Genomic DNA, 55,269 nt, shown 5'->3' with positions numbered 1-55,269 from the left:
TGTACTTGTTGACCACGAGCCGCCCGTTCACGATTGCCTTGTCGTTCTGATCGCGCACGTACGGCGGCGTCGGCACAACGTAGCTCGGATAGTCGAAGCCCGCGATGAAGTCGCTGGTCGGGATGTTCGGATACTGCGCCGAGAACATGCCCCACTTCGACATCGCCGCGTTGAGAAGGAACTCGTCGTGATTCGCACCAATCGCCACATAGGCATCCGGCCACATTGCTGCCGTTGACCAGTTGCCCCACTGCCCATTGATCGGACCCGGCTGCGTGAGCGAGCGCTGGGCGTCGAAGTACGGGCGCGTGCGGTCAGAGGTGTCCATGCTGAACTCGTTGCACAGAATGTTCAGGCTCGTCGTGTGGCCCACCGTACCGTCCAGCGCGAAGCTGAAGCTCAGGAGCTTCTGCTCGAAGGACGAGACACCAGCCACGATACCGAGCGCGTCGCTGAACTGCCAGCGGCTCCACGAGTCGAACTCGCGGGACTGCGTGCCGGGTGCGTCGATGTAGCTGTAGACATAGAAGCCGTTGTCGTAGCCGTCCGTCCGCACCAGCAGCGTCGCCGGGGCGTTCGTCGTCGCCATCTCGATAGGGCGTCCCTTGATGTAGCGCGAGAGCTGCTTGCTGACTTGGAACGTCTCAGGCACATCCTGAAACAGACCGAGCTGGAACTGGCTGATGAGCCCGCTGTACGGCGTGTCGCCGCTCGTGGCTACCTGCGTCCCGTAGAAGATCAGGTTCCCGTGCGTCACAGGCTGGCACAGCGTCGTGTCGCGCTCTGCTGCCACCGGGGCGATGTTGATGCTCTGCGGAGTCGCCGCCGAGGTGCCGGGGATGGTGTACTGGTTGCGCACGCCGAACAGGAACAGGTTCTTGTTGTACGTCACGCACTTCGAGATCACGTCATCCGCCGCGCCGAGCGCGTACGCTTGGATCGGGTCGTCGTCGTTCACCGACAGCATCGTCTTGCGGAAGAAGTTGAAGTAGTCACCCGTGCGGCTCATGAACACCGTGCCGTCCGCGACGATTACGAGGCGATCCTGAAACATCGTCATCAGGCTGATCTTCTTGCCGAAGAAGTACGGCACCGCGCCGGTCTGATTCTTGTCACCGCAGACCGAGCCTGCGAACGTCGGGCAGGCGAAGCCGTACGCCGCGTTCAGCACCGTCGGGCTGGAGGCGAGGCATAGCGTGTCGCCCGCGTTGTTGATGCCAGCCACGGCGAACACCTGACCCGGCTGGATGATCTGCGCCGGACCCTCAACCCACTTGCCCGTGCTCCAGTAAGCGTTCGGGTCGTCAGTCTTGAAGACCATGTAGTACGGATCAACTTGGTTGTTCGCCTTGATCTGCACCACCTTCCCGTTGCCGTGGATTGAGCTGAGCTTTCCTGCGTCATCGAGCGAGTTATGCACCGCCCTGAACGTGGTGCCATCGCCGCCGTCATCACACGTGACCGAGGACACGTGATCCATGAAGATCGTGCCGCCCTTGGTGCCGAGGTTGTTATAGCCCTGTGCCTGTAGCTGGCTCGCGAGCTGCGCCGCAATGTTCTGCGGCTGGATACTCGCCTGTGCATCACCGATCCACTTGTTCACCGCCGAGTTATACGCGTTCACCCGGTCGTTGATCTGCTTCTGGTAGTTCGGATTGTCCTGCGATTGGATGTCCGAGGTGTCCAGCAGATTCGGGTAGCTCGAAGCCATCGTCGTGTACGAGGCGGTGAACTGCGCGCCGTCATCCGAGCGCTTGATCGTCAGCGTGTACGTGCGGCTGTACGCGCCGCTGCGCACCCACGCCACGCCCCAATTGCTCGTCGCGGCGTAGCGGTCGTTGATGCTGTAGCCGGGACCGAGGGTATTCGCCGCGAGCGCTAGGTAGTCACCGACTGCCGTGACTGCCGAGAATCCGCCGCTCGTCCACGGCGCGAGTGCGCCTGCGTCGGCCAGCGCCACGTCGAGAAAGCGCCCATCGGTCTTGCAGTAGCAGAAGACGGCAGGCATCCACGTGGCGTCGCCAATAGTCGGGCCGCTGCGGTAGATCAGCGCGTACTCCTTGCCCTTCTGGAAGAACGAATACGTGCGGTAGGCGCGCATCGTCGCCTTGAGAGCGTCGCTCATGGCGCCCCAGCCTACAGCGCTGACCACGCCCTTTGAATCCTTGAGGACCGAACCGGGGCGACGAGCGCAGCCGACCACAGGGTCCGAGATCATGTTCACTTGTTCCCACATCTGACCGGGATGCCGGTCTTGCGGGACTTGCTCGCTCACGCCCCGAGTGACGGAGGCGTACGAGCCCACTACCTTAGCCATAAGCTCTCCTTACCAGTTACGGTGTCCGATACGCATACCTCGCGACATGGGTCGCATCAGCCGCAGCTTCTCCTGCATGGACGTGGACTCGAACAGGTTCACCCGCGACTGGCGGATGTGTTCGGCCTTGAGCAGCCTGTGCGCGAGCGTGTAAGCGCCGCCGATCTTGCTGTACTTGTTGTCGTCGCCGTCGAAGCTCGCTTGGAAGTCGAGCTGTGCGCGCTCCGAGATGGCGTGCTGCGCCAGCGTCGGGATGTCCTCGAACGGAATCTCGCGGATGATGACGGCCTTGATCGGCCCGCCGCCGAACAGCGGGCGCATGTCGTAGGTGGACGTGCGCTGGTCGTACAGGCGCGTACCACGGTTGATGACAGCCGGTGCTTGCGTCTCGACCGAGAGCGCGTCGGCGGGCGCGTACGCGTAGCCGTTGCCGGGGTCGATTGCGATGGTCTGGCCGTCCGTGTTGAACCACCAGCCCTCGCCTTGGACGAGCGTGCTGGAGTTGCGCAGCGCGGTGAGCGCCGCCTGAACGTAAGGGTGATCTTGGTCAACAGCGACCAATGGACTCTCGCCCATAGTCGCGAGACACGCATTCACCACGTCTAACTGTGTGAGTCGCATTGGTTGCTCCTAACGAAAAAACCCCGACTCCTTGTGAGAGCCGGGGCTGGGGATTACGCGGACGCCTTCTTGAGGAGGCCAGCGAATGCCGGGTTGTTCGGCGTGACACCGAACGAGAGGTGAGCGTCGATGAACCACATCTTCGTGATCGGGTCGTAGAACACGTCCGGCGTCAGCGGGATCGTCTCGCCTGCGAGCAGAGCACGCGGGCTGAAGACGGCTGCGACCGTGTTCGTGAAGTCACCGTCGTACGCATTGGCGTTGCCAGCGTTCGAGAGAAAGTGGCCCGTAACGTTCGTGTTCGGGAGGTTGTTGCTGAAGTAGATCGGCACGCCAGCAGCCGAGATCGCCTTCGTCTTGATGGTCGTACCATCCGACGTGAGCAGCTCACGGTCGATGAGGCGGTTGTTCTTGAGCAGCGTGTAGAAGTACTTCGGGCGCGTCACGATGACGAGGCCATCGTCATGCGGGTCCACGTCCTTGTCGGCCATCTGCGCGAACAGGTCGAGCAGCTTGTTCTCCAGCTTCACCGGATCGCTGTCGTCGCCCACGGCGTCGAACGATGCCGAGCTGCCGGGTTGCCAGCCAGCCGGATATTGCGCCATGTCGGTGATCTGCGCGGCCTTGACGGCTTGGATGAAGAACGACTGGTCGAAGAACTTCGCGATCTCGATGCCGTGTTCCATGCCGATTGCGGCACGGGCGTCGTACGAGCTTTGGAAGTCGTCGAGCAGCGGCACGACTGCGCGGGCGTTCACCAGCGTGTCGATGGTCAGCTTCACCTTCTGAGTGCCGTTCACGGTCGCATCCGGTGCCGTACCCGGCGTCACCTTCGACAGCGTGCTCTTACCGACTTGGTAGTTCGAGACGGTCGAGGTGCCCTTGACGGTGCGGACAGGCACGAAGTTGCGGACGATGGAGCGACGAGCGATGGTGTGTTCCACGACACCGCCGTACTCCTCGATGACCATTGCCAGCGGGTTCGTGGCGACAGGCGACTGACCGACTTGCGTGTTGTTGCCGGTCTGGAGTTGCGCCATCGGGCGCGAAACGTTCACTACGGAGATACCCATTAAGACTCCTTAATTTGTTGGTTGCTTGTGTGGCTTCGAAGCGACACGGTTCTGTGTCTGTCAGAGGGTCATGAAATCAACCCGCAGAAATGACAAAAGCCCGCTCAGCGTTAGCTGGCGGGCCTTTGCGGGGAGTTGAGGCGGCTTAGCCTCGGTAGGCGGCTCGGCGCTGCTGGAGCGCCGCGTACTCGCGGGAGCCTTCGATCTGTCGGCCCGTGGCGCGGAGCTTCGCCACCTCGGCTGCGTACTGCGCCGGGGAGAGCGGGCCTGCGCCCTGCGCGCCGCTGCGGGCGGACGCCGAGTTCGGGTTGACAACGTTGCGCTGCGGCTCGATGGTCACGCCGCTCGCGCCCCGGTAGGACTGCACGAGGTACGCGGCCATTGCCTCGGCCACGATGCCGCCCTGCGCCAGCGCCGCGTTGATCGGCTCCTTCTCGTGCGGGTCGGCGTTCTGCGAGGCCCACGCCAGCGTGTCGTTCCACGTCTGCTCGTCACCAGCGGCGTGCAGGCAGAGCTGCTTGATGTCCTCCGTGCGCTGCTTCTCCGTCTCGGCGTGCTTGGCGTACGCGCTCTTGCCGAGGGCGAGGTGCTGCTCCCAGCCGACGATGCCCTTCGATGCCAGCTCGGCGCTGAGCAAGTCGAAGTTGCCCGCCAGCGCTGCCTGCACTGCCGGATGCGAGTGGCTGTAGCCAGCCTTGCCGATGAAGTCCAGCGCCATGTCGAGCGCCGCGTCGCCGGTCTTCTCGTACGAGACGACACCCTTCGCCGGGTCAACCCAGCCGCCGCCCTCGTTGACGAGCTGCGTGCCAGCCTCGCGCTTGGCCTTTTCCTCGTGCGTCTCCTGCGTCGAGCCCACGTTGAGGCTCATGGAGAACTCAGCACTGCCGCCTGCGTCCGCCGCCGCGCCGACAGCGCCGCCACCGGCTGCGCCAGTCGTGCCGTCCGTTGCTTCGTCCATGAGAAAGAAGTGCTTACCGAATCGAATCATCTTTATCCTTGAGGTTGGTTAGGTTGACCGCTCATCACGGCTTGTGCGACAGGGCGGGACACTTGCTGTGCCAGCGCTGCCTGCTGTTCGTTCTGCATGTCTGCCTGCTGCTGCTCCTCGGTCTTGACGTAGGCGTTGTAATCGACGCCACGGCCCATGAAGATCGCCTTAGCGATGGCTGTGAGGTTCAGCGTGGCGAGTGCCTGCGGAGGCATACCCGAGACGGCTGCGAGGTCTTGCAGCGCCAGCTTGAGGTTGTCGAGGTCGCCGTTGCGGCTCAGGGCGTCGAGGCCCGTGATGACCATTGGCACGATGTCCTTGCCGCCGAGCTGCACACCGGCCAGCTTCGTCAGCCAGAACGCCATCGGCTTCTGGAAGTCCACGGCGAGGCGCGAGTAGACGCCACCGAGGCTCGTCTCCAGCTCGTTCGCCTGCATCCGAATCTCCTCGGCGGTCACGCGCTCGGCGTCACGCACGATGGAGCTGGAGAGCAGGAAGCCCTTGCCGATACGGTTCACGTACTTGGTAGCCACCGTGTCGATGTACTGCATGGACTGCCCCGTGCCCGTGTTCAGCGGGATCACGTCGTCCTTCGTGCCGGGTAGCGCCGCGCCGTTCGCGCTGTCTTCGATGTCCTCGGGGCGGGTATTGCCTGCCGGGTTCACCAGCCAGCGGAACTCAGACGCGAGGATCGCGCCCTTGACTTCGGCTTCGGAGACCATCGACAGCGCGGCGAGGTCGCCAGCCATCTGCTCGACGAGGCCCGTGCCGTAGTCGTTGTCGTCGTGCAGCTCCCACGTCAGCGGGATGTACGGCAGCGTCTCGTCCGTGTACTTGCCTCCGAACTTGTCAGCGGGTAGCTCCACGTCATCCACGTGATGCGTGACGAGGTAGTTCGCCTTACCGTCCCAGCGCACCCACGTGTAGTACTTCACCTCGGGGCACGTCTGCGGGTCGTTCGGGTCAGCGTTCGCGTACTTGCTGCTCGCCGTCTTGGCGATGTCCTGCACGTCCTGCTCCAGCTCGTCGAAGCGCACCGTCTCGTGGATGATGATTTGCAGCACCTTGCCGCTCATGCTCCGCTTCACAGCGAAGCGCTTCAGCGACAGCACGCGCATCGGTACGTCGTTCTTCTTGCCCAGCATCAGCAGGCAGTTGCCCGTGATGATGAGGTGCTTCATCGCCTCGTAGAGCTTAGGACGCACGCCCATCGCGTCGAGGGTCTTGATGCAGTTCCGTTCAGCCTCGGCAAGCATCTCCTGCAAGTCCGCGTCCGAGATGCCGAGCTTCTGCTTCAGCGAGGCCATGAACTGCGGCGACACCTGATAGCGAAAGAACGGGCGGGACGGAGCGAACAGGGCAAGCATCAGCTTGTTCGCGAGGTTGTTGACGCCTTGCGCGCCTACGGATTGGAAGTCGGTCTGGAGTTCTTCCAGCTCCTCGTTGTAGCCCTGCGGCGTGATGATCGTCGGCAGCGTGAACGCCGAGTACTTCTCACATCGCGTCAGCAAGGGGCGTCGGATTCCCGCGAGGGCTTCCCACGCCTGCTCTGCCGTTTGATTCATTAGGTGAGCGAGATGCCCGAGCCACCAGCCGAGGGAGCAGCCGAGCCGCCGCCTTGGTAGTACTTACGCCGGATCGCGTTCGGGTCGGTGCTGTCCTCCGAGTTCTGCGTGGTGTCCACCGTCACGGTGTTGTCCTTGGCAGTCTGCGCCGCGCTGGTCGAAGCGGCTGCGGCCTGCTGCGCGGCGAGCTGCTGCTGGTTGATCGCCTGCATCTGCGACTGTGCTGCTGCCTGCGCCGAGGCTTGCGCCTGCGCGGCCTGCTGAGCGGCTGCTGCGTCCGCCGCTTCCTTCTGCTGCTGAGCGGCTGCTGCCGTGGCTGCTGCCTGCTGGTCAGCCGCCTGCTTGATCGCGTCGGCCTGCGCCTGCACGCCCGTTGCGTCTGCCGTGTCGTGACCGAATACGTTACTGATAGCGCCGACGACGCTCTTTACAACCTTACCCATGTCTTGCTCCTTTCGTTGAGATTGAGATACGCGTCACAGCGCCAGATAGAGGGAGTGGTCCGTGGTCTGGAAGCCGAAGCGTTCGTACACACGTGCAAGCCTGCGGTCGTTCGTGCTCAGCGCGGTGCCGCTGGCGATGCCAGCCGCGCCGGTAATGCGCCCTAGATTCACCATCTCGCGGATGACCGAGCGCAGATTCCATGCGTTCGGGTCCACCTTCAGGAGCATCTGCTCGTGCAGCACCTTCACGCTGCGTGTCCACCACGGGTAGTCGAGCACCATGCACAGGAGGTATCCGTTCAGCAGGATCGACTCGAATGCCTTCGTCTCGCAGATGACGTGGTAGACGTGATCGGGGTCAACCGTGCCGTACCACGCCTTCGCATCCGGGGATTGCATCCCGGCGTATTGGCGGTCCAGCGCGGCCCGGATCGTCGCCTTGTCGGCAGCGGTCCAGTCAGTGCTCCACTTAGCGGCCAACGGTGTAGCCTTCGCGGAGCTTCTGGAGGACAGCCTGCACGCCCAAGGCGTACCCGGCCATCAGCTCCGTGGTTGTTGAGTTCACGAGCGGCTTCGGGAGCTGTTCCTCCAGCCGCTTCAGCACTTCCGCGTCGAGGCGGTAAATCACCTTTTCCAAATCAGGCTCCTGTTGTGCGTCTGTCAGAGGATCATGAAATTGATCTTCGGGCTGGTTTCCGAATTCATGTCCCTCTGACAGACATAAATCATGCGAAGAAGAATTGGCTTTTGAGAACGTCAGCCAAGTTGAGATCACCACGGCTCGGCAAAGCCGGAAGGTCTTCGAACTGATCGCGGAAAGTCGCGAGCGGATCATTGTCTTCATACATCCTCACGAAAGTACGGCGAATGGCCTCATACAGCTTTTGGGTATCGGCTGCGTGAGTGCCATAATCGTCGTGGATCATTGCCAGCGAATTGATGCCAAGCCCTTTGCACTCCTGAACAGTCAGGGTCAAATGAGAAGCGTCAAGGCTGTGTACGAAATTAGGCGCGATGCCATTCTTGTGCTTGCTTGCGCTCGGCGTATCCGTCATCCCGCCGAACACCTTGATGATCGTGTGGCCCAACAGCTTCGTGTTGACGCGCACAATGTCGATCTCGTTGTACGACTGCTCGACCACGAAACCTGAAGGAGTCGTCCATCCGATCTGTTGCCCGCCGCGCTTGATGAGAAGCCCAGCAGCACGCTGAAGCCACGACATAGCAGCAGCAGCCGCAATGACTACCTCACCAATGGCATCCCACACGAGATGGGACAGGAACTCAGCAGCATAGCGATACTCAGTCGTCTCGAACTCAGTAGCCTTCCCATGCTTGAGATAGTCCTCGACGATGAACTCAGCGCACGAGAATCGAGTAGAGCCGTAGGGCAGCGTCATGACAGAGCGCTTCACGATGCTGCGGTTCATGCCGTGGGCCAGCCACTTATCCCTGAGAACAGAATCGCTCTCGCGTCGGAACTCCAAATTTGGGTCGGACAGTTTGGCGGCTACGACATCAGCTACGCGCTGGTAGATGTCGTTAGGTCGGTCGCTGGTAGTGAGATTAACTGCCCGTCCTCCAACAGAATCTCGCAGCATTGCCGAGAAGTGCTGAAGGCCATTGCAACTACCGTCGAGCCCAACTGCGATTCGACTTTCGAAATCAGCAGGGCTTGATCTCCATGCGGCGTACTCGAAGCACCACGCAAGAAATTGGAGAGGTGAGTCAGCTTCTTGCCAGCCACGGTGGCTGACAGGATCGTTGGCGAACTGGATGATGAATTGCTCATTCTTATGTACCCATGCAATGCGGTCTTCGAAAGGAACCTTGTCGATACCGTAACGATTAGCTCCTGCGATCTTGAACCAGCGCACGGCTTCAGGAGTATCGAGCCGCTTGCCTTCTGCGAATTCGAGCAGCGACTTCTGCATGTCGCTACCCTGCGGTGAGATGCCGGTGGTCTGCGCATACAGACGGCCTCGGAAGTCCGCTTGGTACAGGAAGTAGATGACCGGGTAGTCCTTGAACTTGTCGGCCATGCGGGTCGCCATGTAGAAGCGTCCCCACTTCGTACCGCGCAGCTTGCGCTCCGTGTGCCACGCAGCCATCGCACGCTTCCAGTTCGAGAACTCCACCAGCTCGTCGCCGGTCATCTCCTCCTTCTTCATGTCGTCCGTCAGCCACTCGGGGCGAGGCGGTCGCGGCAGCTCTGCCTGCGAGATGATCTCGTCCATGTCTATGCCGTGGCGGGCGCAGTCGCGCACCGCATCCAGCACACGGGTGTTGACTCGCCACTTCACGGCTTGGAGATGGTTGATGGCCTCGCGGACGTTCGGCATGTCCAGCCCTGCCATCTCAGCGAGGGAGCGCTTGCTGCGCACGAGGTTCACGTAGCTCGGCATCAGCCTGCGCATCTCTGGCGTGTGGTAGCCGCCGTCGAACATCGCGGTCCAGTCCTTCGGCTGCTCGATGAATGGCAGCGTGTACGGCATCGTCTGAGCTACCGTCTCGCGGATGTTCGTGACGACGGACATAGCAGCCTCGGTGAGCATCATGTGCATGTCCGTGCTGATCTTGCCGCCCATCGTCTTACGGGTCATCTTCGTCACGTCCACGAGCCCGAGGAGGCGTAGCTGCTCGATGAGCCACAGCCCTACCTGCTCACGGTCGCTCGGGAGCCACTGCGGCAGCTCTACCTCGTGGCTGTTCGCGGCGTTGCGGATCACGTTGACGCGGTGCGTTGCTGCCGTGGACTTGTTCGCTGCGAGGTTCCGCATCAGCGCCCAATAGATTTCCGGCTGGTCATGCTCGAACGTTGCCAGCACCAGCTCGCCGTACACATGCCGCCCGAGCAGCCGCGCTGCGGTACGCACATCGCCCGTGTCCTGCATCACCGACACCAGCACAGAGCGCACTGCGATGTGCGCCACGGCCTTCGGGTCCAGCGGCTTGAGCAGGGCCACGTGAGCCGCCCTGCGGCCCGCCTTGCCCGTGCTTGCCACCTCTGCTTCAATCACATTCGCCAGCGGGAGGAGCCAGCGCCGATACACTGCTGCCGCGTACGGGTTCGTGTCGGCGTGGCCTTCCTGCTCGCGCTTCTCCATCATGCGGGTTGCGCGCTCGATACCTGCTGCACGAGTCTCACGCTCAAGTTCTGCCTGCGTACGCGGCACCGTCATCAGTCCGCGTCCACCTTGTCGTGGCGAACACCCTTGAATACCGGCTCACGCAGCTCACCGGACGGCAGGCGCTCCAAGCACGCCACCTCACCGATGCGGCCTGCGTACTGCGCCGTGTTGTCCCACATATCGCGGCGCTCCAAGTCCGTGCCGCCTGCGGCCTTCACCTCGGTGCCATCTGCGAACTGGAGGACTACCTTGCCCGTGGTGCCCTTGTACTTGCCCTCGCCTTCCTCGACGCCGACGATCTTCAGATCGAACGTGAGGCGCGGCTTGGCCTTGATGATCGCGCCGTCAGCGCCCGAGCCAGCCTTCCACACTGCCTTCGGATCGCGGAGGATCGCGCCGTCGAATGCGCGCTTGTCGCCCTCGGCGCACAGCTTGTCCGCCACTTCCATCGGATCGCCGTACGTTCCGGCGTGGAACAGCGGGCACAGGAACACCGTGTCGCTCTCGTTGAAGCCACGGGTGTGAACGCTCAGCGTCTCGTACCGGCGCTCGAACGGATGCAGGCTCACGCCAGCCTCGAAGTCGCCCAAGTCGATCAGATCGAACACAGCGAGCTGGAGCTGCGGCACCGGCTCGTGCTTGCGGAACCAGCCCGACGCACGGCGTTGCGGCACGCCTCGCGCCCACGCTTCACCGAGCACAGCGAACTGATGACCGCGTTGCAGCGCCGAGCGGAACAGGTTCAGCAGGCGCAGGCCCACGTGATCCATCGACTTCACGCGCTCGCCAGTGCGGCTGTAAATCTCGAAGTGCTGGAGGTTCAGCAGCTTGACGATGGTATTGCAGCCGTCGTACTTGTACTGGAGGTCGTACTTGCCAGCGAGGTCGCTGATCGACTGTGCGCCGATGCGCTTCTTGCAGGCTGCGGAGAGGGAGCTGAACTCGACTGCTTTGTGAACGAGGTAACGTGCCATACGGTAGGACTCCTTAGAATGCGGATGCAAAAAGAACGGCGTACGAGGTCGCGACGGTGCAGACTTCCAGTTCGAGGTCGTCGAGCGAGCCGTCGTTGTCGATCACTTCCATGCCGGGGATCGTCACTGCGCCTTCGGTCAGCGCCGCGCAGAACTGCTCGCTGACGTGCTCAGCGACAGGCGGGGCGTCCGGTCGGCGGACGAGGATGATTTGGTCTGCGATGGCTGCTTCGTTCTCGAAGCGGCAGTCCGTGACGAGCACGACGCCGGGGAGCGTTGCCCACTTGCGCTGCGCCAGCTCTATCCAGAACGTGTCGCGAATCTTGCGGCCCGCCGTGCCGAGTGCCTGCATGAACTGGCGCGGGCTGATCTCGTAGTACGGGTAGGTGGCGTCGGCATCACGCAGGAAGCGAGCGTCGAGGTCGTCGAACAGGTAGGCCCACAGCGCGCTGCGGTCGCGCTCGTTGAGCAGGCGACAGAAGGCTTCCTCGGTAGCTGCCCACACGCGGTCTTGGAAGTCGCCGATGATGTGCGGCACTTCCTTGAGCTGGCGGTTGAACGGGTCGAGGCCCACGGCCTTGCTGATGTTGCGGAGGTAGTCCGCGAATCCGCCGATGACGACGTGCTTAGCACCGGCTGCGACGAGCCCACGCTGAAGCATCTGAGCTGCTGTGTCTTTGCCAGCGCCAGCCAGCCCCATGATGCCGATAACCTTAGCCATTGATGATCTCCTTGTACCGTTGAAGCTCGCCGCGATAGGCAGCGAGAAAGCGTTCTTTGTCGATTGCGCCGTCGTCGATGAGTGCGTCGATCAGAGCAGCTACTTGCGCGGCCTCATCGGTGAGGCGTCCGCGCTTCCTTGTCTTACGGAGTGCGAAGCGAATCGCTTCCTTCGTTACCTCGCCACACTCCTCCGCGAGGAGGAGCAGGCCGCGCTTTGTGCTCATTAGTTGATGTGTCCGAGTTGGATCGTGAAGGTGTCGTACAGCGTGAAGCGTGAGTCGTCACGCGGCGTGTGGAAGCCCATCCACTGCGCAGGGACCGACGAGAAGCCAGCGATGGAGCTGAACTCGATGCCCTCGTTGTCGCTGCCGAAGAAGGCACCGTTGACCACGTACTGCCCGCTGTTGAACGAGCAGACGTTGTGCTTGTCGCCCATGCGGAAGAACGTGATGTACTTGCCCTGCTGCTCGCTGCGCTTGATCTTGTGCGCCTTCATCGACGCCTCGGTCACTGCGACGCCTACGCCGTGCTCGTACAGGACGGTCTGCCCGTACACCTCGACCGTGGCGAACACGGAGTCCACCACGTCGAAGGTCACGTGCTTGTAGCCCGCCGTCTGACACAGCAGCTCCAGCGCCTTGTACAGCGGGTAGCTCAGTTGCTCCCGGCCCGGCCTGAACATCGTGATGCCGTGACCATCCCAATCGTGGTTCCCGGTGACGCAAGGCACATCGACTCGGATACCCAGCGCTGCCAGCGGCTCAATGACGTAGCGGAAGATGCCGACTGTTGCATCGTGAATCTGTTGAGCAGTGCCCGTGTCAGTGGCGCGAGCTGAGTTGTCGTGCTTCTTGTCGCTCTCAATGATGTCTCCGATGATGGCGAGGATGATTCGCTCGACGTTGTAGCCCGCTGCGATCTTCTGCCTGATCTGGAACACCAGCGCCTCACCGAATGCCTTCAGGCGCTTCATGGCGATGTCGCTGTTGTACGTGCCGCTGAGCTTGCCGATCTGGAGATCACTCACCAGCACCTCGACAGTGAGCGGCGTGCCTGCCGGGTTGAACTTGACCGGCTTCGTGACTTGGCGACGCGTCTTGTTCAGCGTGCGGACTGCATCCGCGACACCATCGAGGAAAGCCTGCGTATCACCGAGCTGAGCCAGCGACGCATCCAGTGCGCGGCGTAGGCGGTTATTCTCCGTGCGGGTATTGCGGAGTGACGCCAGCTCCTTGATGCGGTCCTGCTCGACCGGTAGCTCCGTGCTGTCGAGCTTGCTGACCCAATACCGTGCGAGCTGCGGGCTGACTGCCCCGCGACCGAGATCAGTGAGGATGGATGCGGTCTTGGCCATACGGCCCGCTGCTTCTGCATAGGCGTCCTGAATGTCCTTGTCGGTGAATGCGTTGCGTGAAGTTCTCAATTAAGCTCCTTCAAAGATGTGTTTCTCGATCTCGGCCATGACCATGCGGCGCAAGCGATGCGCGATCATGTCTTGGTAGCGGGGTTCTTTAAGCGGGCCGAACTCAGCCTCGAACTGGTCGTGCTGCACGTTCGCCATGACGGTGTAGCCGCTGACGACTACTTGGATGCTCGACTCGTACCAGACCTTCGTGTACTCGCGGACCCAATGCTGCTCGAATGGTCGGGCACCTTCTGGCTCGTAATGACCGGGCACAACCTGCTCGTGGCGCTTCGCGATCTCAAGTTTCAGCAGCCGCACGCTTGGCCTTCGCACGGGTCAACCGTGCCTTCTTGTTGCGGGCGAGGCGCTTCTCGTCCTCGGTCTTGTGGGATGGGTAGATCACGCCACGGCGCGGGCCGTCCACGCCGAGGTACTCGGCAGTCGCGGATAGGAACGCAATCGGGTCGATGCCCTGCCCGATGCGCCCTGCCCAATTCTCGATCTTGCCGAGAACTGCGTTGCACCAGCGGCACACCACAGCGCGGCACTCGCCGGTCTTGTGGTCGTGGTCAACCACCGTGTCTTCGTCCATCGTGCGCTTGCACAGAGGACAGGTAGGGTTCTCTCGTTGCCACCGCTTGCGGTAGCCAGTCAGCTCAGTCTTGCTGAGACGCCTCATGGGCGATTTCCTCCTTTACTTGAATGCGATCATGGAGTCGCCGTACAGCAGCGCGTAGGTCACTGCCTTGCGGTACGCATGTGAGAAACTCGTGTACTGGCGCATCCGCCGTGCGTCTGATCCAGAGAAGCGCAGCCTGCTCACAGAAGCGGTCAGCCCATTCGTCTCCGTAAGTGCCGCGATACGCCGCAGATACGACGCCATACGCGTCCGCATTGCTTCGCGTGCCAGCCAGCAGCTCTGCTGCCGTGACCGGGCCACAGTCCTTACCTTCATGTTTCTCCAGTCCGGGTATGTGGTCAGCGCCATCGCCCTGAAGCATCTGAAGCCAGAACCACTTCGTCCCGTACACCTCGCCGTCCGCGCCGATCAGCTCGTACGTGCCCTCGGGCACATGCACCAGCAGGTAATCGACCCATGTGAGGTGAGTGCCGGGGAGCATCCGCATGTCCTTGTCGCGGGTATGGATCACCGTGTCGCGCATCGGGTACAGGCAGTTCGAAGCGAGCCCGAGTCCGTCGTCGGCCTCACGGTCACGCCACAGTCGGCGCTCCCAAGGCTTGTACGGGGCCAGCTCCAGATACTCACGGACGAAGCGCCAGTTCTTCGGCTTGTGGCCTTGGCGCTGCCCTTGGTAGGGCTTGACGGAGGCAGCGAAGAATCGCTTGCCCTTGTTGGACGCAGCGTGCGTCAGGTGGATGACGCACCGTGTAGCGCCTGCCATGCGGGTCGCTGTCTCGATGCGCTGGTCTGTGATGAAGCGGGCCGTAGCCGGTGATGTCTCGCTACCACCCGCGCAGAAGTACGCGGCGTAGTCGCCGTCGAGGTGCAGCGTCCGACCCGGCACAATCTCCTGTACCGAGTCAGACGCTTCCTTGGCAGCTACGGCAGCGGCTTCTGCTTCAATCGCTGCCGAGAAGTCCATCAGAACGGCAGATCGTCGCCTGCACCCAGCTCGTCGTCACCGGATTCGTCCGCACCTGCCGAGGCCGTTTTCTGGTCGGGCAGTTTGGCGGACTCAGCAGCCTTCTCGGTAGCGGCGGGCGAGGTCTTCTTGGTACTTGCGGAACGCTTCGGCTTCGCTGCGGGTTCGGCAGCTTGAGCACTTGCCGTCGAACTCGCTTGCTGCTCCTCGCTTGCACCGGCAGATGAGCTTGCCTTGGCTGCTGCGCTGGCCTTCTTTTCGGCTACGGCCTGCTCCGGTGTCTTTCCCACGCTGTTCAGCGCCTCGTCGTCGATGCCGTCGAGCAGAGCTTCGATAGGCGAGCCCTTGAAGTTCTTCGCAGCGCGGATGGCGAGCTGGAACTTGTTCTTCGACTTCGCCGGGGCGGTGACTTCGCCCTTGTCGTTCTTGCGCTCCGGGTACTCGCCGTCGATGAAGATGCTGTCCCACATCTCCTTGCTCGGGCTGTTCCACAGGAACACCTTGACCGGCGTGATTGCGGGCGGGACGTTGCGGCGACGAGTCTCGCCAGTGTCCATGTCCTCGACGAACGGAGCCTCGACCGTGTACGCGCCCGCCGTCTTGTCGTACAGCTCAGCGATGGTGCGGTCCTTGCCGTCCCGGCCCTTGTACGTGCGGTGGACGACGGTGCCGATGTAGTCGTTGCCGAGGAGCTGGGCCATGATCTTCGCCTTGCCCTCGTAGTTCATCGTCTTGAACAGCTTGTAGAACCCAGCCTTCTCGTTCAGCGACTTGTTCAGCTCGACGGTGATACGCTGCGGCTCGCCGTTGTCATTGAGCGGCCACTTCGGGCCATGCAGCTCGAACACGAGGAACGCCTTGTCGCTCACCTTCACAGCGCCCTTGAACGTGCCCTCCTGCTTGCCGATCTCGATGTAGGCCACGAAGCGCAAGCCAGCCTTACCAGCCGCAGGCGGTGCGTAATCGCCACCACCGGACTGCGCCTCGTTCATGTCGTGCTCGGTTTCTGCTGCTGCGGCGATTGCTGCTGCGTAATCGAATTGCGTCATATAGTTTGATCTCCTGAATTAATGTGTGAAGGTTGGGACGTAGTTGTTCATGAACTGCTTGCGGAGCCACGGGCGGGCCTTGGCTACCATCTCCTCGAAGGCTGGGTCCGTGATCTTTTCCTCGGTGCCCATGTTGTGACCCATTACCGTGTCCGTGGGTACGGGCAGCGGGATCGGCCATTGGAGGAACCACGAGAAGAAGTTGGAGGCTTCGCTCATGCAAGCGTGCAACAGAGCTGCGGCCTTCACGGCGACATCCGGGTGAGCGTCGGCGTACTCGGCGTCATGCACCTGATTGATGAGCAGCGCCAGCATGTTGAAGTTCTTGTACGTGTAGAACGCACGCACCGTCAGCCACATGCCTGCCTTGGCGACTTCACCGCCAGTGCCCTGCACCTCGTAGTTCTTCTCCTCGGTCGGCATGAAGCTGCGCAGGATGCCGCGCTCGGCTTGCCAGTCCGCAGAGAGGTGCTCCTTGTACGTGTAGCGCTTGCCGTCCGGCGTGATGCTGTGCCCACGTCCGAGCTGCACATCCGCGCCGTTCTTCGGGTGCTTCATCCAGATGCCAGCAGGCTCGCGGCTCTCGACGATGCGCTCGTGCAGCTTCTCGAAGTACTTGCCGATCTCCGGGTAGCGTGCGTCCTCGGCCTTCGCCAGCGCCTCGACTTCCTCCAGCGGCATACCTGTCGCCTCGGCAATCGTCTTGTTCCCAGCGCCATACGCACGCTGGAAGCTGAACGTCTTCGCGCCGGTACGCTTGTAGTCCCACTCGGGCACGGCTTCGATCTTGGCGAGGCGATACACCTCCTCGTACGTCATGCCCTCCTTCGCAGCGAGGCGAACGCAGTGCATGTCGAGGCCAGCCTGCAAGTCCTTGATGAGTGCTGGGCACACGGTCAGGATTGCTTGGACGTACACCTCCAGCGAGCTGAAGTCGGACTGGATGATCTTGCCGCCGGGGAACCTCGACTCGAAGATTTCCTTGACGCGGGACTTGTTGCCCTTCGACAAGTTCTGCATGTTCGGCTTCTCGCTGGCGAGTCGGCCCGTGATCGTGTTCACATGGTTCAGCATGTGATGCACAATCGAGTCGAGCTGCACCATCGTCAGCATCCCGACATGACACTTCTTCTTCTCGTCGTAGCGGATGAAGTACGTGCCCAAGTCCTTCGTCAGCGATTGCACACGAGCCATCGCGTCGAGGAACGGGATACCGCGGTTGCCCAGCGCCTCGATGATGTCGGCGGCTGTCGAGTACACACCCTTGTCGGCCTCGCTCTCCCACTTCGGGTCCGGCTTGGTGTAGCCCTCGAACTTGTAGAAGTGATCCTCGATGCGGGTCTTCGGGCCTCGCTCCTTGTCGGGCACCGTGACCATCTTCGTCTTCGGCTCGCCCTTGTTCTTGCCGCCCGCATACAGCACCAGCTCCATGCCGCTCTCGGGTCCGAACCGGTCCCACTCGGCTTGGCTCATTGTCGTCAGCTCGCCATCCGCGCCCTTAACGACGTAGTGCTCCTCCTTGGTCTGGTAGTACGTGAGCTGGCCCTGCTCGTCGAGCACAGGTGCGGGTGCCTTGTACTTCACCGTGCCGCCGAAGATCAGCGCGCTCTTGTGGAAGCGGCTGTTCCAGTTGAACTCGAACGGCAGCTCGTCGGGGATGTAGCTGTTGACTTCGACCAGCTTCTCGTTCAGCTCGTCCTCGACTTCCTTGGCGATCTCCTTGGCGAGTGGCTGATTGACGTGGATGCCGTTCAGCTCGCACTCGGTCGTGAAGATCAGCGCACCGTTGTTGACGAAGATCGACCGAAGCTGCCCACGCTTCTCAGCGAGTGCGTACTGCTTGCGGAAGATCAGCTCGGTGTTGCCGATGTCGCCGTACTCGAAGCCGCCGTCGTCCGTCTCCCAGCCGCACAGATAGTCCATCAGCTTGTCGCGGGGATGGTCGATGGTATCGACGCCTTGCTCCCACAGCAGCTTGATCTCGTCGAGCTTGGCGTTGCCGCCGTAGATGATCGCCGTCGAGCCAAGGTCGATGAACTGCGCTTCCTGCGCCTGCCCTTGCAGCAGGTACTCGACCAGCATCGTGTCCCACACGAGCCCGCCCTTGGCTACCCACTCCATCCACGCATCGCGGTTGCGCTGGCGGTTGCAGTGCGGCGAGGCCAGTGCGTACAGCAAGTCGAACTTGATGTTGTGCCCGACCAGCAGCTTCGTGTCAGCCAGCAGCTCGACGAACCAGTCCGTCGCCATCCACTGCTTGCAATGTGCGATGCGGTCCTCGCGGGAAGCATCGACACCGGCCAAGTCTGGAATGTAGATCGCAGACATGGGCGTACCTTGCACCGGCATTTTTCGGTCGGCCAGTTTGAACGCTGCGTGAGCGTTCGCGACCATGTAGTTCTCCTCGCTGAAGGGATTCGCCGTGCGGCGATACTCCTCGCGGATCGACGTTTCCGTATCCCAAATCCGAACGATGTTGCTCAATCTTCGAACCTCGCAGTTGCGCCCTTGAACGACACTTCGCGGCGCGGGTCTTGCGGAGCACCATCGCGGCGACGCTTGTTCTTCGGCGTGCTAATGAATCGGGTGTTTTGAAGATCGGGGTTATTGCTGCGGCCTAGCATCAGCACCACATCAGCAGCGCCCGCCTTCCCTGTGCGGCTGTTCGCCAGCATGGAGAGCTTCGGGAAAATCTCGCCGTCTGCATCACCGTTGAGCTGGGACGTTGCGATAGCGGCGTGGTTGTACTTCACCGCCAGCACACGAGCCCGCTGGTAGAGCCATTCGAGGAGCTGGTCGGTACGCGTACCGCCGTTCGTCGCCGTGCCAACGTCGGCCTGCACGTTGTCGAGCATGTCGTACACGACGATGGCTGGGTCCAGCTCCTTGATGATGTCTTCGAGCTGGCCCATGCTGTAGTCATGGATGTCGAAGATGTAGATGTTGTCGCGACCACCGATTGCGTCGAGGTAGTCCTGATACACCGTGCCCTTCTTGCTCAGCTCGACCAGCTCGACGTTGCTCACGCCGATGGCTGCGTTGAACATCCGATGCCGCAGCTTGCGACCCGGCCCTTCGTTGTTGAACACGACGATGCAGCGGTCCTGTCCGGGGTACAGCTCGTCCACCTGAGCCGCCATGTGCGTCAGCTCGCTGGCGAAGAACGTGGACTTGCCGCTGTCCACACGAGCCGCCACGATGTAGAAGTCGCCTTCCCACAGCGGCAGCAGGCATTCGTTCAGCACCTTGAGCCGCCAGTGGAAGCCCTTGTCGTTCGCGGCGTCAGCCAGCATGTCCTCGATGCGATCCTTCACGCGAGGGAACTTGCGCTCCCGAGCGATCCATGTCTCATGCCTGTCGGACAGGAGACGCAGCTCGGCAGTGAGATCGGCCTCACCGTCGTTGAAGTTTTCGAGTAGGGACTGGAGCTTGCTGGCTGTCGCCAGTGATACGAGCCGCTCGCGGATGCCGTCCTCTGTTCCGGGCGGCGCTGGGTTGGCTGCGTCTTTGATTGCGGCGGCGAAGACTGCCGTCGCTTCGGGCTTGAGCGAGGGATGCAGCGTGAGGAAGTACGAGAGGAATGGACTCGGCTCGACCGACTTAACCTCGGGGTTAGCCTTGAGGTACTTGCCGTAGTCCTTCAGCAGTGTCCGAGTCGCCAGCTCCAGCGAATCAATCGGAACAAAGTTGATGAGTCGTTCGTACTGCTCACGCCCTCGCAGCAGCCTCAGAAGGCTGGAGTCAAGAGCGATGTTATCTCTCCTTTGGATAAGAGCTTGGGATCACGTCGAGTGACGATCTGACGATGCTTCAGTCCGACGAGGGACAGGCGCTTGACGATGCCGCGAGCCGCCTCGCGACCCGGCCCATCCGGGTCCAGCCATACGGTTACGGGACGCTGCTGTGCGATCAGCCGAGCGAGCACCTTGTCGGTGAGTGCCGTGCCGAGGATCGCCACTCCCTGCGCCGCGCCGGATGCACCGACACGGAACGCAGAGAGGATGTCCTCGACGAGCACGGGGTCGCCCGCCCCGTACGCCGCGACGATGTGCCGCTTGTCGATGGCTGCGCCGATGTACTTCGGCTCTCTCCCATCAATCGACCGGGCCTGCCAGTAGACAAGCCGCTCAGAATCGAATACAGGCAGCACCACGCGGTTCGTACGGGCGTGGTGATACGCACCTAGCTTGCTGATCTCCGAGCGCCCTATGGACGCTTTGAGGAGCCAGAGCCGAGCCTCCACCGGCCACGTCTCGATGTCGAAGTTCGCAGGCTGGGGCGGGGCTGCGGTCATTGCCGCTGCCTCATCAGCCGCCTGCTCCTCTCGCATACGCTTGACGCGCTCAGCGAATGACTCGACCGGCTTCCACTCGATCACTGTCTCGTGACAGCGGAAACACCAGCCGGACCACTTATCGCGGTCGTTGCTAATCAGCAGCGTCGGGCCGTTGCTGGACCCGGAACAGCCGTGGAATGCTCGACCCTTACCGCCGAGCTTGAGGCGTTGCGCGGCCTTGAGCCACGCCTCCGCCACTTACAGCGCGTCTACGTTGACTCGCCACACACGAGCGACACGAGCGTGAGCTGCGGGCCGCTTCGAGGTCGCCGTGTCGAACGTCGGGTCGAGGATGCCGAGCTTCACCGCCGTCTTCGGCAGCGTGCCCCATGCGTTCGGGTGCGCCGGTTCGGGACATGCGCCAGCATCGCGGAACTCGTCGATGGTGAAGTCCGTGCGGCCACCGTTCACGTAGTTCGTCGCGGCGAAGTCGCGCATCGCGGTGATCGCGGCGTCACGCCATGCCGTACCGGCGTGAGCTGCCACCTTGGCTTGGCCCTCGGCCTTGAGCTGCGCGCCGTTCAAAGCGTGCCACCGATGTTGATGGCTTCAGCTTGAGCTGCGGCCTTGACGTTACCGGCGTGCAGCGCTGCGTTAGTCGCGGCGACTTCGGCCTCGTCGGCCAGCTTGTCAGCGGCACGAGCGAGAGCGTTCGCCACGTCTGCGGCCTTGTCGGCAGCGCGGGCTTCAGCGTTGGCGGCGGCGACGGTGCCGCGCAGAGCTGCGACGTGTGCATCGACGGAGAGTGCGTGGAGTTTGCGGGTGATGGTTGCGCGGAGTGCGCTGATCGACAGCTTCATAGAGTCATGCTCCTTAAAGTCGGGATTGAATGTGGCCGCGTCTGCCGTGTGCAGAATTTGGCCGGACAGTTTGACTGCGTTACAGCGGACGACAGACGAGGCCAGTGTCCTCGAATACAGGTGCAGCGTGAGCCTCGCTCATGCCGTAGAAGAATCCGCCACCGAGGACGAAGCCACACACGAGCATGAGGATCAGGTCGGAGTAGCGCAGCTTCACGCGGCCTCCTTCGGCAGCTCTTGGTAGCCTGCCGGTTCGGGTGCGCTGAGACGGCCCGTGATGGTGCCGAGCTGGCGCTGGAACTGCGCGCTGATGATGGCCTGCGCCCACGCCTTAGCGTTGCGGTAGCCACGAGCACGAGCGAGTCGGTCGAGCTTGCGGCGGCTGGGCTTCTGCGTCGAGCCGCCGACGCTGGTCATGGTGAACTTACGCATTACGGGCGGTCCTCGATTTGTAGAAGGCGTCGATGTTGGCGACGGCCTGACGTTGCTTGTCTTCGAACAGCGACTTGGCCTTGGCCTGCGCTTCCTTGTACGTGTCGAACACGCGGGTCCAGCCTCCGGTCGAGGCATCGAACACGGCCCAGCCGTCGCCCTTGCCCTGCACTTGGAACGGGTGATACGGCTCGCCCACTTCGGGCACGTTGGTGCGTTGGTCTTGTCTCATCAGAAGTCCTCCTTGTAGATGCGGCTGCGCAGCTCTGCGCCTGTCTCGTCATTGATGCGGTCGTGGTAGCCGATGTCCCAGCCCCACACGTAGCCAAGCGCAGCAGCCGAGACTGATGCGAAGGCGAGGATGATGTAGCTGGTCATGCTGGCCGCACTCCGAACGGGCCAGCCTCACCGTGCAGCGCACCGTCAGCCAGATCACGAGCTGCCCGATGAGCGAACTCGGAGCTGGCGAACGTGCGCCCGCTGTTGCGCTTCACGTATCGCTGCCCGGTCGAGCAGTCGAGCACGTAGTAACGAGTCGCCTGACTCGTGCATTCACGGTCGCCCAGCTCGACCACCATGCAGCCGACCACAGCGAACGGGTAGGCGTCACCGATGGAGTGGCCTTGCAGGCCACCCGAGTTGACACGATGGCCTTCATACGAACAGGGATTCGAGCGCACGCTTGGCCTCCCGTTGCTTACGGCGAACGTTGGTCACGTGATCCTTCGAGCGGCGGCGATCTTCGCGGCGCGGCTCGACAGGGCCGTCGATGTGAGCCGCGATCACGCGGCCCTTGCGCTGAGTGAAGCGGACCATCAGAAGTCCCTCCCGACTACGAGCTTGGCGAACGCGAGGCCGAGCTGCGTGCCGAGGATGCGCTCGGCAGTCGCGCCGGTCGTGTCGGCAGCGGCGCGCTCCAGCTTGGCGCGGACAAGAGCTTTGGTGTCGCGCACTTTGCGCGGCTGGTACGGCTTGGTTGCTTGAGTCTTGCTCATGCGAACTCCTCGGTGGATTGGACTGCGAAACTATGGGCGGGCAGCTTGTCAGCGTCGGCGACACAGAAGGTCTTCGCGCCGGTCAACCGGCTCTGACTGTTGCTCGTTTGGTACTCTATGGTCAGCACGCAGGTCGGAACATCGACGCCGCGAGCGTTGCAGCGCACCTTCAGCTCCTCCTCGATGCGGTCGCGGGTCGAACCCGAGCACACGAAGTCGTCGAAGAAGGCGTACCGCGTGAACTCATGGCCGTCGCCTTCCACCATGTCGCCGTGACTGGACTCGCCCTTGCGGACATAGACCACGTGGATACCCGTGACCATCGACAGGGCGAAGCCAACAGCGCAGCCGGATTTGCCGGTCACTGCGATGGTGTCGAAGTCGAACTTCTCTTGCAGCTCGGGCAGCTTGCGAGCCAGCTCAGCGACTACCTTGCGCAGCTTGGCCGGATCGAACATCACGCTGCTGTAGGAGTTGTGTACTTTCATGCTGCCTCCTTGACGCGAGGAAACAGAAAGCACTCCGAATCGAACTCGCCCCACTTCGACGCATTTGGGCCGACGAGCTGGCCGGTGATCTTGCCCAGCCAGTCAATCTCTGCTTGGGCGATGCAGTCCTGCGCCAGCTCAAGAGCGAGCGCAGTGAGCGTCGCGTGAAGCCCGGACTTGCCGTGATAGCGGACAGCAGCGCACAGCGTTTGCTCGGTGGCCGACTGTTGAATGTCACCAGTGACGAGGACGAAGCCGTAGCGATTGAGCGCCGCGACGGTATGAAGGACGGTGTTATCCGGCTTGCCGTCATTACGGGCAAGGCCGATGTTCAGATGGAATTGCACAGCAGGCTCCAGAGCCGGGTCATGCCCAGCGACTATGAGACGTGGATGATGGACAGCACGCAGGCGTCATGCGCCCTTGTGTCGGTCTTTGAGACGCGCTTACTCAGCCGATGCGTTGGCCGGTTGGGCAGTTTGAACGACACCCTGCACGTTTTGCAGGGCAGCGAGCAGCACAGGGTTTGTCACCTTGTCCTTGTTCGCAATGACTTGCTTCATGAAGGCCGCGAACTTGGCCTCGATGTCGTACACCTCGATGAGAGGCTTGTCCTTCAGGACGGAATGCCACGGCGTAGCCTCTGCCTTCGCACGGTCGAGCGCAGCGTCCTTGTTCCAGACGAGAGGCTTGGTCGCGAGCAGTTCCTTTTCCTTCGTGTCGTTGGGCTTGAGCTTGCCGAACTTGCAGAACCACACGGCCAGCGATTGACCCTTCGAGCCCTTGGGCATGGCGACGATCAGGCGATTCACGATGTCGAGATCGTTGTGCTTGTGAGCGTGATCCAGCACGTCGAGCGCTGTGTCTTGAACGAGCTTGTCGAAGGCCGCGCCTTTCTTGCGGATCGACTCGATGGCCGCGTTGATGAACTCGACCGTGCCCTTTACGGGCGCTTGCTTTTTGGATTGCATTGCAGATGCTCCTATGGCGTCATGCGCCGTTGGATGAAGGTGGACTACTGAAGATACTACCGGGCTAAGCCAGCCCGACAGAAGGCCGCGCACGGCCCTCTAGCTGGATGGCTTATGAGTCTTTCTCCTCCTGTCCGTGATGGATCAGGCACGATGCGCCGCCAGTGAGCATGGCAGCGCCCACTGAGCCGCAGACAGGAGTGTGTGAGCAGCCGCACAGAAGCAGTGCGGCGAGGAGTAGCGTGCGATACAAGTCAGGCTCCATTGGTTGCAGGAGCACCGATTGTAAGGCAAACGAAGGCTACCGCAGGATAGCGACGATGGCCGCAGCCATCAGGCACACAGCACCGAAGATGCCGAGCGCCCACTCAAACGGAGTTGGCTTCATGACAGATGCCTCACTTGGACGTGAGTGAAGCCATGCGCCAAGGCCCACTTACGAGCCTCGTCGAGTAGCTTCTGCTGGTTCTCAATACCGGCCCGCCGACACAGCAGCTTGCCGCGATACAGCACGTCAGCGGACTTGCACGACTTCGTGCCAAAGACGTGATACACCTCGATGGTCGCGGTCTTCATGCGTGCTGCTCCCTACGCCATGCAGCCGTGTCATTGCCACGCGGCTCGCCGTCTAGGATCGACACAGATACGAAGTGCGTGCTGGACTGCCACGACACGCGAGGCTGCTTACGCGACACGCTCCAATACTTGTCCCGATTCGGACCCGACATACCGAAGACATGCGAAAGGCCGCAGGCCAGATGCGCCGCAGCCTTGGCCGAGTCGCACACTTGCTGCGACCAGCGATCACCTCGCACGCCGAACTCGACGATGGCCTTCATACAGCCTCCTTGAGCTGGCGTGCAGCTTCCTTGGCGACGCAGACGGTATCACTCAGCGACCACACGGACGCGCCGTTGATCTCCTTGTTGATGCGTGCGCCGATAGGCCGGATCACAGCATCGAGCCTGTCCCACTCAGCGAGCGGTATGTCGTTGAAGTGCGGATTGGTGCTGGCCTTGATGCGGTCCTCACCGATGCACGACTTGACGAAGCTGCGAATGTACGGCCCGACGAACTGAGCGTAGTACTCGCGGAACATAGCCTCCTGCTCCGCCTTGCTCGCGCCGCTGTAGCGCTCCATGTATTCCTGCCGGGTCATGAGTCCTCCCGGAACGAAGCAGAGTAGCCGTTATCCATCTCCGACGCGAAGACGAAGACATAGAAGCCTGCGTCCTTCTGCGGCAGCGATCCACAGCGCCACGAGCCGCGATAACCCTCTCGGGAATCCCAGCCGAGCTTGCGCACCAGTGCCATTGCTGCGGCAGCGTGGCGCGTCTCTTGGTCGAGCCCGTGATCGAACTCGAACATGATCGAACCAGCGTCGCAGAAGGCTTTAATGCGTGCGCCTCTACTATTCGTCGGCCCGAGATACTTCGTAACTATCGCTTGCACGATGAGTCTCCCGATGAGGACTACTAAATACTTGAGGCCAAAGAAAAGCCACCCGAAGGTGGCCGGTCGTCAGCCTCAGCGTACCTGCTCTCGACTACAGAACAAGGTATCGAGGACGGCCTGATCCACAGGACGAACATCCTCGGCATCTTGCTCATACAACCACTCCTTGAGTGCCCACTGCGAAGCCTTGGACAGCTCAGAGTTGGTCTTCATCCAGCCTGCACCCGGCACAAAAGCCGCGACCGCATCAGCGTAAGAGAACAGCACCAAGGTGCCATCCTGTAGACGAAGTTCAGCCGCGTTGCCAGTAATCTTGCGTAGTTTCATGATGTCTCCCCTATCTTGGGTCGGCATTCTAGGTTATTGGATACTACTCGGGTTCCCTTGCGAGAGAACGGAGCACGCTGGCCGAATCTTGCTTCACTAGCCGCACGCAAGACACGCGCCTAGCACCCTTCCCGCAGGCCATCAACGAGTGGTTACGTTGCAAGCGTCGGTGTCGGTCGTGCAATCGGTCGCTGTCATGAGCCTGCTAATCCCTCGCTCATCTGTCGCCAAGTGCGCCGTTCTCTCGCCACTCTTTCGAGTGACGGGCAGAGGACTTACGTTTGTCGGCCCCTGTTCGCTTTGCATGGACGGATCACGGCTAACCCGCGATTGACTGCCATCAACATGCTCTGCATTCTCGATTGTTAAAGATCGGCCTCTCAGCGTATCGCTTACGGTCTGTAACCCGATTCGAGAGCGCTGCTATTCCGCACGGCTATGCCGACGCTCTCTCCTCGGTAGGCCGAACCCCGCATTCTCGCCATGACGCGTTAGTGCGTTGAAACGTCCGTACCGCTTGCTACCCGCCAGCGCTAGGTGTACTTGACTGCCTAGCGACTCGGTTACTGCTTGCTACGGTTCCCATTCTACAGACTTAGCAGTGTTTGTCAACTGCCTGTCAGTGTCCCGAAACGTAGCTCCGATCCTTTAACGCGCATCTGTCTAGCCCGCCGAGTAAGTCACTCAGCACGACACGCACAGATGCACATTGTTAAGGATCGACCGGATAACCCTAGACGCCATGCTAGGCCGGTTACAACACAGTGAGCCGCTTCTGGCTGTAGGCGCTTACGCGCCGCTCACTGCTTACTGCGTCCTACTTGCTACGGTTCCCATGTTGCCAGAACCTTACTGCTTTGTCAACTGCCTTTGCTGTCCCGCCTCACCGTTACCACATGCTGCCCTAAGGCTTAGCCAGTTCTCCGGCGCTGCGTTACTGCGTTACTGCATGGGATCGAACTGTACGCCTGCTAAATCCGTTTGTCAACTGCCTTTTGTGTCCCGGCTGCTAATCCCGTGGCTGTCCTTATGTGGCTAGGGTTTGCTAGGTCATGCCCAGCGCACTCAGTAGCCAGTGTGTCTAGGTCTGTAGCACTCCGTTACTTACTGCACTGGAGTGGTGCTAATTCTTACGCTTTCCCTTCTACCTGTATAGCTCGGTGTAATGCCATTGTTGGCTTGTATTCACCGGTTTGTCACCCTTGCCAGCGCTGCTAGTCCTTGCTCTCTGGCTCTCTGCCTTGCTCTGCGGCTGTCATGCTGGCTAGTCCGTGCCTGTCCTGTCGGTTCATTGTCAGGCTGTCTCTGGCTGTCTCGTTCGGCTAGTGTCTGGCTACCTGTCTGCACTGCCTTGGTGCGCTCTCTCTGGCTCTCCCTGTCCTCTCCTCTCCCTGGGCTATCGTGTCCTGTCCCTGTCTGCTCCCTGTCGGCTGTCTGTCCTCTGGCTGTCCTCTGGCCTACTGTCCCGGCTGCTAGTCGTCGCTGGCAACAGATGCCGCGTTCTCTGTCTGTCAGAGGATCATGAAATCGAAAGAAGGACAGATGCCCGCACCCGTGCGCCTGAATGCGCAAACCCTGATGCCAGCGTCCCGCTATCCCGCGATAATCGAGCCCTAGACAGCGCACAGTGAGCGCCACGCGATAAGAGCCCCGCTAAGCCTCTGGCGCACTCTCTGGCTACCCATGCCCTAGCCCACTGTCCCGAGCCCGTCCCAAGCCCGCCTAGCAAGCCCTAGGGCTACGCACTGTCCACTGCCTTGCGCAGGCAGAGCCAGCCAGCGCCACGCGCCGCAGAGGAGCAATCGCACGCGCACCCGCCTGCCTGCGTTCTCTCGTGATCTGGAGATGGCGCGCATGGGGGCGCAGGAGCGCGAGCGGGCGGCGTAACTGCCCACGGATAAGCACATCAAAATTGGGTCCGGGTCCATACGGGGACATCTCAGCACGGCACTCGCAGGCAGTTGACAAGCTCGGTCGGAGGCGTCTACAGTGGAGCCCTGTCTCGGCCCTAAAAGCTGGGACGATGCGGGGACAGAGAGGCTGTCCCAGCCCTAGCGTCGGCTCTGCTAAGTGCTTGATTTCATTAGGTAGAGCACTGGGAGCGGAGCGACAAATCGCCTTCACACGGCAGGGGTCACTGGTTCGATCCCAGTACTACCCACCAGATTCTTGGTGTGTCGATCACCGAAGACAAAAGGGCTTACGCAGCAATGCGTAAGCCCTTTTTCTATTTGCCGGCTCGTGCGCAGCACGAGATTTCACTGGCTGCAGAACCACGTCGTTCCGTAGGTTGGCGAGCACCCCGCACTGTTGCTATATTCGGCAGACGGGCATTCGCCCGGTCCGGCTCTGTCCGGTTTCTCCATCTTGAACCATCTCAGGGAGGCGCCACATGTTCGCAGTGCATCGCGCGCTCCCTCGCATGGTCCCACGACCGTCAGCCCGTCCGCCACGACCGCTGCGACCTTAAACGCCGCAGCGTCGCAGCAGATGCGCAGCCGCCTCGACAGGCGGGCCGCGTTCACTCCAGACAGTCCGTTGTTCCGTTGCCGTTGTTTGCCGCCGTATTTTTTCGCGCGTTCCCGCGCGCATTCCGGCATCCGCTGGCTGTCTACCCTTTTTCGCTTCTGACTGGAACCTCGGCGCGCTCGTGCGTCGCCGGGTCGAAAGCAAATGGCCAACAAAAAACTCGACTTTCGCGGACAAGCCTTCAAGGATGTTCTCGGCTTCACTTTCCGTCACTGGGCCCAACAGCCGTGGCGCATCATCGTGATCGCGGCCCTCGCGCTGTTCACGGCGGGCGCGGACATCCTCACGCCGGTCTTCGCCGGACGTCTGGTGGACGCGATCGCGGCCGGTCCGGCGTCGTCGGCGCCCATCTGGCATCACGCGCTCGAGGCCTTCGGCGTGCTCGCCGCGCTCGGCCTGACCGCGACGCTGCTGCGTCAGGGCGTGTACTTCAACATCATCCGCTTCACGCTGAAGATGATGAGCGAGATCGCCGCACGCGCGTTTCATCGCGTGCAGCGCTTTTCGACCGACTGGCACGCGAACAGCTTCGCCGGCTCGACCGTGCGCAAGATCACGCGCGGCATGTGGGCGCTCGACCTGCTGAACGACACGCTGCTGATCGCGTTGCTGCCGTCGCTGGTGATGCTGGTCGGCGCGACGCTGCTGCTCGGTTCGCGCTGGCCGATGATGGGCGTCGTTGTCGGCATCGGCTCGCTGCTGTACATCGGCGTGACAGTGACGGTGTCGCTGGGCTTCGTCGCGCCGTCCGCGCGTCTCGCGAACGCGTGGGACACGCGCATGGGCGGCGCGCTCGCCGATGCGGTCAGCTGCAACGGCGTCGTCAAGGCATTCGGCGCGGAAGCGCGCGAGGAAGCGCGCCTCGGGTACGTGATCGGCAAATGGCGGCAGCGCACGCGCCGGACGTGGGTGCGCGGCACGCTCAACGGCGGCCTCCAGGGCGGCATGCTGGCCGCGATTCAGGCCGCGATTCTCGGCGTTGCGTTGCTGCTGTGGGCACGCGGCGAAGCGAGCGTCGGCGACATCACGTTCGCATTGACGATGTTCTTCATGCTGCAAGGCTACCTCCGCGACATCGGCATGCACATCCGCAACCTGCAGCGCTCGGTCAACGACATGGAGGAACTGGTGTCGCTCGAAAGCCAGCCGCTCGGCATCGAGGATCGTCCCGGTGCCGGTCCGATCACGATCCGCAACGGCGAAATCCGCTTCGAGCATGTGTCGTTTCACTATGGCGCGCACAGCCGGCCGCTCTACGACGACTTCTCGATCCGCATCGCGCCGGGCGAGCGCGTCGGGCTGGTCGGTCATTCCGGCTCGGGCAAGACGACCTTCATCAAGCTGATCCAGCGCCTTCACGACATTTCGGGCGGGCGGATCACGATCGACGGCCAGGACATAGCGCAGGTCCAGCAAGCGTCGCTGCGCAGCCAGATCGCGATCGTCCAGCAGGAGCCGGTGCTTTTTCACCGCTCGCTTGCCGAGAACATCGCGTATGGACGGCCCGGCGCGAGCCGCGCCGACATCGAGCGCGCCGCGCGGCTCGCCAGCGCGCATGACTTCATCGCCGCGCTGCCGAACGGCTACGATACGCTGGTCGGCGAACGCGGCATCAAGCTATCGGGCGGCGAGCGTCAACGCGTCGCGATCGCGCGGGCGTTTCTCGCCGACGCGCCGATCCTGATTCTCGACGAAGCCACGTCGAGCCTCGACAGCGAAAGCGAAGTGCTGATCCAGCGCGCGATGGAGCGGCTGATGCAGGGGCGCACCACGCTGGTGGTCGCGCACCGGTTGTCGACGGTGCGCGCGCTCGACCGGTTGCTCGTGCTGGACAAGGGCAAGGTGATCGAGGAAGGCAGCCACGACGCGCTGATCAAACGCGACAACGGCTTGTACCGTCGCTTGTTCGAGCGTCAGGCGCTGGAGTTGATCAAGGGTCTCGGCGAGCCAGAACTCGTGCGCGAGTCGGCAGAGGTCAAGGCCGACCGGGTCGACGATTCTGGCTTGTTGGTCGGCTAGCGCGACGCAGGCCTGCACGAGGGCGCAACGCTTGGCGCGCGCCACCAGCCCGTCGCAATGGAAAGAAGGCCCGCCGCGCTACACCGCGCCGGCGGGCAGTCCGATGCCGCGCGCCATTCCAGTGGCCGCAAACACCATCAGAACCAGCAGCACGGTCTGGATTACGCTGAAATGCGCGTAGGACCGCGCCTTCTTCAGATTCGGCGCCGCGCCGCTGCGGATCGACGCGCGCCAGCGCATCAGGCCGAGCATCGTGGGCACTTCGAGGATCAGGATCAGCACCAGCAACGTCATCTTCACGTGAAAGAGCGGCTCGTGCAGGTAGTAGTCGGCGCCCTTCTCATACCCGCCGAACACGCGCATCAGGCCGGTCACGATCAGCACCAGCGCGGCGATGCCCCAGCGTGAATCGGCACGAAACACCGAACGCAGCGCGGCGGGCACCGACGCGCGACGCAGCGACCACGTGCGTCTGAGAATCGACGCGAGCGCAAAGCCATAAGCGAGCAGATGAAGGGCGGCAAGCAACCAGCGAACCAGCATGGCGACTCCTGCGAAAGACGCGATACGATCGATGAGTGTCCCACTCGCCCGCCGGCAGGCCGGGCGCCTTGATTGCATTATCGACGAAGCTTCGCTTCGGGATGCGTGCAATGGCCACGCGATGTGACCGATAGCACAAAACGTGCAGCGTCAGACCTGGCGCAGCGTCGTGTCGAGCGCGCGGGCGGCGACGCGATCGCCTTCGGTCGTCAGCGCGGCGCGGAAAACGGTCTGCCGGTTGTGCCCCGCGGCGGCCGGCGAATCCCACAGCAGCTCGACCTTCGGACGTACGCCGAACGTGCTGCGCGCCAGCGAGGGCGCCGCGACCGACGGCATCGGCGCCGCCGACGCACCGGCCTTGCCCGCCGCGCCGAACGCAACTGCGGGAGCGGGCGCCGGCGTCGCGCGCGCATCGGAACCGCTCGCCCAGCGCACCGACAATTCGCGCGCATCGTATTGCCCCACCTTGCGCCGCTCGGCCCACACGACGACGGTGCGCGTCACCGGATCGAGCGACACCGCATAGCGGCCGATCGCAAAGCGCCGCGCCGCCACATTGGTGCGCCACAACGGCAGCGGCCGGCAGATCCACAAGACGATCGCATACAGCACCGGCGCCGCGACGAGCCAGCCGTTGGTGGCCGCGACCGCCTGCATCGCGCGACGCCAGCCCGCGCTCGCGACGAACGCGCCGACCGACCACAGCGCAAACAGAAACCCGAGGAACGCGAACAGGCGCAGCGCCTGACGCAGCCATTGCGGCAACGGATGGAACGGACGCTCGGCGACGGCGCGCGCGCCGGGCAGGAAGATCAGCAGGAACAGAAAGACGAGGTTGATACACGCCCACGGTGAAGACGCCATCGCGGTCAGCGCGGTGCTCAGCCTCATCTCGGACATCGAGAAAAGCCAGCGGGCGGCGAGCACGAGACCGATGGCGCGCAACGTAAAAATCGTTCCGGCGCCGGGCGCGGCGTTCGCGCGCGTCTCTTTCGTTCTCGCCAAGGCATCCTCCTGTCGTCGGCGGCACCGCAGCCCAATTTGCGGCACGGCAATTATAGGGATATTACCGAGCCTGGCTCGTTCGCGCCGCGCGGAAACCGGTATTTTCATCGGTGCACCGACGAAAAACGCGGCGCGCATGCAACAACGCCCCGCCGGCAACATGCCGGCGGGGCGTTCAGAGCAGCGAAGGAAGCGTGATTCCTGCTGCCGGCGTCTCATCCACCGCGAAACAACCGCGGCGAATCAACCGCCAATCAGCCCGCGTTGACTTCGCGCAGCACCGTGCGATGCTTGCTGCGCAGCAGGTCTTCGTAGACGGCGACGTAGTTCTTCGCCATCACCTTCGACGTGAAGCGTGCTTCGAACGCCTTGCGCACGCCAGCGCGGGGCAGCGTGTGCAGACGCTTGAGCGCAGCGACCGCGCTGATTTCGTCTTCGACGACGAAACCCGACACGCCGTTTTCGATCACTTCCGGCACCGAACCGCGATTGAACGCGATCACCGGCGTACCGCAAGCCATCGCCTCGATCATCACCAGGCCGAACGGCTCCGGCCAGTCGATCGGGAAGACCAGCGCATGCGCGTTGCCGAGGAACTCACGCTTTTCGGCTTCGCCGATTTCGCCGATGTACTCGACATGCGGGAGCGCCATCAGCGGCTTGATCACTTCTTCGTAATAGGCACGGTCGGCCTTGTCGATCTTCGCGGCGACCTTGAGCTTCATGCCTGCCTGGCCGGCGATGCGGATCGCGCGGTCGAGACCCTTCTCCGGCGAAACGCGGCCGAGGAATGCGAGGTAGCCCGGTTCGACGTCGGGGATCGGCGTGAGCACGTTTTCCGGCAGACCGTGATAGACGGTTTGCAGCCAGTTCGCCTGTTGCAGCGGGATGCGCTGGTTGTCGGAAATCGACACGACCGGCACGTCCTTGAACGTATTGAAGATGGGCTGCAGTTCCGGCAGATCGAGACGGCCGTGCATCGTAGTCAGGAACGGCACCGGCTGACGCGCGAACAGCGAGAACGGGTAGTAGTCGATGTGGAAATGCAGCACGTCGAATTCGTCCGCGCGGCGGCGCACTTCTTCGAGCAGCAGCATATGCGGCGCCATCACGTCGCGGATCGTCGGGTCGAGGCGCAGCGCCTGCGGCCAGAATGCTTCGAGCTTCGCCGAGGTTTGCGAATCACCGCTTGCAAACAGCGTGACGTCGTGGCCCTGCTCGACCAGCGCCTCGGTCAGATTGGACACCACGCGTTCCGTACCACCGTACAGCTTGGGAGGAACCGCCTCGTGCAGCGGAGCGATTTGAGCGATTCGCATATTGACGAACTCCTAGTAAAAAATCAGGCAAAGGTACTGCATTTGGAAAAAGCGACTCGCTTGCTCGCCAGGGCAGTCTGGCCGGAGATACCGGCGCGGGCCTGATTCTTTTGAGAAATCCTGCGATGGATCGCTTGGGTCAAGAGCCCAGACAAGTGGATCAGCGTCTGCGCATGTGCGAGTAAACGCGCATGGGGCACCTACGTTGACAAACTGTCAGAAAATTTGCCGGGGCTAACGAGCACGCATTATCGATGCCCGAATTGTCGCCGCACCGCAACATTTCAAAGTCTTTACGTTGTTACAAACGCGAAACACTTTGCAAACCCTTGTTTTCAAAGACAGTTCTACAGTGTCCAGGAGGTTCGGCGAGGCACGACGTACCGAGCGGTGAACTCTCGCGCATCAAACGTTGCCGGTAGGAATTGCAAAATTGCCACGGCCCGGTTGAATGCAAACTGTAATTATATCTCGAAATTTTCCGCAATCTGCCGGAAGGGCCCGTCGGCTGGCGTGTCGAGACGACGCAGATCGCGGAGGTCTATCGCGAAATCAATCGCGTCAAAGCCCGGATACACAGGGCGCAATCGTCTTTGCATGTTTACAATGCGAAGCATCGGCTTCACGGAGAGCCATGCTTGTCCGTGTGGTCCGCGCATTGCATGCACAACCCGCAACACATCGATCTCAGCTCAATTGGAACACTTGACCATCGCCCAGCGAAACGCCCAGAACGCAAAGCTCGCGAGCTATGCGCACCGGCCGCTTGCGTTTCTCTTCCGCTTTATCCGCCGTCATCCGGTCGCGCACGCGATCGTGCTGTGCAGCGTGTTTGCGGCCGTGGGCTGTGCACTCGCTTCGCAATACGCGATCAAACATCTGATCGACGTGCTCGGCGGTGGCCGCCATCATCCGGGGCCGTTGTGGGGCGCGTTCGCGATCCTTGTCGGCCTGATCGCCGCCGATAACCTGTTATGGCGGCTCGGCGGCTGGTTCGCCGCGCACACGTTCGTCGCCGTGACGGGCGATTTGCGGCGCGACCTGTTCCAGTACCTGAGCGGCCATTCACCGACCTACTACGCCGAAAAGCAGCCCGGCATGCTGGCAAGCCGCATCACCGCGACCTCGAACGCCGTCTACACCGCCGAAAACACCACCGCGTGGAACGTGCTGCCGCCCTGTATAGCCGTGCTCGGCGCGATCGTGATGATCATCTCGGTGAACCCGCTGATGGCCGCCGGCCTGATGCTGTGCTCGGCGATCCTGGCGGTCGTGCTGTACAAGCTCGCGGGCCGCGGCTCCGCGCGTCACCATAATTTTGCGACCAAGGCGGCATCGGTCGACGGCGAGCTCGTCGACGTGATCAGCAACATGGGCCTCGTGCGCGCGTTTGGCATGACGTTCCGCGAACAGCAACGTTTTGCGTCAACGGTCAAGTCGGAAATGGACGCGCGCCAGCAAAGCCTGCTGTACCTGGAAAAGCTGCGTCTGCTGCACGCCGTGATCACCGCGCTGCTGTCGGCCGGCCTACTCGGTTGGGCGCTGTGGCTGTGGGACCAGGGCCGCGCGACTTCGGGCGACATCGTGCTCGTCAGCTCGCTCGGTTTCACGATCCTGCACGGCACGCGCGATCTCGCGGTCGCGCTCGTCGACGTCACCCAGCACGTCGCGCGACTCGCGGAGGCGGTGCGCACGCTGCTCGAACCGCACGGCATGCCCGATCGCGACGACTCGACCGAACTCGTGCCCCAGGGCGGCCGCGTCACGTTCGACGGCGTCACGTTCGCCTATCCGCGCCGCCGGCCGATCCTCGATCACTTCGACCTCAATATCGAGCCGGGCCAGCGCGTCGGCCTGATCGGCAAGTCGGGCGCTGGCAAATCGACGGTGCTCGCGCTGTTGCAGCGCTTCTACGAAACCCAGGGTGGCGCGATCAAGATCGACGGCCAGGACATCGCGTCGATCACTCAGGACAGCCTGCGTCACGCGATCGCGCTGGTGCCCCAGGACATTTCCCTGTTCCATCGCACGGTGTACGAGAACATCGCGTACGGCCGCCCGGAAGCGAGCCGCGAGGAAGTGCTCGCCGCAGCGCGCGAGGCGCGTTGCGCGGACTTTATCGAAGCAATGCCCGAAGGCTACGACACGATCGTCGGCGACCGCGGCGTGAAGCTGTCGGGCGGCCAGCGCCAGCGCATCGCGATTGCGCGCGCGATTCTGAAAAACGCGCCGATCCTGCTGCTCGACGAAGCCACGTCAGCGCTCGACAGCGCGTCCGAGGAAGCGATCCAGAAGGCGCTCGACCGCCTGATGGTCGGTCGTACCGTGATCGCGATCGCACACCGTCTATCGACGCTGAACAACTTCGACCGGATCATCGTGATGAGCGCCGGAAAGGTCATCGACGACGGCTCGCCGGAAGAACTGCGTCAGCGTCCGGGCCTCTATCGCGACCTGCTCGCCAAGCAGTATGGCAAGGGCCAGACGCTGCATATCGGCGGCAAGAAAGTCGACGAACAGCACGTGGCCTGACGCCACGCAGGGTCCAGGCGCTGCGCGCCGCATGCAAAAAGCCGCTCCAGGGAGCGGCTTTTTCCTGTCTGGCTTCGCGGCTAGCTTAGCCGGTCACGCGCTCGCGCGCCGCCCTCTTCCGCCCGGCGTGACCCGCACCCGTGGCCGCGCGCGCCTTCCCGCTTCTAGCGCGCTTCGCGCCATCGACGCTCTGCAGATCGCGCATGAAGTTATCGCGCCACACCGACACGTTGTTCTCGCGCAGCTGCGCCATCATGTCGCGATAGCGCGCCTGGCGCTCGGCGAGCGGCATGTCGAGCGCCTGCGCCAGCGCCTCCGCCATGCCGTCGATATCGACCGGATTGACGATCAGCGCGCCGTCGAGCTCCTGCGCCGCGCCCGCGAAGCGCGACAGCACCAGCACGCCGGGATTCTCCGGATCCTGCGCCGATACGTATTCCTTCGCGACGAGGTTCATGCCGTCTCGCAAAGGCGTCACATAGCCGACGTGCGCGGTGCGGAACAGCGCCGCCAGCACCGAGCGCTCGTATTGCTTGTGGATGTACAGGATCGGCGTCCAGTCCAGCTCGGCGAAACGTCCGTTGATCCGTCCCGACTCGCCTTCGAGCTGCAGCCGGATGTCCTGATACGCGTGCAAGTCGGCGCGCGTCGGCGGCGCGATCTGCAGGAACGACACCTTGTTGCGCTGCGCGGCCGTATGCTCGAGCAGGCGCTCGAACGCGCGGAATCTCTCGACCAGCCCCTTCGAATAATCGAGCCGGTCGACGCTCATGATCAGCTTGCGCGAATGCAGCGTCGCCTTCATCGTGCGCACCGGCTTGCCGCGCTCGCCCGCCTTCGCGAGCTCGGCGATTTCGTCCGGATAGACGCCGATCGGATAGGCCGACGCGCGCAGCGTGCGGCCGAACGCATTCACGGTGAGCGGACCTTTCGGCGACGCGTCGATCGAGCCGCCCGCCTCGTTAATGACGTAGTCGCAGAACGCGCGCAGATCGGGGCCGGTCTGGAAGCCGAGCAGGTCGAACGAGCACAGCGCCTCGACGAGCTCGCGATGCGGCGGCACCGTCAGCAGCACCTGCGCGGCCGGAAACGGAATGTGCAGGAAAAAGCCGATGCGGTTCTTCACCCCTGCCGAGCGCAGCGCCTGCGCGAACGGGATCAGGTGATAGTCGTGCACCCAGATCACGTCGTCTTCGCGCAAGAGCGGCACGAGTTGCTGCGCGAGCCACGCGTTGACGCGGCAGTAGCCTTCGAAGTCGTGCCGGTCGTAGTGCAGCAGGTCGGATCGATAGTGGAACGCGGGCCACAGCGTCGCGTTCGAGAAACCGCGATAGTACTGATCGTAGTCGCGGCGCATCAACGGGACGGTCGCGAAGGTGACCGGGCCGCGCTCCTCGAGCTTGATCTGCGGCTGGCCGGAGCTGAGCACGTCGCCGCTCCAGCCGAACCACATGCCGCCGGTCTCTTTCAGCGCGTCGTACACGCCGACCGCCAGACCGCCCGCCGCCGGGCCGCCCTCCGAAATGGGCGCCACCCGGTTCGAAACAATGATCAGTCGGCTCATGAAGCGCGATTCCCGATGCAGTATGTTGTTTTCGTTGAACGTCGCGCCGGCGTCATGCGCCGCGCGCCGCCGCGACAATCGCTTCGAGCCAGTCGAGCAGTGACGACACCGACTCGACGCGCGTGCGCGCCATCGTTTCGCCCGCGCCAACCTTGATCGACAGACCGCCACGTTCGTTGACGACCGCGAAGCCCTTCTCGTCGGTCAGATCGTCGCCGGCGAACACGGGCGTGCGGCCGGTGAACGGTAGCTCCTCCAGGAACGCGCGTGTCGCGCGGCCTTTGTCGACGTCCTTCGGCTTGATCTCGTAGACCATCTTGCCGGGCTGCAGCACGTACGACGCGGGGTAATCGGCGACGAGCCGCTCGGTTGCCTCGCGCGCGACCGGCTCGCGGTCCGGCGCATTGCGGTAGTGCAGCGCGAGCGCCGCGCCCTTGATCTCGAGCAGCATGCCCGGGTGCTCGTTGACGACTTGCGCGAGCACCTGCTCCATGCGCAACAGGCGCTGGTCGTGAAAGCCGATGCGCTGCGTGTCGCCGTTCGCATCGCGCCGCTCGGCGCCGTGCAGACCAGCGACCGGCAGATCGGGCATGCCGAGAAAACTGTCGATGCTGTCGATGCCGCGCCCGGACACCACCGCGACCGCGCCATTCGTCAGGCTGCGCAGTTCGCGCAGCAGGTCGATCACGCGCGGCTGCACGAGCACGCCGTCCGGCGTGGGGGCGAGTTCGACGAGCGTGCCATCGAAGTCGAAGAAAAATGCCGTCTCGCTCGGAGACAGAACAGCCGGAAGTGCTTGCATCGCGTGGGTTCGCCTTTCAGCCATCTGGGGCCGGAAAAGTGTGCGCATCTTACCGCGCATCGGTCAATTTTTCGAGAAAGTAAGCCGGGACTCAAGCCTGGCGCGACGTTTGCCCGCCCGCTCGCGGCGATTGCATTCAAAAGCGCAACGATCGGGCTTCGCCCGACTTTCAGCCTGCTGCGTCAAATTGACTCGCAAATCGTACGCCCGGCGCGCCGCGCGACGCTGGCGCCAATTTTGCGCTACAGTCGCTGCCACACAGACCGTCGGCGTAATGCGCATCGTTGCACCTGCCGCTCAATTGCGTGTCGCGCGCGAAACTTGCACGGCATGATCGGGCGACGGTGCGCCTCCCCGCTCCATCGATTCTTGTGGCCTGCTCCCCAATCGAGTCATTGAACCCCGCTTTGTTCCCGATCTTTCCACCCCAGCGCCCGCAGCCAACGCTGTCCCGCTCACGATCCAACCGGTCCATGCACCGGTTGACGCACGGGGTGGCACGCCGGTTTGCGGCGGCAGCGGCGCTGGGCACGCTGGTCGCGCTCGCCACACTGACCGGTTGCACGCAGCGCGCCGAGCCGTGGCGGTTGACCAACGTGACGGGGCACCTGCCGGATCTGGACTTTACGTTGACCGACGACACCGGCCGGCCCGTCAGCGCCGCTTCGTTCAAGGGCCGCACCTCACTGGTCTACTTCGGCTACACGCATTGCCCGGACGTCTGCCCCGAAACGATGGGCCGTCTGATGCAGGTGCTGGGCAAGCTCGGCCCCGAGGCGCAGAAAGTGCGCATCCTGTTCATCACCGTCGATCCCGCGCGCGACACGCCGCAGGCCTTGCACGACTACGTCGGCGCGTTCGACGCGCAGCACGCCGAAGGGCTGACCGGCACCGACTGGCAGATCGAGTCGCTGGCGCAGCGCTATCGTGTTGCGTATCAGATGGAAAAGCGCGACCCGAACGGCAACTACGAGGTCACGCACAGCTCCGCCGTCTATGTGTTCGACAGTCAGGGCCACGCGCGCCTGCTCGCCACCGATCACGACACACCCGATGCGATTGCGAAGGACTTGCGCCGCATCATCGATGACCAATCCTGATTCTTCTTTGATCCCACTCCATTCCATCATGACGATCAAGCTCAGACCATTCGCTTCCCTCGCCTGCACGCTCGTGCTGTCTTTCGGCGTCGCGTCCGCCGCGCACGCGGCTGATGCTCACGCGATCAGCATCAAGGACGCGTGGGTCCGCTGGCTGCCGAACAACCTGCCTGCGGCCGGCTATGCGACGCTCGTCAACGCGAGCGACAGGCCGATCGACCTCGTTGACGTATCGAGCGACGACTACGGCGACGCGATGCTGCATCAAACCGTATCGAACGGTTCGACCCAGAAGATGGTGATGGTCGACAAGCTGACGGTGCCCGCGCATGGCCAGGTCGCGATCACGCCGGGCGGCTATCACCTGATGCTCGAGGACGCGAAGCACAAGATCGCGCCGGGCGACACCGTGCATCTGACGCTGAAGTTTTCCGATGGCGAAACGTTGAGCGCGCCGTTCGCGGTCAAAGGGCCGGGCGAGACCAAGTAAGCGGCAACACGGGCCGCCGCCACCGCACACGCCATCGCCATGAACCTGCTCTACTGGCTCGATCCCTGGGAGTTTTCGCCGACCGTCGTGATCGCGTTGCTGATTCCTGCGATCCTGTTCGTGCGCGGCGCGCGCAAGGCGCGGCTGTCGTTCGCGCGGCGTCTGTCTTTCTGGTTCGGGCTGGTCGCGCTGTATGTCGTGCTGCATACACGGCTCGATTATTTCTTTGAGCATGAGTTCTTCATGCATCGATTGCAGCATCTGGTGCTGCATCACCTCGGGCCGTTCTTCATTGCGCTGTCGTATCCAGGCGCGGCGTTGCGCGCGGGCATTCCATTGCGCTGGCGACAGCGCTTCGTGCGGCCCGCGCTGCAAACTCCGCTCGTGCGCGGGGCGCTCGACGTGGTCATGCACCCGGTCGTGGCGGTCACGCTATTCGTCGGGCTGATCTATTTCTGGCTGCTGTCGCCGATCCATTTCATCGCGATGCTCGACTGGCGGATCTATCGCGTGATGAACTGGAGCATGGCGATCGACGGCCTGCTGTTCTGGTGGCTCGTGCTCGATCCGCGTCCGGCGCCGCCCGCGCGTCTGTCGCCGGGCAAGCGCGTGCTCGTCGTCATTGCGGCGATTCCGCCGCAGATCATCCTCGGCGCGTTCATCTTCTTTACGCCGCACGAGCTGTATCCGATCTATTCGATCTGCGGCCGCGCGTTCACATGGCTGAGCCCGATGCGCGATCAGCAGATCGGCGGGCTGCTGCTATGGATTCCGGGTTCGATGATGAGCGTGGTCGGCGCGCTGATCGCGCTGCGTCACTGGATGCGGCTGTCGGCGCGCGGACGCCTGCGTGCCGAGCGGCGTGCGAAAGCGGCGCGCGGGCTCACGCATGCGGTGTCGACGACCGCGAACGGGCCTCGCTGACCCGCTCGCGTTCAGGGCGAGCGCATCCACACATGCGGGATGCCGTCTTCGTCGTGAATCTCCGAGACCGGCTCGAAGCCGAACGCACCGTAAAAGCCTTGCAGATGCGCCTGCGCGTGCAGACGGATCGGCGTATCGGGCCACTGCGCACGAATATGCGCGAGCGAGCGTTCGAGCATCGTATTGCCGAGACCGATGCCGCGAAACGACGCGGTGGTCAACACCCGGCCGATGCGTACGTCGGCATCCGTCGCATCGGGCAACAACACGCGCAAATAGCCGGCCAACGGCGGCAGCGCCGCGTCGCCGCCGGTGCCATACGCGAGCAGATGCCAGGCTTCGACATCGAGCCCATCGATATCGCCATACACGCAGTTCTGTTCGACGACGAACACCGCGCTGCGGGCGGCCAGCATCTCATAGACTTCGACGCTCGTGAGGTCCGCGAACGGCTTCCAGCGCCATTCGAGTTGGGCGAGCCGCGCGGCGGCGGTGTGCTGCAAATCAGTCATCGGTAGCTTTCAGGTCAATGCGCGACAGCGCGGGCAACGATCCGCAATTATGCCGCGCGTGCCTGTGTCGGGCCATCGCGCGAGTCGGCTGGAGATTGGCCGCGGGCCGGGCGCCCGTCAGTGCCGTTGCGCCGAGCGCGCCTTCGACGCCTGCTTGTGGCTATACATCGCCGCATCGGCCGCGGCGAGCAGTTCGGCGACCGTGCCGTGGCGCGTCGGCTCGTACGTCACCTGGCCGACGCTGAAGTGGATCTGATAGCCGCGCAGCAACTCGGCATTGCGCTGGTCGAGCAGGTGCTCGAGACGCTGCGTCACTTCATGCGTCTCCGCGTTGCTGGCGCCGGTCAGCAGCGCGACGAACTCGTCGCCGCCGAGCCGCCCGATCACGTCGCTTTCGCGCAGCGCAGCGCGTAGCACCTCGGCGAAGGCTTGCAGCGCGCGGTCGCCCTCGGCGTGTCCGAGCGTGTCGTTGATCTGCTTGAAGTCGTTCAGATCGAAGAACAGCAGCGACGCCGGCTTATTCATGCGCCGACAGACGTTCAGCGCGTGTTGTGCGAGCACTTCGAAACCGCGTCGGTTCGACAGCAGCGTGAGGTCGTCGAGCGTGGCCAGCTGGATCGCGGCGAGTTCCTGTTCGGCCATGCGCGCGAGGTCGCGCAGCAACGCGCGATCTTCGTCATCGAGCATGCGCGGCTTCGTGTCGAGCAGGCACAGCGTGCCGACCTTGCCGCCGTTCGCAACCTGCAGCGGACAGCCTGCGTAGAAGCGGATGTGCGGTTCGTCGGTGACGAACGGATTGTCGTTGAAGCGCGGATCGGCGAGCGTGTCGGGCACCATGAAAATATCGTCGCCGAGAATGGCGTGCGCGCAAAACGACACGTCGCGCGAGGTCTCGCTCTCCTCCAGGCCGATGCACGATTTGAACCACTGCCGGTTCGCATCGACGAGACTGACGACGGCGATCGGCACACCGAATAGCCGCCGCGCGAGGCGGGTCAGGCGATCAAAGCGCTCTTCCGGCGCCGTGTCGAGAATATGCAGTGCGTGCAATCCGTCGAGACGGGCGCTTTCATTGCTGGGGATCGGAGGAACGAGCATGGAGTGAGGTCGGCGGGTGTCGGATGTTCTGAGGGGTAAGGATTAGTGTATAGCGGCATTCCGGCGCGTGGAATTGAGGAAACGGCCAGTCGTCCGGGCGGTCGACACGGCCGTGTGCAGTCGCGAAATCCGCGCACGCGCTCAGAACACTGCTTGCAGGGGTCGCGCGAGACAGTCGAGCAGATTGTCGGGACCGCACAGATGCAGCGCGCCGACGACCACCAGCGTGCGCTCGCGCACGTCCAGCAATTCGTTCAGCCGCGCGGCCCATGCGCGATTGCGCACGTCGAGAATCGCCTGACGGATGCCGGGCAGATTGAACATCGGCGATTCGACGGCGATTTGCTGTATCGCTTGCAGATCGCCGTCCAGCCACGCCGCGTGCATGCGTTCGAGCGTGCGCTGCGGCTCGCCACGATCGGCCATCAGCATGTCGAGCGCGGCGGCAATGGCTTCGAGCGGAATCGATTCGAGCGTGACGGCGACGTCCTGTGCGGACTCGAGATAGCGGTACGGCTTCGCCTGCGCGATCGCCGAGCGCAACATGCGCGGCTCGACACCCTCGACGACCTGCTGCAGCAGCGTGGGCGCGACGATCAGCGCGGCCCACGGACGCAGTGTTTCAAGCGGCGCGAGCAGACCATCGGTTGGCCATAGCACGTGCAGTTGGGTCCAGGCCTCGTCGCGCATCAAGGGTCGCAGTTGTGCGGCAGCGGGGTGTGCGTCGGCTTTGAGAAACGGCAGGATCGTCGCTGGATCGGACTCGAATACGAGCGTCTCAGCCCAGTCATAGGCGTCGGCGATCCATGGCGGCGTTCGACGGCTCGTCGCGGGAAACAGATGCATCGAGCCGAGCAAGCGGACCTGTGTGCCGGTGAGGTGGAAATACATGCGGCTTCAATGAGAGCGGGCGATGACGGTGCTGTGATTCTATCGTCCGTTCCGGATGCGGCGCGCCGACGTGCTTTGTCCTTCTCCGCGAGCCGGACACGCCATTAATCAGAATGCGCTGCTCATGTGTGAGCCGGAGTCAAACCCGGCAATAGCGATACACCGAAAAATGCGGTCATGCTGGTTCCTGAACAACGCTGCCCTGCCGCCAATCAAATCCACTCTCCGTTTCTGATTGATTCGAAGCGACGTCTACAGCACGCGATGGGATCGACCGGTTCGCTCACATCGCTGACGACGGTCGGCAAAAGCTGGCAAAAGAGGAAATAGAAAAAAGAAAAGCCCCGACAAGTCGGGGCTTTCGCTTTACATCAAAGACTGGAGGCGCGAGCCGGAGTCGAACCGGCCTAAACGGCTTTGCAGGCCGCTGCATAACCGCTTTGCTATCGCGCCGCAAGCGGACTGGAACCTAGATACGGGTTCGCAGATTTATCTGGTGGTCACCAGAAGAACCGAAGCTCTGGAAAGTTCAGAACGACCGGCCTTCCAAACAAAAAGGGAAGCGTTGCTTCCCCTGATGTATGGAGCGGGAGACGAGGCTCGAACTCGCGACCTCAACCTTGGCAAGGTTGCGCTCTACCAACTGAGCTACTCCCGCATTGAACTGCTTCACACCGCGCTGCGTTTTTTACTTCGCCAAACAACGCGATGCTTCGAAAACTGGAGCGGGAAACGAGGCTCGAACTCGCGACCTCAACCTTGGCAAGGTTGCGCTCTACCAACTGAGCTATTCCCGCGTCGTACTGCATTTACTGCTACTGCCTTACTGCGTCTCCGGTGTTTCGCGTTGCGTGCATCGGAGAAACGAGATTATGGAGAAACGACTGAAACGTGTCAACCCCTTTTGGCCCATCTGTTTTAAAGAAACATTTCGCTCGTTAGCGAAAGGTTCGAACACACTTTTGCGTCCGCGCGCTCCTTTTGTTCACGCCATCACGCGACACCACCGCGCTCACGAATCTGCGGCCACGCGAGCTTCATGTAGTACAGCATCGACCAGATCGTCAGGAACGCGGCCAGATAGATCAGCCACAGGCCCCACACCCGTGTGTCGACCGTCACGCCGCCGCCGAGCGGCAGCGGACCATAGAACAGCAGCATCGGAATCGCGACCATCTGGCAAGCTGTCTTGAACTTGCCGAGCGAGTTCACAGCAACGCTCTTCGATGCGCCGATCTGCGCCATCCATTCGCGCAGCGCCGAGATCGCAATTTCGCGTCCGACGATCACGAGCGCGATCGCCGAATCGATCCGCGCCAGCTGCACGAGCACGAGCAGCGCCGCAGTGACCATCAGCTTATCGGCGACTGGATCGAGAAACGCGCCGAATGCCGAGGTCTGATTCCATTTGCGGGCCAGAAAGCCGTCGAACCAGTCGGTGAGCGCCGCCAGGATGAAGATCGTCGCGGCTGCGAGATTGCGGTGCGCGGGGCTCATCATCATGTCAGGTAAATAGTACACACCGACGACGAGCGGAATCAGCACGATCCGCAGCCAGGTCAGGAATATCGGGAAATTAAACGGCATGGGGCAGGCGCAGCGTCTGACGAGTGAGTTGCAATTGTGCCGTGTCGCAAGGCCTGCCACAAGCAAGCGGACCGGGCATGGCCGCGCGGAGGCGGCAAGCGGGCCGCGCGCCCGGCGCGTGGTTCGCGGACGCGCCAGCCGGCACATCCGCTGCGCGACGCGTCGGCTCCCGCGGGCCGTGGTACCGATAACAGCGCAACGCGGCTCGTCGATTCAATGCAGTTGCCGGTAGATCTGCTCGGCGAGCGCCTGCGAAATACCTTCAACGCTCGCGAGATCCTCGACGCTCGCCGCCACCACACCGCGCAAGCCGCCAAACCGCGCGAGCAGGCGCTGACGCCGCTTGGCCCCCACGCCTTCGAGTTCTTCGAGCCGCGAGGTCTGGCGCGTCTTGCCGCGTTTGGCGCGCATGCCGGTGATCGCGAAGCGGTGCGCTTCGTCGCGGATCTGCGCGACCAGCATCAGCGCGGCGCTTTCCTTGCCGAGTTCGAGGGGCGCACGGCCGTCGGCGAAAATTAGCGTCTCGAGACCGACCTTGCGCCCCTCGCCCTTCGCGACGCCGACCAGCATGCCGGTATCGAGCCCCAGCTCCGTGAACACCTGCCGAGCGATCTCCACCTGCCCCTTGCCGCCGTCGATCAGCACGATGGTCGGCAGCACGCCGCCGGCTGCGGCAGGCTCGGCGGCATCGGCGGCTAGCGACGGATCGGCGGCCGCGTCGCTTTGCGATTCGGCGGCTTCGTCGCTCGCATTCGCGGCGGCTTGCGCGACCATCTTTTCGTAGCGGCGCGTGAGCACCTGGCGCATCGCCGCGTAATCGTCGCCGGGCGTGATGCCGGTGATGTTGTAGCGGCGATACTCGGACGACTGCATCTTGTGATGGTGATAGACGACGCACGACGCCTGCGTCGCCTCGCCCATCGTGTGACTGATGTCGAAGCATTCGATGCGCAGATGCGCGAGGTCGTCGCATTCCATGCCGAGCGTGTCGGTCAGCGCGCGAGTGCGCGCCTGCTGCGAGCCCTGCTCGGAGAGCAGCCGCGCGAGCGCGAGCCGCGCGTTCTGCTCGGCCATCGCGAGCCACGCGCGCCGCTGTCCCTGCGGTTGACGCAGCACGCTCACCTTGTGGCCCGCCTGCTCGATCAGCACGTCGACGAGTTCGCGCGCCGGCGCGTGGCTGACCACCAGCACCGGCGGCACGCGATTGCCGAGGTAATGCTGCGCGATGAACGCTTCGAGCACTTCGGATTCGACGCCGCCGGGCGCGCGGCCTTTGCGCCCCTTCGCCGCCGGGCCGGATTCTGGGTTCCCGTCGGCGCCTTCGTCCGTGCCTTCGTCGCTGATGGCGTCCGCGGTCGCTTCGGTAGCCTCGTCGAGCGCTTCTTCGTCACTACCATCGGTGTCTTCGTCTTCCGATGGCATGTCCTGCGCGATCGCGAGCGCATCGGCCGTGGCCCTCGCCGCTGCGGCCGACGGCGCGACTGCTTGCCCACCCGCCGATGCATCGTCCTGATCGCCGTCTTCTTCCAGCCCGCCTTCTTCCGCCGTCAACGCGCTCTCCACGTGCGCGGGAAAGTACGCCTTGTCGCCGAGATGCCGCCCGCCGCGCACCATCGCGAGATTTACGCACACGCGGCCGCCCAGCGCGACCACCGCGAGAATGTCGACGTCGCTATCGCTGCCGACTTCGATCGCCTGTTGATGCAGCACCGTCGACAGCGAGCTCATCTGGTTGCGCACCGCCGCGGCCTGTTCGAACTTGAGCTCGCTCGCGAACGCGTGCATCTTCTGCTCGAGCTCTTTCATCACCTCGCCTTGGCGGCCGAGCAGGAAGCGCGACGCGTTGGCGACGTCGCGCGCGTAGTCCTCTTCGCTGATATTCGCAACGCACGGCGCCGTGCAGCGGCCGATCTGATGCAGCAGACACGGCCGCGTCCGGTTGTTGAACACCGAGTCCTCGCAGGTGCGCAACTGGAACACGCGCTGCAGGATCTGGATGCTCTCGCGCACCGCCCACGCGCTCGGGAACGGACCGAAGTACTGGTTCTTGCGATCGACCGAGCCGCGGTAATAGGCCATGCGCGGAAATTTGTGGCCGGTCAGCTTCAGATATGGGTACGACTTGTCGTCGCGAAACAGGATGTTGTACCGCGGCGTGAGCGCCTTGATCAGGTTGTTTTCGAGCAGCAGCGCCTCGGCCTCGGAACGCGTGACCGTCGTCTCGATGCGCGCGATGCGCGTGACCATCATCGCGATACGCGGCGACAGCTGCGTCTTCGTGAAATAGCTCGATACGCGCTTCTTCAGATTGCGCGCCTTGCCGACGTAGAGCACCACGCCGCTCATGTCGTAATAGCGGTACACGCCGGGCAGATGCGGCAGTTGGGCGAGCACTTTTTTCGGCTCGAAGGTGTCGGGGGCGTCGGTTGCTTCGGGTTCGGTCATGCGGGATCGATTGGGGTGGGACTGTCTCGCGCTGCCTCGCCGATTGCACCGATTGCGCCGATTGCGCCGGCGGGTGCCCGGCACCATGCACCGGGGGTCGTGTCGCGCGTCGCGCCATGCGGCCCGCGTGGCGGACAAACGGCGCGCGCGATCGCGAGCGAGGCTTTAGAATCGCCAGTTTAGAACATTCCGCGTTCGTTCGAACCCGCTCCGCGTCGCCGGAGTCACCGAGCCAGCCGAGCCGCCATGTCCTCCGTCGCACCCGCTTCCGGATCACCCGCCGCCCCTGCCAACCCGATCGCCTGCGATATCTTCTGCGCGGTCATCGACAACTTCGGCGACATCGGCGTGTGCTGGCGTCTCGCGCGCCAACTCGCGCGCGAGCATGGCTGGCAGGTGCGCGTGTTCGTCGACGATCTGCATGCGTTCAAGAGGCTGTGCCCGTCGCTCGTGCTCGAGCGTGCGCGGCAAACGCTCGACGGCATTGTCATCGAGCATTGGCACGAGCCGTCCCATGCGGGCGACACGCTCGAAGTCGCCGACGTCGTGATCGAGGCGTTCGGCTGCGAACTGCCTCCCGTCTATATCACGGCGATGGCCGAGCGCGCGCGCACGCCGCTGTGGTTCAACCTCGAATATCTGAGCGCCGAGGACTGGATCGCCGATTTTCATTTGCGGCCGTCGCCGCATCCGCGCTACGCGCTCAGCAAGATCTTCTTTTTTCCCGGCCTCTGCCCCGGCACCGGTGGCGTCTTGAAGGAGCGCGATCTCGACGCGGCGCGCGCCGCGTTCGAAGGCTCGCCGGCCGCGCGCACCAACTGGTGGCGCAACGTCACGGGCCACGCGCCGCCGCCCGCCGACGCGACCGTCGTGTCGTTGTTCGCATACGAAAACCCGGCCGTCGACAGTCTGCTCGAACAATGGCGCGACAGCGCAAGCCCAATCGTGCTGCTGGTGCCCGAAGGTCGCATTTCCGGCGCGCTCGCGCGTTTTTTCGGCCTACCGTCGTTTGCGGCGGGCACCCATGCGACGCGCGGCAACCTCAGCGCGCACGCACTCGCCTTCACCGAACAGCCGGGCTACGACGCACTGCTATGGGTGAGCGACATCAATTTCGTCCGCGGCGAGGACTCGTTCGTGCGCGCGCAGTGGGCCGCCAAGCCGTTCGTCTGGCACATCTATCCGCAGGCCGACGACGCCCATCTGCCAAAGCTCGACGCCGCGCTCGCACACTACACGCGCACGCTGTCCAGGGACGCCCGCGCCGCGCTCGGGCGTTTCTGGCACGCGTGGAACGGCGCGGGTCAGCCCGACTGGGCGGAATTCCAGCGCCACTATCCGGCGCTTAAGCGGCGCGCCGCCGCCTGGGCGGTCGAACTCGCGCAAGTCGGCGATCTCGCCGGAAATCTGACCTCGTTCGCAAAAACTCAGTTAAAATAAGCGGTTATCCAACGGCCGACGACGCAAGCGCGGCCCGATTCGAGCAACAACCCCATGGTCAGCCCGTCTGACCGGTCCCCTCGAAAAACACAGCACGTGTCCCAATCTCCTAGTCGGGCACGCGAATGTCAAAAAAGGGACGTATGTTTGGGCGTGTTGCAGATCGGCGCCACTCGTGTACACGCCCGAACAGGGTAAAAACTCAGGTAACGGACAGGTGGAAACGCCGGGGCATCACGCCGCGATTTTCGCCGTGAGCCGGTCCCGTTTCACGCATCCGGGCTGCGGTCGCTTCGAGCGGCGCGCGGCAGGCGGTGGCGAAACGCCGAAGCCGCTTGGCACCTATGCCGTTGAGCAACAGTTAAGCTATTTATCTCGTACAGGACAGTTTTATGAAGACCGCACAGGAACTCCGCACCGGCAACGTCGTGATGATCGGCGCAGACGCAATGGTCGTGCAAAAGGCCGAATACAACAAATCGGGCCGTAACTCCGCCGTCGTCAAAATGAAGTTCAAGAACCTGCTGACCGGCGCAGGCATGGAAACCGTGTACAAGGCGGACGACAAGTTCGACGTCGTCGTGCTCGAGCGCAAGGAAGTGACGTACTCGTACTTCGCCGACCCGATGTACGTGTTCATGGACGCCGACTACAACCAGTACGAGGTCGAAGCCGAAATGATGGGCGACGCGATGAACTACCTCGAAGACGGCATGGCTTGCGAAGTCGTGTTCTACAACGAGAAGGCCATCTCGGTCGAACTGCCGACCACGCTGGTTCGCGAAATCATCTACACGGAACCGGCAGTCAAGGGCGACACGTCGTCGGGCAAGGTCCTGAAGAACGCCAAGCTGAACACCGGCTTCGAACTGCAAGTGCCGCTCTTCTGCAACATCGGCGACAAGATCGAAATCGACACCCGTACGCACGAGTACCGCAGCCGCGCCTAAACAGCGGCCTGCGTCACCCCGCCAGCGCCGGCGCCCTGCCGGCCTGCACCCAGAGCGCTCAATTTTTGGGCGCTTTTTCTTTTCTGTCGCGCCGTGTATGGTTTAGGAAAACTTTACCGGCAAATTTCTCAAAATTGCCATCGCGACATCCTGAATTCGCGTCGCGCGCGCGGCAGGCCCTTGCTCCATTTCATCCAAGCTTTTGGCACGATCCCTGCTAGGTGGAGAGAGTTACGCGAGTACCGCTCAATTTCCACCGTGGGAGAGGCACCATGAACAACGACATTGCTGAAGGTAAATGGAAACAGATGGTCGGCAAGGCGAAGGCCGCATGGGGCGAACTGACCGACGACGAGCTGACCAAGGCCGAAGGCCGGGCCGACAAGCTCGCCGGTCTGATTCAGGAACGCTATGGCAAAACCCGTGAACAGGCGGAACTTGAAGTGCGCCGGTTTTTCGATAGCAACCGGGATTTCTGACAGGAGCAGTGAAGGAACTCCAGGCGCCGGCCCGCGCCGCTCAAGACGCAGTGCCGGCGGCTGTCGTTTTTTCACCGTACAAGGACCGTTCGTTTAGCCCTGTCACCCTGTCATCGAGCCCCCAGGAGCCCGCGGTGCGCGCCATCAGCGTTGGCGGCGCGCCGGGCATTCAACCCATTCATAAAATTGCGCTCGCCATGCCACACGCCCTGATTGTTGAAGACGATCCCAATAGCCTGTCCGGGCTGTCGGCAATCCTCGCCGCCGACGGCTTTTCAGTCGACACCGCGACCACGCTCGCCGAGGCGCGCGGCGCATTGACGCGCTTCATTCCGGACGTCGTGCTCGTCGACCTGAATCTGCCGGATGGCAGCGGGCTCGATCTGTTGCAGCATCTGCCCGCGCATCCGCCAGGCGGCGCGCTTCCGGTGATCGTGATGACCGGCAATGCGACCGTCGAGAGTGCGATCGAGGGCTTGCGGCACGGTATCTGGGACTATCTGCTCAAGCCGGTCAACATCCCGCGTCTGCGCAGCCTGCTCGCGCGCATTCCGCGGCCTTATGAACTGACCGAGGAAGTCCAGGCGCTGCGCGCATCGCTGCGTCAACTGGGACGCTTCGGTTCGATGCTCGGCCGCAGCAGCACGATTCAGCACGTGTACGACACGATCGAGCGGCTTGCGCCGACCGAAGCGGCGGTGCTGATCTCCGGCGAAGCCGGCACCGGCAAGGAGATCGCCGCGCACACGCTGCACGACATGAGCCGCCGTCGCAAAGGCCCATTCGTCACCTTCGATTGCCGCGGCGCGGCGGCCGGCGGCCTCAATCGCTCGCTCGACAGCATGCTGTTCGGCCACGAACGCGGCGCGTTCGGCGGCGCCGAGCAGCGCGAGCCAGGCCTCTTCGAACAGGCGAGCGGCGGCACGCTGTTCATCAACGAAATCACCGAGTTGCCGCGCGCGCAGCAGGAAGCGCTGTTGCGCGCGCTCGATTCGCAGACCTTTATGCGCGTGGGCGGTAGCAACCAGATCGTGACCGACTTCCGACTGATCGCGTCGACGCGCAAACCGCCACGCGCGGCGGTCGCGGACGGCTCGCTGCATCAGGACCTCGCGCTGCGTCTCGAGGCCGCCGCGGTCAACCTGCCGCCGCTGCGCGAGCGCGGCGAAGATCCGGTGCTGATCGCGCAGGCAGTCGTCGACGAACTGAATGTGGAAGCGACCGCGCGCGGCACGCCCGAGGTCGCGAAGCAGGCGGGGCCGAACTTCCTGCGCGAATGCCTCGCGTACGACTGGCCGGGCAACGTGCGCGAGCTGCAGGAACGCGTGCGGCGCGCCTATCAGGCATCGGGCGACGTGATCGAATCGTTGCGCGCCGACGAAGCCGGCACGGCCAACGGCCGCGAGCTGAACGGTAGCCGCGTGCAGGTGACGGTCGGCACGCCGCTCGCGGATGTCGAAGAAATGCTGATTCGAGCGACGCTCGATGCGGTCGGCGGCACGCGGCATCGCGCCGCGTCGTTGCTGGGAATCAGCCCGAAGACGCTGTATAACAAGCTGCAGCGCATGCGCTTGAACTGAGCGATTGCTCGACGACGGTTCGAGCCAGTCGAAGCTGATAAAGAAATGGCGCCTTGAATTGCTTCAAGGCGCCATTGCCATTTATGCAAAGGTACTGCGAAGCAGCTTCTGCGCTTCGGCGTACCGTGGCTCGGCCATCAGCTTGCTCCACGTGAGCGCCTTGCCGCGCGGCCGCATGCGCTTCAGCCGCCGCAGCGATTCCTTCGACGGCGTGACGCGCAGTGCGTCGAGCACCTTCTCCGCTTCGTCCGGCTGGTTGCAGACCAGCACCATGTCGCAGCCGGCCTCCAGCGCGGCTTGCGCGCCTTCGGTCAGCGTGCCGCCCTGGCGCGCGGCTTCCATCGATAGATCGTCGCTGAAGATCGCGCCTTCGAAGCCGAGCTTGCCGCGCAGGATGTCCTGCAGCCAGATGCGCGAGAAGCCGGCCGGTTTCGCGTCGACCGCCGGATAGACGACGTGCGCGGGCAGCACCGCGCCAAGCGACAGACCGAGCCAGTCGTACGGCGCGATGTCGTTGCCGAGGATCTCGTCGAGCGGGCGTTCGTCGACGGGCATCGCGACGTGCGAATCTGCCTGCGCGAATCCGTGCCCCGGAAAATGCTTGCCGCAGTTGCTCATGCCGGCGAGCGCGAGACCGTGATTGAGGCTCTTCGCGAGCAGCGCGACCACGCGCGGATCGCGATGGAACGCGCGATCGCCGATCACCTGCGAGTGCCCATAGTCCAGGTCGAGCACCGGCGTGAAGCTCATGTCGATACCGCATGCGCGCAATTCCGCGGCGAGGATGTAGCCGACCGCGGTCGTCACCTTCGTCGCGTGCAGCACGTCCTCGTCCCACAACGCGCCGAGCTTGCCCATCGACGGCAGCACCGTGAAGCCGTCGGTACGAAAGCGCTGCACGCGGCCGCCTTCGTGATCGACCGCGATCAGCAGATCCGGGCGAATCGCGCGGATCGCATCGGTCAGCGCGACCAGTTGCGCGCGGCTCTCATAGTGGCGCGCGAATAGGATCACGCCGCCGGTCATCGGGTGAGCGAGACGCCTTTTGTCATCGCGGTTCAGCGTTTTGCCGACCACGTCGAGCATCACCGGTCCGGGTGTGGTTTTCATCGAATTCCGCTGGAAAAGAGTCTGTCGCAAAGACAAACGCGACCGTCAGCGGCCGCGTTCAACGTTTTCATTCGGTGGCGGAGTGCGCGGACGAAGCCCGCGACGCCGACGCGGCAAACGAACCTTCCGTCTCGTCCGGCCGCTGCGTCTCGGCGATCACGAACGACACCGCGTAATCACGCTCGTCGCTGATCGTCACGCGCGCCGTGATGCCGCGCGCGTCGAGCCAGTCGGCCAGCTCGCCGGAGGCGACCACCATCGGCTCGCCGCTCGGCCGGTTCAGCGTCTGCAACGCGCGCCAGCTCATCGGCCAGTGCATGCCGAGGCCGATTGCCTTCGAGAACGCCTCTTTCGCCGAAAAACGTGTCGCGAGAAACGCGAGACCGCGCGCCGCCGAACGGGCCTGACGCGCGTGGTAGACGCGAAGTTCGTCGGGACCGAGCACCTTCTCAGCGAAACGGCCATTGGTGCGAGTCATCACCGCTGCGACACGGCTGACCTGAACGATGTCGGTGCCGATTCCGTAGATTGCCATGCGTGCGTCCGTCGCGAGATTGGGTTACGCGCGCGCGCCGAGACGCGCGGCGACCATGATCGCCTTCATCTCGCGCACCGCGTTGTCCCAGCCCGCGAAGATCGCGTGCGCGACGATCGCATGGCCGATGTTGAGTTCGACGATGCCGTCGATAGCCGCGATCTGCTGCACGTTCGTGTAGTGCAGGCCGTGGCCCGCGTTCACCTTGAGGCCGAGCGTCGTGCCGAATTCGACCGCGCGCACGATGCGCTCGTATTCGCGCTGCTGTTCGGCGGGATCGTGCGCTTCCGCGTAACGGCCGGTGTGCAGCTCGATCACCGGTGCGCCGGCTTCGTGCGCGGCGCGAATCTGCGTTTCGTCGGGATCGATGAACAGCGACACGCGCGAGTTGGCATCCGCCAGTTGCTTGCATGCGGCGCGCACCGCCTCGAACTGGCCGGCGACGTCGAGACCGCCTTCGGTCGTCAGCTCCGCGCGCTTTTCCGGCACGAGGCACACGTCGTGCGGCTGCACTTCGCACGCGATGTCGAGCATTTCGGCCGTGACCGCGCATTCGAGATTCATACGCGTTTTCAGCAGCGGACGCAGCTTGTGCACGTCGGCGTCGACGATATGCCGGCGATCTTCGCGCAGGTGCAGCGTGATCGCATCGGCGCCGGCTTCTTCGGCCATCAGCGCGGCGCGGATCGGATCGGGATAGGACGTGCCACGCGCGTTGCGCAGCGTGGCAACGTGGTCGATATTCACGCCGAGGTCGATCACGGTCGGCGAAGTCAGGAAGAAGCTCATAAGTTCTGCAGGTCGATCAGGATCTGGCGGGTAGCAAGCGGCGCGCCGCCGAGATAGGTGTTGAGCAGGAAGCGCATCAGCGTTTTGCTTTGCGCGACGGTCTGCGCTCGATGGTAATCGTCCTTTTCCATATCGAGCAAGGTTTGTCCCGATACCACCGGCCACTGCGCGGGCCATTCGTCCGATGCCTCGCGCACGCCGCGCTCGGGATCGAACACGTAGCGGCCGTCGGCGAGCACGGCCTTGCGCGCGACCGTGCGGTCGAGCGCCATCGCGTAGCCGGTCTCGCGCAGCAGCACGCGCTCGAACGAGCGCAGCACCTGCACCGGCGGCTCGTCGTGCGCAAGACGCGTCAGCGTGACGACGTAGTGATGGAACAACTGCGGATGCGGGTCTTCGCGCGCACAGAAGCGCACCAGCAGTTCGTTGACATAGAAACCGCACAGCAGCGCGTCGCCGGTCAGCGGCAGCATGCCGCCGACCCACTCGGCGCCGGTCAGCGTGCGCATTTCGGATTTGCCCGACCATGCGAGCGACAAAGGCTGGAACGTTTGCAGCACGCCGCGCAACGCGGAGTGCGGGCGCTTTGCGCCCTTCGCGACGAGCGCGAGACGACCGTGATCGCGCGACAGCACGTCGATGATCAGGCTGGTCTCGCGATACGGGTAGCTATGCAGCACGAACGCGGGCTGCTCGGTGATCCGGTATTCGGATGTGGAGGTGCGCGGCGCGCGACGCGCCGGCGCTTTGCGCGGCTCGCCATCGTCGGCGGGCGCGCTATTCGCGCTTTTCGCGCCTTTTGCCTGAGCCGACGACTTCCTCGCGCTACGCGCGGGCCGCGACGGCTCGTGCTCCGGTTGGTCCGGAGCCTCGTCTGAATGGAGCGTCATCCACGCGTCATTCGTACCCATACGCACGAAGCCCGGCTTCGTTGTCGGCCCAGCCGCTCTTCACCTTGACGAAGGTCTCGAGATACACCGGCCCGTCGAACAGCTTCGCCATGTCGAGGCGCGCCTCGGTGCTGATCTGCTTCAGCTTCGCGCCCTTCTGGCCGATGATCATCGCCTTGTGCGTGTCGCGATCGACGAGAATCGTCGCGAAGATACGGCGCAGCCGCCCTTCGGTTTCGAACTTGTCGATCAGCACGGTGCTGGTGTACGGCAGTTCGTCGCCGGTCCAGCGGAAGACTTTCTCGCGCAGGATTTCGGCCGCAAGGAAGCGCTCGCTGCGATCGGTCAGGTCGTCCTCGCCGTAGATCGGCTCGCCTTCCGGCAGGAACGGCTTGATGGTCGCCATCAGACGCTTGATGTCGTCGGTATTTTTCGCCGA

At 63.2% G+C, this 55,269-nt stretch carries 61 protein-coding genes and 3 tRNA genes (2 of these 64 only partly in view); 9 read left to right on the top strand and 55 right to left on the bottom strand.

Annotated features, from left to right (window positions below; all coding sequences use genetic code 11):
• From G5S42_RS03285 to G5S42_RS03105, 37 genes are all read right to left on the bottom strand, one after another.
• Nucleotides 1–2,317: the 5' portion of a phage nozzle protein gene (locus tag G5S42_RS03285; protein ID WP_176105518.1), read on the bottom strand. The gene continues 272 nt to the left of window position 1, outside the view; the window shows 2,317 of its 2,589 coding nt (coding positions 1–2,317); its start codon is at nt 2,315–2,317; its stop codon lies off the left edge, out of view.
• A 9-nt stretch (nt 2,318–2,326) separates the two neighbouring features.
• Nucleotides 2,327–2,938 (bottom strand): phage tail tubular protein A, encoded by a 612-nt coding sequence (locus G5S42_RS03280; protein WP_176105517.1) that lies wholly within the window; start codon nt 2,936–2,938, stop codon nt 2,327–2,329.
• A gap of 53 nt (nt 2,939–2,991) precedes the next feature.
• A complete protein-coding gene (locus tag G5S42_RS03275; protein ID WP_176105516.1) occupies nt 2,992–4,011 on the bottom strand; it encodes a major capsid protein in 1,020 nt (339 codons plus the stop codon).
• Nucleotides 4,012–4,156: 145 nt separating this feature from the next.
• On the bottom strand, nt 4,157–4,999 hold the full coding sequence (locus tag G5S42_RS03270; protein WP_176105515.1) for a hypothetical protein: 843 nt from the start codon (nt 4,997–4,999) through the stop codon (nt 4,157–4,159).
• A gap of 2 nt (nt 5,000–5,001) precedes the next feature.
• Complete coding sequence (locus G5S42_RS03265) at nt 5,002–6,564, bottom strand: portal protein (RefSeq protein ID WP_176105514.1); 1,563 nt, start codon at nt 6,562–6,564, stop codon at nt 5,002–5,004.
• Nucleotides 6,564–7,007, bottom strand: coding sequence for a hypothetical protein (locus G5S42_RS03260; protein ID WP_176105513.1), 444 nt, complete (start codon nt 7,005–7,007; stop codon nt 6,564–6,566). The genes G5S42_RS03265 and G5S42_RS03260 overlap by 1 nt, the downstream gene beginning before the upstream one ends.
• A gap of 33 nt (nt 7,008–7,040) precedes the next feature.
• Nucleotides 7,041–7,487: a hypothetical protein gene (locus G5S42_RS03255; RefSeq protein WP_176105512.1), complete on the bottom strand. Its 447-nt coding sequence runs from the start codon at nt 7,485–7,487 to the stop codon at nt 7,041–7,043.
• Complete coding sequence (locus tag G5S42_RS03250; protein WP_176105511.1) at nt 7,477–7,644, bottom strand: hypothetical protein; 168 nt, start codon at nt 7,642–7,644, stop codon at nt 7,477–7,479. The genes G5S42_RS03255 and G5S42_RS03250 overlap by 11 nt, the downstream gene beginning before the upstream one ends.
• 88 nt (nt 7,645–7,732) lie before the next feature.
• Nucleotides 7,733–10,189, bottom strand: a complete 2,457-nt coding sequence (locus G5S42_RS03245; protein WP_176105510.1) for a DNA-directed RNA polymerase — start codon at nt 10,187–10,189, stop codon at nt 7,733–7,735.
• Complete coding sequence (locus G5S42_RS03240) at nt 10,189–11,112, bottom strand: ATP-dependent DNA ligase (protein ID WP_176105509.1); 924 nt, start codon at nt 11,110–11,112, stop codon at nt 10,189–10,191. Before G5S42_RS03240 ends, G5S42_RS03245 begins: the two co-directional genes overlap by 1 nt.
• A gap of 13 nt (nt 11,113–11,125) precedes the next feature.
• Nucleotides 11,126–11,833 (bottom strand): deoxynucleotide monophosphate kinase family protein, encoded by a 708-nt coding sequence (locus G5S42_RS03235; RefSeq protein WP_176105508.1) that lies wholly within the window; start codon nt 11,831–11,833, stop codon nt 11,126–11,128.
• Nucleotides 11,826–12,059 (bottom strand): hypothetical protein, encoded by a 234-nt coding sequence (locus G5S42_RS03230; protein WP_176105507.1) that lies wholly within the window; start codon nt 12,057–12,059, stop codon nt 11,826–11,828. Before G5S42_RS03230 ends, G5S42_RS03235 begins: the two co-directional genes overlap by 8 nt.
• A complete protein-coding gene (locus G5S42_RS03225; RefSeq protein WP_246391788.1) occupies nt 12,059–13,189 on the bottom strand; it encodes a hypothetical protein in 1,131 nt (376 codons plus the stop codon). Before G5S42_RS03225 ends, G5S42_RS03230 begins: the two co-directional genes overlap by 1 nt.
• A gap of 69 nt (nt 13,190–13,258) precedes the next feature.
• Entirely contained in the window at nt 13,259–13,558 is a 300-nt protein-coding gene (locus G5S42_RS03220) for a hypothetical protein (protein WP_176105505.1), read from the bottom strand.
• Nucleotides 13,539–13,919 (bottom strand): endonuclease domain-containing protein, encoded by a 381-nt coding sequence (locus tag G5S42_RS03215; protein ID WP_176105504.1) that lies wholly within the window; start codon nt 13,917–13,919, stop codon nt 13,539–13,541. The genes G5S42_RS03220 and G5S42_RS03215 overlap by 20 nt, the downstream gene beginning before the upstream one ends.
• On the bottom strand, nt 13,897–14,844 hold the full coding sequence (locus tag G5S42_RS03210; RefSeq protein ID WP_176105503.1) for a hypothetical protein: 948 nt from the start codon (nt 14,842–14,844) through the stop codon (nt 13,897–13,899). The genes G5S42_RS03215 and G5S42_RS03210 overlap by 23 nt, the downstream gene beginning before the upstream one ends.
• On the bottom strand, nt 14,844–15,893 hold the full coding sequence (locus G5S42_RS03205) for a hypothetical protein (RefSeq protein WP_176105502.1): 1,050 nt from the start codon (nt 15,891–15,893) through the stop codon (nt 14,844–14,846). The genes G5S42_RS03210 and G5S42_RS03205 overlap by 1 nt, the downstream gene beginning before the upstream one ends.
• 18 nt (nt 15,894–15,911) lie before the next feature.
• Nucleotides 15,912–18,377: a DNA polymerase gene (locus G5S42_RS03200; protein WP_246391785.1), complete on the bottom strand. Its 2,466-nt coding sequence runs from the start codon at nt 18,375–18,377 to the stop codon at nt 15,912–15,914.
• Nucleotides 18,374–19,207: a DnaB-like helicase C-terminal domain-containing protein gene (locus G5S42_RS03195; protein WP_312883515.1), complete on the bottom strand. Its 834-nt coding sequence runs from the start codon at nt 19,205–19,207 to the stop codon at nt 18,374–18,376. The genes G5S42_RS03200 and G5S42_RS03195 overlap by 4 nt, the downstream gene beginning before the upstream one ends.
• A 413-nt stretch (nt 19,208–19,620) precedes the next feature.
• The gene (locus G5S42_RS03190) at nt 19,621–20,427 is read right to left on the bottom strand and encodes a toprim domain-containing protein (RefSeq protein ID WP_176105501.1); all 807 of its coding nucleotides are present in this window, start codon (nt 20,425–20,427) and stop codon (nt 19,621–19,623) included.
• The gene (locus tag G5S42_RS03185; protein ID WP_176105500.1) at nt 20,428–20,754 is read right to left on the bottom strand and encodes a hypothetical protein; all 327 of its coding nucleotides are present in this window, start codon (nt 20,752–20,754) and stop codon (nt 20,428–20,430) included.
• Nucleotides 20,751–21,029 (bottom strand): hypothetical protein, encoded by a 279-nt coding sequence (locus tag G5S42_RS03180; RefSeq protein WP_246391783.1) that lies wholly within the window; start codon nt 21,027–21,029, stop codon nt 20,751–20,753. Before G5S42_RS03180 ends, G5S42_RS03185 begins: the two co-directional genes overlap by 4 nt.
• A 79-nt stretch (nt 21,030–21,108) precedes the next feature.
• A complete protein-coding gene (locus G5S42_RS03175; RefSeq protein ID WP_176105499.1) occupies nt 21,109–21,246 on the bottom strand; it encodes a hypothetical protein in 138 nt (45 codons plus the stop codon).
• Nucleotides 21,243–21,461: a hypothetical protein gene (locus tag G5S42_RS03170; RefSeq protein WP_176105498.1), complete on the bottom strand. Its 219-nt coding sequence runs from the start codon at nt 21,459–21,461 to the stop codon at nt 21,243–21,245. Before G5S42_RS03170 ends, G5S42_RS03175 begins: the two co-directional genes overlap by 4 nt.
• Complete coding sequence (locus tag G5S42_RS03165; protein ID WP_176105497.1) at nt 21,454–21,693, bottom strand: hypothetical protein; 240 nt, start codon at nt 21,691–21,693, stop codon at nt 21,454–21,456. Before G5S42_RS03165 ends, G5S42_RS03170 begins: the two co-directional genes overlap by 8 nt.
• Nucleotides 21,693–21,839 carry a hypothetical protein gene (locus G5S42_RS03160; RefSeq protein WP_176105496.1) on the bottom strand — a complete coding sequence of 49 codons (147 nt, stop codon included), beginning with the start codon at nt 21,837–21,839 and terminating at the stop codon, nt 21,693–21,695. Before G5S42_RS03160 ends, G5S42_RS03165 begins: the two co-directional genes overlap by 1 nt.
• The gene (locus G5S42_RS03155; protein ID WP_176105495.1) at nt 21,836–22,141 is read right to left on the bottom strand and encodes a hypothetical protein; all 306 of its coding nucleotides are present in this window, start codon (nt 22,139–22,141) and stop codon (nt 21,836–21,838) included. Before G5S42_RS03155 ends, G5S42_RS03160 begins: the two co-directional genes overlap by 4 nt.
• The gene (locus tag G5S42_RS03150) at nt 22,116–22,277 is read right to left on the bottom strand and encodes a hypothetical protein (RefSeq protein WP_176104959.1); all 162 of its coding nucleotides are present in this window, start codon (nt 22,275–22,277) and stop codon (nt 22,116–22,118) included. The genes G5S42_RS03155 and G5S42_RS03150 overlap by 26 nt, the downstream gene beginning before the upstream one ends.
• The gene (locus G5S42_RS03145; protein ID WP_176105494.1) at nt 22,277–22,456 is read right to left on the bottom strand and encodes a hypothetical protein; all 180 of its coding nucleotides are present in this window, start codon (nt 22,454–22,456) and stop codon (nt 22,277–22,279) included. Before G5S42_RS03145 ends, G5S42_RS03150 begins: the two co-directional genes overlap by 1 nt.
• Nucleotides 22,453–22,944 carry a hypothetical protein gene (locus G5S42_RS03140; RefSeq protein WP_176105493.1) on the bottom strand — a complete coding sequence of 164 codons (492 nt, stop codon included), beginning with the start codon at nt 22,942–22,944 and terminating at the stop codon, nt 22,453–22,455. The genes G5S42_RS03145 and G5S42_RS03140 overlap by 4 nt, the downstream gene beginning before the upstream one ends.
• A complete protein-coding gene (locus G5S42_RS03135) occupies nt 22,941–23,291 on the bottom strand; it encodes a hypothetical protein (protein ID WP_176105492.1) in 351 nt (116 codons plus the stop codon). Before G5S42_RS03135 ends, G5S42_RS03140 begins: the two co-directional genes overlap by 4 nt.
• A 99-nt stretch (nt 23,292–23,390) precedes the next feature.
• Nucleotides 23,391–23,915, bottom strand: coding sequence for a hypothetical protein (locus G5S42_RS03130; protein WP_176105491.1), 525 nt, complete (start codon nt 23,913–23,915; stop codon nt 23,391–23,393).
• A 384-nt stretch (nt 23,916–24,299) separates the two neighbouring features.
• Nucleotides 24,300–24,491 carry a hypothetical protein gene (locus G5S42_RS03125; RefSeq protein WP_176105490.1) on the bottom strand — a complete coding sequence of 64 codons (192 nt, stop codon included), beginning with the start codon at nt 24,489–24,491 and terminating at the stop codon, nt 24,300–24,302.
• The gene (locus tag G5S42_RS03120) at nt 24,488–24,754 is read right to left on the bottom strand and encodes a hypothetical protein (protein WP_176105489.1); all 267 of its coding nucleotides are present in this window, start codon (nt 24,752–24,754) and stop codon (nt 24,488–24,490) included. Before G5S42_RS03120 ends, G5S42_RS03125 begins: the two co-directional genes overlap by 4 nt.
• A complete protein-coding gene (locus G5S42_RS03115) occupies nt 24,751–25,074 on the bottom strand; it encodes a hypothetical protein (protein ID WP_176105488.1) in 324 nt (107 codons plus the stop codon). The genes G5S42_RS03120 and G5S42_RS03115 overlap by 4 nt, the downstream gene beginning before the upstream one ends.
• Nucleotides 25,071–25,283 (bottom strand): hypothetical protein, encoded by a 213-nt coding sequence (locus G5S42_RS03110; RefSeq protein WP_176105487.1) that lies wholly within the window; start codon nt 25,281–25,283, stop codon nt 25,071–25,073. Before G5S42_RS03110 ends, G5S42_RS03115 begins: the two co-directional genes overlap by 4 nt.
• Before the next feature lie 159 nt (nt 25,284–25,442).
• A complete protein-coding gene (locus G5S42_RS03105; protein WP_176105486.1) occupies nt 25,443–25,697 on the bottom strand; it encodes a DUF8033 domain-containing protein in 255 nt (84 codons plus the stop codon).
• A gap of 2,673 nt (nt 25,698–28,370) precedes the next feature.
• Between G5S42_RS03105 and G5S42_RS03100 the strand changes: the two genes are divergently transcribed.
• Entirely contained in the window at nt 28,371–30,245 is a 1,875-nt protein-coding gene (locus G5S42_RS03100) for an ABC transporter ATP-binding protein (RefSeq protein ID WP_176105485.1), read from the top strand.
• Between the two features lie 78 nt (nt 30,246–30,323).
• Here G5S42_RS03100 and G5S42_RS03095 read toward each other — a convergent pair whose 3' ends face one another.
• The 3 genes from G5S42_RS03095 to G5S42_RS03085 form a co-directional block, all read right to left on the bottom strand.
• Complete coding sequence (locus tag G5S42_RS03095) at nt 30,324–30,788, bottom strand: DUF2214 family protein (RefSeq protein ID WP_176105484.1); 465 nt, start codon at nt 30,786–30,788, stop codon at nt 30,324–30,326.
• A 150-nt stretch (nt 30,789–30,938) separates the two neighbouring features.
• Nucleotides 30,939–31,793, bottom strand: a complete 855-nt coding sequence (locus tag G5S42_RS03090) for a hypothetical protein (protein WP_176105483.1) — start codon at nt 31,791–31,793, stop codon at nt 30,939–30,941.
• A 254-nt stretch (nt 31,794–32,047) separates the two neighbouring features.
• The gene (locus G5S42_RS03085; protein WP_176105482.1) at nt 32,048–33,112 is read right to left on the bottom strand and encodes a glycosyltransferase family 4 protein; all 1,065 of its coding nucleotides are present in this window, start codon (nt 33,110–33,112) and stop codon (nt 32,048–32,050) included.
• A gap of 696 nt (nt 33,113–33,808) precedes the next feature.
• On the opposite strand from G5S42_RS03085, the gene G5S42_RS03080 reads away from it, so the two are divergent.
• Nucleotides 33,809–35,644, top strand: a complete 1,836-nt coding sequence (locus G5S42_RS03080) for an ABC transporter ATP-binding protein (RefSeq protein ID WP_176105481.1) — start codon at nt 33,809–33,811, stop codon at nt 35,642–35,644.
• A gap of 85 nt (nt 35,645–35,729) precedes the next feature.
• Here G5S42_RS03080 and otsA read toward each other — a convergent pair whose 3' ends face one another.
• On the bottom strand, nt 35,730–37,208 hold the full coding sequence (gene otsA / locus G5S42_RS03075) for an alpha,alpha-trehalose-phosphate synthase (UDP-forming) (RefSeq protein WP_176105480.1): 1,479 nt from the start codon (nt 37,206–37,208) through the stop codon (nt 35,730–35,732).
• 52 nt (nt 37,209–37,260) lie between these two features.
• Nucleotides 37,261–38,010 carry a trehalose-phosphatase gene (gene otsB, locus G5S42_RS03070; RefSeq protein WP_176105479.1) on the bottom strand — a complete coding sequence of 250 codons (750 nt, stop codon included), beginning with the start codon at nt 38,008–38,010 and terminating at the stop codon, nt 37,261–37,263.
• 473 nt (nt 38,011–38,483) lie between these two features.
• On the opposite strand from otsB, the gene G5S42_RS03065 reads away from it, so the two are divergent.
• From G5S42_RS03065 to G5S42_RS03055, 3 genes are read left to right on the top strand one after another with little or no spacing between them, the layout of a single operon-like run.
• Nucleotides 38,484–39,110: an SCO family protein gene (locus tag G5S42_RS03065; protein ID WP_176105478.1), complete on the top strand. Its 627-nt coding sequence runs from the start codon at nt 38,484–38,486 to the stop codon at nt 39,108–39,110.
• A 28-nt stretch (nt 39,111–39,138) separates the two neighbouring features.
• Complete coding sequence (locus tag G5S42_RS03060; RefSeq protein ID WP_176105477.1) at nt 39,139–39,600, top strand: copper chaperone PCu(A)C; 462 nt, start codon at nt 39,139–39,141, stop codon at nt 39,598–39,600.
• A gap of 39 nt (nt 39,601–39,639) precedes the next feature.
• The gene (locus tag G5S42_RS03055; protein ID WP_176105476.1) at nt 39,640–40,524 is read left to right on the top strand and encodes a cytochrome c oxidase assembly protein; all 885 of its coding nucleotides are present in this window, start codon (nt 39,640–39,642) and stop codon (nt 40,522–40,524) included.
• Between the two features lie 11 nt (nt 40,525–40,535).
• On the opposite strand, the gene G5S42_RS03050 is transcribed toward G5S42_RS03055, so the two are convergent.
• The 8 genes from G5S42_RS03050 to uvrC form a co-directional block, all read right to left on the bottom strand.
• Nucleotides 40,536–41,036: a GNAT family N-acetyltransferase gene (locus G5S42_RS03050; RefSeq protein WP_176105475.1), complete on the bottom strand. Its 501-nt coding sequence runs from the start codon at nt 41,034–41,036 to the stop codon at nt 40,536–40,538.
• Nucleotides 41,037–41,153: 117 nt separating this feature from the next.
• Nucleotides 41,154–42,134 carry a sensor domain-containing diguanylate cyclase gene (locus G5S42_RS03045; protein WP_176105474.1) on the bottom strand — a complete coding sequence of 327 codons (981 nt, stop codon included), beginning with the start codon at nt 42,132–42,134 and terminating at the stop codon, nt 41,154–41,156.
• Between the two features lie 141 nt (nt 42,135–42,275).
• Nucleotides 42,276–43,025, bottom strand: a complete 750-nt coding sequence (locus G5S42_RS03040; protein ID WP_176105473.1) for a TraB/GumN family protein — start codon at nt 43,023–43,025, stop codon at nt 42,276–42,278.
• 379 nt (nt 43,026–43,404) lie between these two features.
• Nucleotides 43,405–43,478 (bottom strand) — tRNA-Cys (locus G5S42_RS03035).
• A 129-nt stretch (nt 43,479–43,607) separates the two neighbouring features.
• Nucleotides 43,608–43,683: transfer RNA gene (locus G5S42_RS03030), tRNA-Gly, on the bottom strand.
• A 63-nt stretch (nt 43,684–43,746) separates the two neighbouring features.
• Nucleotides 43,747–43,822, bottom strand: a tRNA-Gly gene (locus tag G5S42_RS03025).
• A 196-nt stretch (nt 43,823–44,018) separates the two neighbouring features.
• Nucleotides 44,019–44,612: a CDP-diacylglycerol--glycerol-3-phosphate 3-phosphatidyltransferase gene (pgsA, locus tag G5S42_RS03020; protein WP_176105472.1), complete on the bottom strand. Its 594-nt coding sequence runs from the start codon at nt 44,610–44,612 to the stop codon at nt 44,019–44,021.
• 213 nt (nt 44,613–44,825) lie between these two features.
• Nucleotides 44,826–47,057, bottom strand: coding sequence for an excinuclease ABC subunit UvrC (uvrC, locus tag G5S42_RS03015; RefSeq protein ID WP_176105471.1), 2,232 nt, complete (start codon nt 47,055–47,057; stop codon nt 44,826–44,828).
• A 246-nt stretch (nt 47,058–47,303) separates the two neighbouring features.
• Here uvrC and earP point away from each other — a divergent pair, with 246 nt between their 5' ends.
• The 4 genes from earP to G5S42_RS02995 all read left to right on the top strand — a co-directional run bounded on the left by earP (nt 47,304) and on the right by G5S42_RS02995 (nt 51,506).
• Nucleotides 47,304–48,497, top strand: coding sequence for an elongation factor P maturation arginine rhamnosyltransferase EarP (gene earP, locus G5S42_RS03010; RefSeq protein ID WP_176105470.1), 1,194 nt, complete (start codon nt 47,304–47,306; stop codon nt 48,495–48,497).
• Nucleotides 48,498–48,889: 392 nt separating this feature from the next.
• Nucleotides 48,890–49,447: an elongation factor P gene (gene efp, locus G5S42_RS03005; RefSeq protein ID WP_176105469.1), complete on the top strand. Its 558-nt coding sequence runs from the start codon at nt 48,890–48,892 to the stop codon at nt 49,445–49,447.
• Nucleotides 49,448–49,719: 272 nt separating this feature from the next.
• Entirely contained in the window at nt 49,720–49,926 is a 207-nt protein-coding gene (locus G5S42_RS03000; RefSeq protein ID WP_176105468.1) for a CsbD family protein, read from the top strand.
• A 197-nt stretch (nt 49,927–50,123) separates the two neighbouring features.
• Nucleotides 50,124–51,506 (top strand): sigma-54-dependent transcriptional regulator, encoded by a 1,383-nt coding sequence (locus G5S42_RS02995; protein ID WP_176110284.1) that lies wholly within the window; start codon nt 50,124–50,126, stop codon nt 51,504–51,506.
• A gap of 81 nt (nt 51,507–51,587) precedes the next feature.
• Here the strand turns inward: G5S42_RS02995 and nagZ are convergent, their stop codons facing one another.
• From nagZ to era, 5 genes are all read right to left on the bottom strand, one after another.
• Nucleotides 51,588–52,616 carry a beta-N-acetylhexosaminidase gene (gene nagZ / locus G5S42_RS02990; protein ID WP_176105467.1) on the bottom strand — a complete coding sequence of 343 codons (1,029 nt, stop codon included), beginning with the start codon at nt 52,614–52,616 and terminating at the stop codon, nt 51,588–51,590.
• A 67-nt stretch (nt 52,617–52,683) separates the two neighbouring features.
• Nucleotides 52,684–53,151 (bottom strand): holo-ACP synthase, encoded by a 468-nt coding sequence (gene acpS, locus G5S42_RS02985; protein WP_176105466.1) that lies wholly within the window; start codon nt 53,149–53,151, stop codon nt 52,684–52,686.
• A gap of 24 nt (nt 53,152–53,175) precedes the next feature.
• Nucleotides 53,176–53,940, bottom strand: coding sequence for a pyridoxine 5'-phosphate synthase (gene pdxJ, locus G5S42_RS02980; protein ID WP_176105465.1), 765 nt, complete (start codon nt 53,938–53,940; stop codon nt 53,176–53,178).
• Complete coding sequence (gene recO, locus G5S42_RS02975; RefSeq protein WP_176105464.1) at nt 53,937–54,851, bottom strand: DNA repair protein RecO; 915 nt, start codon at nt 54,849–54,851, stop codon at nt 53,937–53,939. The genes pdxJ and recO overlap by 4 nt, the downstream gene beginning before the upstream one ends.
• Nucleotides 54,838–55,269, bottom strand: the end of a protein-coding gene (gene era / locus G5S42_RS02970; RefSeq protein ID WP_050783920.1) for a GTPase Era. It continues 468 nt past the right edge of the window; 432 of the gene's 900 nt are visible here — the last part of the coding sequence; its start codon lies beyond the right edge, outside the window; the stop codon is at nt 54,838–54,840. The genes recO and era overlap by 14 nt, the downstream gene beginning before the upstream one ends.

This window comes from Paraburkholderia youngii (genome assembly GCF_013366925.1).
GTDB classification, from domain to species: Bacteria; Pseudomonadota; Gammaproteobacteria; order Burkholderiales; family Burkholderiaceae; genus Paraburkholderia; species Paraburkholderia youngii.
This window is presented reverse-complemented; position numbering and strand designations above follow the sequence as displayed.

Excerpts from the sequence above, each read along its gene's own strand:
- G5S42_RS03280 (WP_176105517.1), bottom strand. The coding sequence starts at position 2,938 with ATGCGACTCACACAGTTAGACGTGGTGAATGCGTGTCTCGCGACTATG.
- G5S42_RS03275 (WP_176105516.1), bottom strand. The coding sequence starts at position 4,011 with ATGGGTATCTCCGTAGTGAACGTTTCGCGCCCGATGGCGCAACTCCAG.
- G5S42_RS03270 (WP_176105515.1), bottom strand. The coding sequence starts at position 4,999 with ATGATTCGATTCGGTAAGCACTTCTTTCTCATGGACGAAGCAACGGAC.
- G5S42_RS03265 (WP_176105514.1), bottom strand. The coding sequence starts at position 6,564 with ATGAATCAAACGGCAGAGCAGGCGTGGGAAGCCCTCGCGGGAATCCGA.
- G5S42_RS03260 (WP_176105513.1), bottom strand. The coding sequence starts at position 7,007 with ATGGGTAAGGTTGTAAAGAGCGTCGTCGGCGCTATCAGTAACGTATTC.
- G5S42_RS03245 (WP_176105510.1), bottom strand. The coding sequence starts at position 10,189 with ATGACGGTGCCGCGTACGCAGGCAGAACTTGAGCGTGAGACTCGTGCA.
- G5S42_RS03240 (WP_176105509.1), bottom strand. The coding sequence starts at position 11,112 with ATGGCACGTTACCTCGTTCACAAAGCAGTCGAGTTCAGCTCCCTCTCC.
- G5S42_RS03235 (WP_176105508.1), bottom strand. The coding sequence starts at position 11,833 with ATGGCTAAGGTTATCGGCATCATGGGGCTGGCTGGCGCTGGCAAAGAC.
- G5S42_RS03230 (WP_176105507.1), bottom strand. The coding sequence starts at position 12,059 with ATGAGCACAAAGCGCGGCCTGCTCCTCCTCGCGGAGGAGTGTGGCGAG.
- G5S42_RS03225 (WP_246391788.1), bottom strand. The coding sequence starts at position 13,189 with ATGGCCAAGACCGCATCCATCCTCACTGATCTCGGTCGCGGGGCAGTC.
- G5S42_RS03215 (WP_176105504.1), bottom strand. The coding sequence starts at position 13,919 with ATGAGGCGTCTCAGCAAGACTGAGCTGACTGGCTACCGCAAGCGGTGG.
- G5S42_RS03210 (WP_176105503.1), bottom strand. The coding sequence starts at position 14,844 with ATGGACTTCTCGGCAGCGATTGAAGCAGAAGCCGCTGCCGTAGCTGCC.
- G5S42_RS03205 (WP_176105502.1), bottom strand. The coding sequence starts at position 15,893 with ATGACGCAATTCGATTACGCAGCAGCAATCGCCGCAGCAGCAGAAACC.
- G5S42_RS03180 (WP_246391783.1), bottom strand. The coding sequence starts at position 21,029 with ATGAAGCTGTCGATCAGCGCACTCCGCGCAACCATCACCCGCAAACTC.
- G5S42_RS03170 (WP_176105498.1), bottom strand. The coding sequence starts at position 21,461 with ATGCGTAAGTTCACCATGACCAGCGTCGGCGGCTCGACGCAGAAGCCC.
- G5S42_RS03165 (WP_176105497.1), bottom strand. The coding sequence starts at position 21,693 with ATGAGACAAGACCAACGCACCAACGTGCCCGAAGTGGGCGAGCCGTAT.
- G5S42_RS03160 (WP_176105496.1), bottom strand. The coding sequence starts at position 21,839 with ATGACCAGCTACATCATCCTCGCCTTCGCATCAGTCTCGGCTGCTGCG.
- G5S42_RS03150 (WP_176104959.1), bottom strand. The coding sequence starts at position 22,277 with ATGGTCCGCTTCACTCAGCGCAAGGGCCGCGTGATCGCGGCTCACATC.
- G5S42_RS03145 (WP_176105494.1), bottom strand. The coding sequence starts at position 22,456 with ATGAGCAAGACTCAAGCAACCAAGCCGTACCAGCCGCGCAAAGTGCGC.
- G5S42_RS03140 (WP_176105493.1), bottom strand. The coding sequence starts at position 22,944 with ATGAAAGTACACAACTCCTACAGCAGCGTGATGTTCGATCCGGCCAAG.
- G5S42_RS03130 (WP_176105491.1), bottom strand. The coding sequence starts at position 23,915 with ATGCAATCCAAAAAGCAAGCGCCCGTAAAGGGCACGGTCGAGTTCATC.
- G5S42_RS03125 (WP_176105490.1), bottom strand. The coding sequence starts at position 24,491 with ATGAAGACCGCGACCATCGAGGTGTATCACGTCTTTGGCACGAAGTCG.
- G5S42_RS03120 (WP_176105489.1), bottom strand. The coding sequence starts at position 24,754 with ATGAAGGCCATCGTCGAGTTCGGCGTGCGAGGTGATCGCTGGTCGCAG.
- G5S42_RS03115 (WP_176105488.1), bottom strand. The coding sequence starts at position 25,074 with ATGACCCGGCAGGAATACATGGAGCGCTACAGCGGCGCGAGCAAGGCG.
- G5S42_RS03110 (WP_176105487.1), bottom strand. The coding sequence starts at position 25,283 with ATGTTCGAGTTCGATCACGGGCTCGACCAAGAGACGCGCCACGCTGCC.
- G5S42_RS03105 (WP_176105486.1), bottom strand. The coding sequence starts at position 25,697 with ATGAAACTACGCAAGATTACTGGCAACGCGGCTGAACTTCGTCTACAG.
- G5S42_RS03100 (WP_176105485.1), top strand. The coding sequence starts at position 28,371 with ATGGCCAACAAAAAACTCGACTTTCGCGGACAAGCCTTCAAGGATGTT.
- G5S42_RS03095 (WP_176105484.1), bottom strand. The coding sequence starts at position 30,788 with ATGCTGGTTCGCTGGTTGCTTGCCGCCCTTCATCTGCTCGCTTATGGC.
- G5S42_RS03085 (WP_176105482.1), bottom strand. The coding sequence starts at position 33,112 with ATGCGAATCGCTCAAATCGCTCCGCTGCACGAGGCGGTTCCTCCCAAG.
- otsA (WP_176105480.1), bottom strand. The coding sequence starts at position 37,208 with ATGAGCCGACTGATCATTGTTTCGAACCGGGTGGCGCCCATTTCGGAG.
- otsB (WP_176105479.1), bottom strand. The coding sequence starts at position 38,010 with ATGCAAGCACTTCCGGCTGTTCTGTCTCCGAGCGAGACGGCATTTTTC.
- G5S42_RS03065 (WP_176105478.1), top strand. The coding sequence starts at position 38,484 with ATGCACCGGTTGACGCACGGGGTGGCACGCCGGTTTGCGGCGGCAGCG.
- G5S42_RS03060 (WP_176105477.1), top strand. The coding sequence starts at position 39,139 with ATGACGATCAAGCTCAGACCATTCGCTTCCCTCGCCTGCACGCTCGTG.
- G5S42_RS03055 (WP_176105476.1), top strand. The coding sequence starts at position 39,640 with ATGAACCTGCTCTACTGGCTCGATCCCTGGGAGTTTTCGCCGACCGTC.
- G5S42_RS03050 (WP_176105475.1), bottom strand. The coding sequence starts at position 41,036 with ATGACTGATTTGCAGCACACCGCCGCCGCGCGGCTCGCCCAACTCGAA.
- G5S42_RS03045 (WP_176105474.1), bottom strand. The coding sequence starts at position 42,134 with ATGCTCGTTCCTCCGATCCCCAGCAATGAAAGCGCCCGTCTCGACGGA.
- G5S42_RS03040 (WP_176105473.1), bottom strand. The coding sequence starts at position 43,025 with ATGTATTTCCACCTCACCGGCACACAGGTCCGCTTGCTCGGCTCGATG.
- pgsA (WP_176105472.1), bottom strand. The coding sequence starts at position 44,612 with ATGCCGTTTAATTTCCCGATATTCCTGACCTGGCTGCGGATCGTGCTG.
- uvrC (WP_176105471.1), bottom strand. The coding sequence starts at position 47,057 with ATGACCGAACCCGAAGCAACCGACGCCCCCGACACCTTCGAGCCGAAA.
- earP (WP_176105470.1), top strand. The coding sequence starts at position 47,304 with ATGTCCTCCGTCGCACCCGCTTCCGGATCACCCGCCGCCCCTGCCAAC.
- efp (WP_176105469.1), top strand. The coding sequence starts at position 48,890 with ATGAAGACCGCACAGGAACTCCGCACCGGCAACGTCGTGATGATCGGC.
- G5S42_RS03000 (WP_176105468.1), top strand. The coding sequence starts at position 49,720 with ATGAACAACGACATTGCTGAAGGTAAATGGAAACAGATGGTCGGCAAG.
- G5S42_RS02995 (WP_176110284.1), top strand. The coding sequence starts at position 50,124 with ATGCCACACGCCCTGATTGTTGAAGACGATCCCAATAGCCTGTCCGGG.
- nagZ (WP_176105467.1), bottom strand. The coding sequence starts at position 52,616 with ATGAAAACCACACCCGGACCGGTGATGCTCGACGTGGTCGGCAAAACG.
- acpS (WP_176105466.1), bottom strand. The coding sequence starts at position 53,151 with ATGGCAATCTACGGAATCGGCACCGACATCGTTCAGGTCAGCCGTGTC.
- pdxJ (WP_176105465.1), bottom strand. The coding sequence starts at position 53,940 with ATGAGCTTCTTCCTGACTTCGCCGACCGTGATCGACCTCGGCGTGAAT.
- recO (WP_176105464.1), bottom strand. The coding sequence starts at position 54,851 with ATGGGTACGAATGACGCGTGGATGACGCTCCATTCAGACGAGGCTCCG.